Origin of the sequence: Paraburkholderia sp. 22098 (assembly GCF_052045935.1) — a bacterium.
Taxonomy (GTDB): Bacteria; Pseudomonadota; Gammaproteobacteria; order Burkholderiales; family Burkholderiaceae; genus Paraburkholderia; species Paraburkholderia caledonica.
Genome location: NZ_JBQEPV010000017.1, coordinates 1 through 56239 on the forward strand (window position 1 = coordinate 1; position 56239 = coordinate 56239).

General features: G+C 60.0%; 50 protein-coding genes and 7 pseudogenes (1 of these 57 cut by a window edge). 24 read left to right on the top strand and 33 right to left on the bottom strand.

What is annotated here, in order from left to right; all coding sequences use genetic code 11:
• Positions 1-121: 121 nt before the first annotated feature.
• Positions 122-214 (top strand): annotated as a pseudogene (locus ACTJLB_RS27450) (integrase); the annotation flags it as partial.
• Positions 215-841: 627 nt separating this feature from the next.
• On the opposite strand, the gene ACTJLB_RS27455 reads toward ACTJLB_RS27450, so the two are convergent.
• From ACTJLB_RS27455 to ACTJLB_RS27480, 6 genes are all read right to left on the bottom strand, one after another.
• The gene (locus ACTJLB_RS27455; RefSeq protein WP_102636543.1) at positions 842-2293 is read right to left on the bottom strand and encodes an IS1182 family transposase; all 1452 of its coding nucleotides are present in this window, start codon (positions 2291-2293) and stop codon (positions 842-844) included.
• Positions 2294-2418: 125 nt separating this feature from the next.
• Positions 2419-3282 carry a S66 peptidase family protein gene (locus ACTJLB_RS27460; RefSeq protein ID WP_440785185.1) on the bottom strand — a complete coding sequence of 288 codons (864 nt, stop codon included), beginning with the start codon at positions 3280-3282 and terminating at the stop codon, positions 2419-2421.
• Between the two features lie 405 nt (positions 3283-3687).
• Positions 3688-3795 (bottom strand): universal stress protein, encoded by a 108-nt coding sequence (locus ACTJLB_RS27465; protein ID WP_440785219.1) that lies wholly within the window; start codon positions 3793-3795, stop codon positions 3688-3690.
• Positions 3796-3799: 4 nt separating this feature from the next.
• Positions 3800-4006, bottom strand: coding sequence for a hypothetical protein (locus ACTJLB_RS27470; RefSeq protein ID WP_440785186.1), 207 nt, complete (start codon positions 4004-4006; stop codon positions 3800-3802).
• Between the two features lie 104 nt (positions 4007-4110).
• Positions 4111-4560: a type II toxin-antitoxin system HicB family antitoxin gene (locus ACTJLB_RS27475; RefSeq protein WP_440785187.1), complete on the bottom strand. Its 450-nt coding sequence runs from the start codon at positions 4558-4560 to the stop codon at positions 4111-4113.
• Positions 4561-4599: 39 nt separating this feature from the next.
• Complete coding sequence (locus ACTJLB_RS27480) at positions 4600-4872, bottom strand: hypothetical protein (RefSeq protein WP_338943471.1); 273 nt, start codon at positions 4870-4872, stop codon at positions 4600-4602.
• A gap of 359 nt (positions 4873-5231) precedes the next feature.
• On the opposite strand from ACTJLB_RS27480, the gene ACTJLB_RS27485 reads away from it, so the two are divergent.
• Positions 5232-6527: an NRAMP family divalent metal transporter gene (locus ACTJLB_RS27485; RefSeq protein ID WP_408480704.1), complete on the top strand. Its 1296-nt coding sequence runs from the start codon at positions 5232-5234 to the stop codon at positions 6525-6527.
• Positions 6528-6559: 32 nt separating this feature from the next.
• On the opposite strand, the gene ACTJLB_RS27490 is transcribed toward ACTJLB_RS27485, so the two are convergent.
• A complete protein-coding gene (locus ACTJLB_RS27490) occupies positions 6560-6868 on the bottom strand; it encodes a chaperone modulator CbpM (protein ID WP_408197744.1) in 309 nt (102 codons plus the stop codon).
• A 6-nt stretch (positions 6869-6874) separates the two neighbouring features.
• Positions 6875-7869: pseudogene (locus ACTJLB_RS27495) on the bottom strand (DnaJ C-terminal domain-containing protein).
• 508 nt (positions 7870-8377) lie between these two features.
• On the opposite strand from ACTJLB_RS27495, the gene ACTJLB_RS27500 reads away from it, so the two are divergent.
• Both ACTJLB_RS27500 and ACTJLB_RS27505 read left to right on the top strand, forming a co-directional pair.
• The gene (locus ACTJLB_RS27500) at positions 8378-9241 is read left to right on the top strand and encodes a sensor histidine kinase (RefSeq protein WP_440785188.1); all 864 of its coding nucleotides are present in this window, start codon (positions 8378-8380) and stop codon (positions 9239-9241) included.
• Between the two features lie 221 nt (positions 9242-9462).
• A complete protein-coding gene (locus ACTJLB_RS27505; RefSeq protein WP_338944161.1) occupies positions 9463-10182 on the top strand; it encodes a Crp/Fnr family transcriptional regulator in 720 nt (239 codons plus the stop codon).
• A 28-nt stretch (positions 10183-10210) separates the two neighbouring features.
• Here ACTJLB_RS27505 and ACTJLB_RS27510 read toward each other — a convergent pair.
• From ACTJLB_RS27510 to ACTJLB_RS27545, 8 genes and pseudogenes are all read right to left on the bottom strand, one after another.
• A pseudogene (locus ACTJLB_RS27510) lies at positions 10211-10627 on the bottom strand (zinc-binding dehydrogenase); the annotation flags it as partial.
• A 76-nt stretch (positions 10628-10703) separates the two neighbouring features.
• Positions 10704-10910 (bottom strand): hypothetical protein, encoded by a 207-nt coding sequence (locus tag ACTJLB_RS27515; RefSeq protein WP_315697566.1) that lies wholly within the window; start codon positions 10908-10910, stop codon positions 10704-10706.
• Between the two features lie 15 nt (positions 10911-10925).
• Positions 10926-11111 (bottom strand): hypothetical protein, encoded by a 186-nt coding sequence (locus ACTJLB_RS27520; protein WP_183802273.1) that lies wholly within the window; start codon positions 11109-11111, stop codon positions 10926-10928.
• Between the two features lie 14 nt (positions 11112-11125).
• Entirely contained in the window at positions 11126-11476 is a 351-nt protein-coding gene (locus tag ACTJLB_RS27525) for a hypothetical protein (protein WP_440785189.1), read from the bottom strand.
• A 256-nt stretch (positions 11477-11732) separates the two neighbouring features.
• The gene (locus tag ACTJLB_RS27530; RefSeq protein WP_440785190.1) at positions 11733-12053 is read right to left on the bottom strand and encodes a type II toxin-antitoxin system PemK/MazF family toxin; all 321 of its coding nucleotides are present in this window, start codon (positions 12051-12053) and stop codon (positions 11733-11735) included.
• A complete protein-coding gene (locus ACTJLB_RS27535) occupies positions 12047-12295 on the bottom strand; it encodes an AbrB/MazE/SpoVT family DNA-binding domain-containing protein (RefSeq protein WP_440785191.1) in 249 nt (82 codons plus the stop codon). Before ACTJLB_RS27535 ends, ACTJLB_RS27530 begins: the two co-directional genes overlap by 7 nt.
• A gap of 515 nt (positions 12296-12810) precedes the next feature.
• The gene (gene nhaA / locus ACTJLB_RS27540) at positions 12811-14154 is read right to left on the bottom strand and encodes a Na+/H+ antiporter NhaA (RefSeq protein WP_440785192.1); all 1344 of its coding nucleotides are present in this window, start codon (positions 14152-14154) and stop codon (positions 12811-12813) included.
• Positions 14155-14513: 359 nt separating this feature from the next.
• Positions 14514-14933: a winged helix-turn-helix transcriptional regulator gene (locus ACTJLB_RS27545; protein ID WP_440785193.1), complete on the bottom strand. Its 420-nt coding sequence runs from the start codon at positions 14931-14933 to the stop codon at positions 14514-14516.
• A 207-nt stretch (positions 14934-15140) separates the two neighbouring features.
• Here ACTJLB_RS27545 and ACTJLB_RS27550 point away from each other — a divergent pair, with 207 nt between their 5' ends.
• Both ACTJLB_RS27550 and ACTJLB_RS27555 read left to right on the top strand, forming a co-directional pair.
• Positions 15141-16013 (top strand): NmrA family NAD(P)-binding protein, encoded by an 873-nt coding sequence (locus ACTJLB_RS27550; protein WP_440785194.1) that lies wholly within the window; start codon positions 15141-15143, stop codon positions 16011-16013.
• Positions 16014-16094: 81 nt separating this feature from the next.
• Positions 16095-16466, top strand: a complete 372-nt coding sequence (locus ACTJLB_RS27555) for a DoxX family protein (RefSeq protein ID WP_440785195.1) — start codon at positions 16095-16097, stop codon at positions 16464-16466.
• A 471-nt stretch (positions 16467-16937) separates the two neighbouring features.
• Here ACTJLB_RS27555 and ACTJLB_RS27560 read toward each other — a convergent pair whose 3' ends face one another.
• From ACTJLB_RS27560 to ACTJLB_RS27605, 10 genes are all read right to left on the bottom strand, one after another.
• Positions 16938-18374: an IS1182 family transposase gene (locus tag ACTJLB_RS27560; protein ID WP_440785220.1), complete on the bottom strand. Its 1437-nt coding sequence runs from the start codon at positions 18372-18374 to the stop codon at positions 16938-16940.
• Positions 18375-18903: 529 nt separating this feature from the next.
• Complete coding sequence (locus ACTJLB_RS27565; protein ID WP_440785196.1) at positions 18904-20232, bottom strand: hypothetical protein; 1329 nt, start codon at positions 20230-20232, stop codon at positions 18904-18906.
• 8 nt (positions 20233-20240) lie between these two features.
• Entirely contained in the window at positions 20241-21866 is a 1626-nt protein-coding gene (locus tag ACTJLB_RS27570) for a type II secretory pathway protein (RefSeq protein WP_440785197.1), read from the bottom strand.
• A gap of 2 nt (positions 21867-21868) precedes the next feature.
• Positions 21869-22438: a toxin co-regulated pilus biosynthesis Q family protein gene (locus tag ACTJLB_RS27575; RefSeq protein ID WP_440785198.1), complete on the bottom strand. Its 570-nt coding sequence runs from the start codon at positions 22436-22438 to the stop codon at positions 21869-21871.
• Positions 22435-22869 (bottom strand): lytic transglycosylase domain-containing protein, encoded by a 435-nt coding sequence (locus ACTJLB_RS27580; RefSeq protein ID WP_135895315.1) that lies wholly within the window; start codon positions 22867-22869, stop codon positions 22435-22437. The genes ACTJLB_RS27575 and ACTJLB_RS27580 overlap by 4 nt, the downstream gene beginning before the upstream one ends.
• A complete protein-coding gene (locus tag ACTJLB_RS27585; RefSeq protein ID WP_440785200.1) occupies positions 22866-24173 on the bottom strand; it encodes a TrbG/VirB9 family P-type conjugative transfer protein in 1308 nt (435 codons plus the stop codon). Before ACTJLB_RS27585 ends, ACTJLB_RS27580 begins: the two co-directional genes overlap by 4 nt.
• Positions 24170-24976, bottom strand: a complete 807-nt coding sequence (locus ACTJLB_RS27590; RefSeq protein ID WP_440785222.1) for a transglycosylase SLT domain-containing protein — start codon at positions 24974-24976, stop codon at positions 24170-24172. Before ACTJLB_RS27590 ends, ACTJLB_RS27585 begins: the two co-directional genes overlap by 4 nt.
• Complete coding sequence (locus ACTJLB_RS27595) at positions 24969-26261, bottom strand: TrbI/VirB10 family protein (RefSeq protein ID WP_440785201.1); 1293 nt, start codon at positions 26259-26261, stop codon at positions 24969-24971. Before ACTJLB_RS27595 ends, ACTJLB_RS27590 begins: the two co-directional genes overlap by 8 nt.
• Before the next feature lie 8 nt (positions 26262-26269).
• On the bottom strand, positions 26270-27145 hold the full coding sequence (locus ACTJLB_RS27600; protein WP_440785202.1) for a TrbG/VirB9 family P-type conjugative transfer protein: 876 nt from the start codon (positions 27143-27145) through the stop codon (positions 26270-26272).
• Positions 27142-27843 (bottom strand): type IV secretion system protein, encoded by a 702-nt coding sequence (locus tag ACTJLB_RS27605; RefSeq protein ID WP_440785203.1) that lies wholly within the window; start codon positions 27841-27843, stop codon positions 27142-27144. The genes ACTJLB_RS27600 and ACTJLB_RS27605 overlap by 4 nt, the downstream gene beginning before the upstream one ends.
• A gap of 647 nt (positions 27844-28490) precedes the next feature.
• On the opposite strand from ACTJLB_RS27605, the gene ACTJLB_RS27610 reads away from it, so the two are divergent.
• Together ACTJLB_RS27610 and ACTJLB_RS27615 are read left to right on the top strand one after the other, a co-directional pair.
• Complete coding sequence (locus ACTJLB_RS27610) at positions 28491-29030, top strand: hypothetical protein (RefSeq protein ID WP_440785204.1); 540 nt, start codon at positions 28491-28493, stop codon at positions 29028-29030.
• Positions 29031-29157: 127 nt separating this feature from the next.
• Positions 29158-29299: pseudogene (locus tag ACTJLB_RS27615) on the top strand (transposase domain-containing protein); the annotation flags it as partial.
• Positions 29300-29317: 18 nt separating this feature from the next.
• Here the strand turns inward: ACTJLB_RS27615 and ACTJLB_RS27620 are convergent.
• Positions 29318-29896: pseudogene (locus tag ACTJLB_RS27620) on the bottom strand (IS66 family transposase).
• 182 nt (positions 29897-30078) lie between these two features.
• On the bottom strand, positions 30079-31455 hold the full coding sequence (locus ACTJLB_RS27625) for a replication initiation protein (protein WP_440785205.1): 1377 nt from the start codon (positions 31453-31455) through the stop codon (positions 30079-30081).
• A gap of 814 nt (positions 31456-32269) precedes the next feature.
• Between ACTJLB_RS27625 and ACTJLB_RS27630 the strand changes: the two genes are divergently transcribed.
• The 3 genes from ACTJLB_RS27630 to ACTJLB_RS27640 all read left to right on the top strand — a co-directional run bounded on the left by ACTJLB_RS27630 (position 32270) and on the right by ACTJLB_RS27640 (position 37431).
• Positions 32270-33478: a ParA family protein gene (locus tag ACTJLB_RS27630; RefSeq protein WP_440785206.1), complete on the top strand. Its 1209-nt coding sequence runs from the start codon at positions 32270-32272 to the stop codon at positions 33476-33478.
• Positions 33475-34458, top strand: a complete 984-nt coding sequence (locus ACTJLB_RS27635) for a ParB/RepB/Spo0J family partition protein (RefSeq protein ID WP_440785207.1) — start codon at positions 33475-33477, stop codon at positions 34456-34458. Before ACTJLB_RS27630 ends, ACTJLB_RS27635 begins: the two co-directional genes overlap by 4 nt.
• Positions 34459-37152: 2694 nt before the next feature.
• The gene (locus ACTJLB_RS27640; protein WP_408422479.1) at positions 37153-37431 is read left to right on the top strand and encodes an HU family DNA-binding protein; all 279 of its coding nucleotides are present in this window, start codon (positions 37153-37155) and stop codon (positions 37429-37431) included.
• A gap of 255 nt (positions 37432-37686) precedes the next feature.
• Here ACTJLB_RS27640 and ACTJLB_RS27645 read toward each other — a convergent pair whose 3' ends face one another.
• Entirely contained in the window at positions 37687-37860 is a 174-nt protein-coding gene (locus ACTJLB_RS27645; protein ID WP_408422476.1) for a hypothetical protein, read from the bottom strand.
• 450 nt (positions 37861-38310) lie between these two features.
• Between ACTJLB_RS27645 and ACTJLB_RS27650 the strand changes: the two are divergent.
• The 6 genes and pseudogenes from ACTJLB_RS27650 (at position 38311) to ACTJLB_RS27675 (ending at position 44642) form a co-directional block, all read left to right on the top strand.
• Positions 38311-39461: pseudogene (locus tag ACTJLB_RS27650) on the top strand (PDDEXK nuclease domain-containing protein).
• A 1533-nt stretch (positions 39462-40994) separates the two neighbouring features.
• Positions 40995-41474, top strand: a complete 480-nt coding sequence (locus tag ACTJLB_RS27655; protein ID WP_408422473.1) for an AAA family ATPase — start codon at positions 40995-40997, stop codon at positions 41472-41474.
• A 12-nt stretch (positions 41475-41486) separates the two neighbouring features.
• Positions 41487-41990, top strand: a complete 504-nt coding sequence (locus ACTJLB_RS27660) for a hypothetical protein (RefSeq protein WP_408422470.1) — start codon at positions 41487-41489, stop codon at positions 41988-41990.
• A 455-nt stretch (positions 41991-42445) separates the two neighbouring features.
• Entirely contained in the window at positions 42446-43624 is a 1179-nt protein-coding gene (locus ACTJLB_RS27665) for a hypothetical protein (protein ID WP_408422468.1), read from the top strand.
• 263 nt (positions 43625-43887) lie between these two features.
• A complete protein-coding gene (locus tag ACTJLB_RS27670; protein WP_408422465.1) occupies positions 43888-44085 on the top strand; it encodes a hypothetical protein in 198 nt (65 codons plus the stop codon).
• Positions 44082-44642 (top strand): hypothetical protein, encoded by a 561-nt coding sequence (locus ACTJLB_RS27675; protein WP_408422463.1) that lies wholly within the window; start codon positions 44082-44084, stop codon positions 44640-44642. Before ACTJLB_RS27670 ends, ACTJLB_RS27675 begins: the two co-directional genes overlap by 4 nt.
• A gap of 379 nt (positions 44643-45021) precedes the next feature.
• On the opposite strand, the pseudogene ACTJLB_RS27680 reads toward ACTJLB_RS27675, so the two are convergent.
• The 4 genes and pseudogenes from ACTJLB_RS27680 to ACTJLB_RS27695 all read right to left on the bottom strand — a co-directional run.
• Positions 45022-45328 (bottom strand): annotated as a pseudogene (locus ACTJLB_RS27680) (LysR family transcriptional regulator); the annotation flags it as partial.
• 203 nt (positions 45329-45531) lie between these two features.
• Positions 45532-47265 (bottom strand): molybdopterin-dependent oxidoreductase, encoded by a 1734-nt coding sequence (locus tag ACTJLB_RS27685; protein WP_408422460.1) that lies wholly within the window; start codon positions 47263-47265, stop codon positions 45532-45534.
• A gap of 39 nt (positions 47266-47304) precedes the next feature.
• Entirely contained in the window at positions 47305-47451 is a 147-nt protein-coding gene (locus ACTJLB_RS27690; RefSeq protein ID WP_408422458.1) for a hypothetical protein, read from the bottom strand.
• A 223-nt stretch (positions 47452-47674) separates the two neighbouring features.
• Positions 47675-47890, bottom strand: coding sequence for a DUF2945 domain-containing protein (locus tag ACTJLB_RS27695; protein WP_408422456.1), 216 nt, complete (start codon positions 47888-47890; stop codon positions 47675-47677).
• A gap of 312 nt (positions 47891-48202) precedes the next feature.
• Here ACTJLB_RS27695 and ACTJLB_RS27700 point away from each other — a divergent pair, with 312 nt between their 5' ends.
• The 7 genes from ACTJLB_RS27700 to ACTJLB_RS27730 all read left to right on the top strand — a co-directional run.
• A complete protein-coding gene (locus ACTJLB_RS27700; RefSeq protein WP_408422453.1) occupies positions 48203-48403 on the top strand; it encodes a copper chaperone in 201 nt (66 codons plus the stop codon).
• Between the two features lie 343 nt (positions 48404-48746).
• A complete protein-coding gene (locus ACTJLB_RS27705; RefSeq protein ID WP_408422451.1) occupies positions 48747-49454 on the top strand; it encodes a succinate dehydrogenase/fumarate reductase iron-sulfur subunit in 708 nt (235 codons plus the stop codon).
• A gap of 341 nt (positions 49455-49795) precedes the next feature.
• Positions 49796-51943: an amylo-alpha-1,6-glucosidase gene (locus ACTJLB_RS27710; RefSeq protein WP_408422450.1), complete on the top strand. Its 2148-nt coding sequence runs from the start codon at positions 49796-49798 to the stop codon at positions 51941-51943.
• A gap of 367 nt (positions 51944-52310) precedes the next feature.
• Positions 52311-54146, top strand: a complete 1836-nt coding sequence (locus ACTJLB_RS27715) for a thiamine pyrophosphate-requiring protein (RefSeq protein ID WP_408422447.1) — start codon at positions 52311-52313, stop codon at positions 54144-54146.
• Complete coding sequence (locus ACTJLB_RS27720) at positions 54130-55257, top strand: enolase C-terminal domain-like protein (protein ID WP_408422445.1); 1128 nt, start codon at positions 54130-54132, stop codon at positions 55255-55257. Before ACTJLB_RS27715 ends, ACTJLB_RS27720 begins: the two co-directional genes overlap by 17 nt.
• A 22-nt stretch (positions 55258-55279) precedes the next feature.
• Positions 55280-56230, top strand: a complete 951-nt coding sequence (locus tag ACTJLB_RS27725; protein WP_408422442.1) for a hypothetical protein — start codon at positions 55280-55282, stop codon at positions 56228-56230.
• Positions 56223-56239: the start of a gluconate 2-dehydrogenase subunit 3 family protein gene (locus ACTJLB_RS27730; protein ID WP_408422439.1), read on the top strand. Its footprint extends 649 nt past the window's final position; only the first 17 of its 666 coding nucleotides appear in the window; its start codon is at positions 56223-56225; the stop codon falls past the right edge of the window. The genes ACTJLB_RS27725 and ACTJLB_RS27730 overlap by 8 nt, the downstream gene beginning before the upstream one ends.

Genomic DNA, 56239 nt, shown 5'->3' on the forward strand with positions numbered 1-56239 from the left:
CACGCGTTTCGGAAACCTGTGATCAGCGATCACGATCAACCGAAACGGGTGATCACGATCATTCGGAATCCATGATCACGATCCGCCGAAATGCGTGATCACGTTCGCCGGAATACGCAGCATGGCCCGTGCGCAGGGCAAGATGTTTGACGGCGGGTGGCTGTTTCCCGGGCTCGATCCGCTCGACCAGTTAAGCACGCGACAGTTGAACCGCGACTGGCAACTGGCGCGTTTCCCCGATGCACTCCAGGCGAAAATTCTTCGGGCGAACCCATGGCCATCAGAGTGTCAGTGGTTCGCTTACCGGAAAGATGGTGTATTCAAGAGCTTGAGCCGACCAGCTGCGCCTTCTCCTCCACTAACGGCTGCCGACATGGACGCCCCGCCGTTTGCCTCACCACCGAATCTGCCAGAAATTTCATGGAAGTACGAAACAGTCGAGGCGAGTGGAGAAGGTTATATCGTTATAAGTCGCTCAGATAAGAAGGGTTATCACGAAATATGGCAAGCCGACATCGTTCAGAACAGCTTCCAGAAAGGCGATATCGACTTCGTGCAAGGCGACCTAATTCTCTCCCTTGTTGACCCCAAATCAAACAAGGCTCTCTGGTATCGCCATCTACGGCGTCTCGATTAACGCGATAGGCCACACGGTGTTTGTTGGCCGATTATCGACAACCAAAGTCCGAATGACGAACGACCGGTATTGGCCGAGGTTGTGTAAAAACGTATGGGCCGACGGGCGGGTAGGCCAACTGTGAGGCCGCCGCGTCTTCGCAGTTGACGATCTCTGAAGGCTGACCAGATTGAGATGCGCCGGCGAGCATGGGCAGGCGTGAGATTACGCGCCTGCCAGCTTCATCGCTCGCAGTGTCTTCGCGAATCCGAGGATCTTCATCACGCGTTTGAGGTTGTACGCCAGCACATGCAAACTCATTTCAGTCGAGACGTTCCCAAGCCTGCGCATCTGGAAGTGGGTTGAGCCCATCCAGTGCTTCAGCGTGCCGAACACGTGCTCGACCGTCCGTCGCCGTATTGTCATCGCATCGAGCTGACGATCCAGTCTGCGTTGCATTCTGTCGAGTACCGCTTCGTGTTCCCATCGGCGAATGCGCCGATACGGCGCCGGTGTGCACTGCTTTCTGAGTGGACAGTGTGGGCAGGCACTGCTCCAGTAGGTCCGCAATTTCAGCAGATTCGCCCTTTCAAACGAGGTGTACCTGTAAATCGCACGCTGGCCCGCCGGACATAGATACTGGTCGTCTTTGGCGATATAAATGAAGTCAGCCCGATCGAAGCGGCCGTCGGCCTTTGCACCAGATGTTTGCGTCTTAGGTACCAGTGCCGCGATACCCGCGTCGTCGCACGCCTTGATCTCTGGTGCGCTGAAATATCCACGGTCTGCCAGTGCCTTGATTTTCTTCTTCCCCATCGCGTCGCGCGCCGCTTTGGCCATCGGACTCAACTGCGTCCGGTCGTTGCCGACGTTCGTGACTTCGTGGGTAACGATGAGATGGTGCCGGGCGTCGACGGCGACCTGAACGTTATAGCCAACCACGCCCGTACCCTTGGCTTGGGAGATCATCGAGCGTGAGTCCGGGTCGGTCAGTGAGATCTGCTTTTCCGGCAGATCGTTCAGGAGTTCCGCTGCGCGTTTCAGATCGCGCATCTGTTCACGCAGCGTCTCGATCTTCTCCCGCAGGCGTTCAGTCTTCGTTTCTACCTCGGCCGGCTGAGTGCGATCGGCAGTCTCCAGCGCGTCCAGATAACGCTGGATGCTTTGCTCGATCTGCTCCTGACGCCGTGCAATCTTGTTGGGCGTGAAGTTGTTGTCGCGGCTGTTGACCGCCTTGAACTTGCTACCGTCGATGGCTACGACCGCTTGTGTGAACAGCTTCAGGTCACGGCATATCATCACGAAGCGACGGCACACGTTGCGAATGCCTTCGCCATTGCTCCGCCTGAACTCGGCAATCGTCTTGAAGTCCGGCGCAAGCCGGCCGGTCAGCCACATCAATTCGACATTGCGCTGGCACTCCCGCTCCAGGCGTCGGCTAGACTGCACGCGATTGAGATAGCCGTAGATATAGATCTTGAGCAGTACGGCTGGGTGGTAAGAAGGTCGCCCGGTGCTTGCCGGCGTAGTGCCTTCGAATCCGAGGGATGCCAGTTCGAGTTCTTCGACGAATGCGTCGACAATCCGCACAGGATTATCTTCAGCGATAAAGTCATCGAGACATTCCGGCAGGAGTGTCGTCTGACTGCGTTCCGCACCTTCGACAAATCGCCCCATCTGCGCCTCTCGATCCAGCAGGTTGATTCAGTCTAGATGATCATCTGAGTTTTTACACAACCTCGGCCGAACCTTGTCCGCTGCCTCAACGATCGCTGATCGCAAGGGGTATGCGAAAGCCAAAACTATCGCAGCAACATGCCTCCGCGGATCTCGACAGACCGCCCAACTACCCACGACAGATTGCGCTCACCATGTCCGACGGGGAGGCCCCCGTAGATTGGGACGCCTATCGGCGCCAGCACGTCCAGCAGCACGTCCTCGAGTGAGTAGTCGGCTCCGGCTGGCAACGGACAGCGAATGAAGTCTCCGAGCACGATCGCACGTGCGCCATCGAGGACGCCGGCGTGACGCAGCGTCATGATGCTGCGGTCGATGCGGTATGCAAGTTCAGTAACGTCCTCCAACACGACAATCGAGTCGCGAAAGCTAGGCTGCCAACGGCTGCCAGCCGTGCTCGCGAGTACCGTGAGGTTGCCGCCGACAAGCGGCCCTGTGATCGAATCAGCCGCTCCATGCAGACGTTCGAGTGGCAGCGGCGCCGGTGTGACCCCTGTGAGCGTATCGAGAACACTGCGGCGCGACACGTCGTCAACTTTCGTCGCGAGACCGTTGAGCGTCGGGCCGTGAATCACGCCGATGCCTGGAATCTGCCGTAGCGCGTAAAAAAGCGCGGTCGCATCGGAAAAGCCGATCACGGTTTTCCCGCATGGCACAGCAGTGGGCAGCGCTGGCAGCACATGCGCACAGCCATAGCCGGCGCGTGCGATCCAGACGATGTCGATCGCCGGATCCGACAACGCCGCAAGCAGATCGCCAGTGCGATGCTGATGGGCTCCAGCGAGATACCGGAACCGGTTAGCCACGTGCGCGCCCACGGAGACAGGAAACCCCCAACTCTCGAGCAGCGACACCGCCTGCGCGAGGTTATCCATGTCAGGAATGCCTGCCGGCGCAATGACCGCCACCCGTCTGCCTTCCACTGTCACGTCGATTGCTCCACTGTGTTGACCGGTCGACAGATGCCAACGTCCTTGTAGCGAACGCTGAGCTATGCTGCAAGCAAGAACCCGCTTTTGTCCTGGAAGACAGACATCGTTGCCTCGAGCCTGCTCGTTGTCACCAGTCGGAATTCCGTCCGGAATCGATTGTCGGCGATTCGGGCGACGAAGTCGATCGTCCCTTCGCAGTCGCAGCGCCTCACGCCGCACTGGCGCAGCGATAGTCTCGAACCGCGGGTCATATGCGGGAGACATAAGTCGACCCACATCCGCCTTTTGAACGACTCCGGCGGATGGCCGAGTTTGGCAGAAATGCAGCCGTTCACGCCGTAGCTCCCTTGTCACTTACGACGGCCTGCCGACACACCGCATGCGGCACCACGGATTCTTGAACTAGCGAACGATGAGAGTCGGGATGCCGCAACGCGCCAGGATACCTGATGTCACGGACCCAAGGACGAGATTGGCAATCGCCGAGTGCCCATGTGATCCCTCTATGATATGGTTAGGTTGGCATTAAGCCACTGCCAGCGCCCAGCCATTTCCTCGCATGCCTGATCCGTTGCTTCGGCTTTCTGTATCGGATCTCCGCGGCGTCTCGCTCTTCAATTTCCGCGGCGACCGGCATACCATCATCCGTCGCATTCTGCATGGCTTCTCTACGTCTTTTGCTTTCTGCCGACTCTTCCGCATTGATTTGGTCATCGTTCATGATCCACTCCTGTGAGACAGGCTGGTTCGCCGACGGGCGGTTGGCGCCACCCTGATAGTCTGGATGGCGCTTCACCTCGTAACGGTGTCGTGGCGCACGCGGCGTCATCCGTCCACGAAGACCCGTTGGGAAACAGGCATGCTGGACGACTGTCCTTTGTACCGGCTCGCGAGTTCGTGTACGACGGCCAGCGTGAGGAACGCAGACCGTGTGATGTGACGTTCGCTTGCGGCCAGATCGACTTGCTGCAGCAGACTTTCGAGCACACTGAACTGGATGGCCACGGCCCGCGAGGTAACCCGCACCAGATTGATGTCGACAAACATCCAGATTCCCACCCCATCGTCCATGTCGAGCGCATGCAATTCCGATGTACTGCAGGTGGGAGCGGGTATGAGTTGCTCGCTGCCATCATAGGCCAGTTCGACAACCTTCGGCGCGTCGCTCTTCAGTTCATCCATCGAACTGCCGTGCGCAACTGCATGGGGGAACCCGGGAAAACTGCCGCGAAAGCCGGTGTCGCCATCGCGGTGCACATAAAGCGGATATTGCATGACCTGCTCCACTCCAGTTGCGGAGCGACTGGCATCCGGTCAGAGTCCGCTCGCCTGAACGTTGCCGTCGACGATGTCCTTGCCGAATTGCATCGCGAGGTCGATGGCGTCACCAGCGGTCGTAGGACTTGCTGTAGTGAACAACGTCGAATAGCGCCGGGCCTTGGCCTCGCCGGGCTGAATGGTGTCGATGCGCACGACAGATGAAAACCGCCGCGGACCTTTGGCATACGGGTCACGATGCAGCGGAAACTCCTGATGAGCGTACGCGCGTAACTCGTACCCTCTGTATTCGATGGTGGGAATGGTCATGATGACGCGCTCCGTCAATGGTGCTGACCGTCATTGAACTGTATCTATCCGGATGCGAAAAAAGGGCGGCCAGAGGTACATCTGGATCACTTCACAATGCGCTTAATGACGCCGCAAAGCAAACTAAAACTTGCGGATGCCGTAACGGCCGTATTTCGCGCCATGATTTATGGAAAGGCAAGCTCCTCGCCACCTCGCCCCACCTCCGGAAGTACGGCGTCCCCGCCCCGTACGTCGCCGTACCGACCTTGATCGGGATCAGGCGCACACTTTTCCTACCAGGATACGGTTACGTTTCTTGCAACAGCCAATGAAGGGAAACGGCATGCTCCATCGGAGCGGCCCGGGAGCCACCGAACATGGACACACTCACGCCAGTCGCAATCCCGGTCAAGCAACCCGAGCACCCGAAGCTCCTGCAGATCATGGGCCCAGGCCTGATCACTGGCGCCTCCGACGACGACCCCAGTGGCATCGCCACCTATTCGCAAGTCGGCGCCCAGTTCGGTTACGGTCTCGCATGGACGTTGCTATTCAGCTATCCGCTCATGGCCGCGATTCAGGAAATCAGCGCGCGCATTGGGCGCGTTACCGGCTACGGCATCGCGGGCAATCTTCGCAGGCACTATTCCCCCTGGTTGTCGCGTGCGATTGTCGGCATGTTGCTGATCGCGAACGTCATCAATCTCGGCGCCGATCTCGGTGCAATGGGGGCAGCGCTCAAACTGCTGATTGCCGGCCCCGCATTGCTCTACGTATGCCTCTTCGGTCTGCTTTCGGTGGCGCTTGAAATCTTCACGCGCTATGCACGTTACGTGTCGGTATTGAAATGGCTATGCCTGTCGCTGTTCAGTTATGTGATTTGCGCGTTCATCGTGAAGGTGCCGTGGACCGAGGTTGGCCGGGCGACAATCTGGCCGCATCTCTCGGCCAGCCCCGACTATCTCGTGGCGATCGTGGCCGTGATGGGGACGACTATCAGCCCGTATCTGTTTTTCTGGCAAGCGGAACAGGAGGTCGAAGACGAGCAGGAACGCCCCGGCGCCTTGGCGCTGACCAGCGCGCCCGAGCAGGCGCAGGCCGAGTTCAGCCGCATCCGCATCGACACCTATCTCGGTATGGCCTTGTCGAACGTCATCGCGTTCTTTATTGTCGTGACAACCGCGACAACCCTCCACGCTCACGGCGTCACTAACATTCAGACGTCGGCCGAAGCGGCCGAGGCGTTGCGCGCGGTCGCCGGCCAGTTCACGTTTGTCGTGTTCGCGGCAGGCATCATCGGTACCGGCATGCTCACGCTTCCCGTCCTCGCCGGATCGGCTGCCTATGCGGTGGGCGAGCTCTTTTCGTGGACCGTCGGCCTCGCGCGCAAGCCATTCCAGGCCAAGGCGTTCTACTCGGTCATTGGCGCTGCGACAGCCATCGGCGTAGGCCTGAACTTCACCTCGATCGATCCCGTCAAGTCGCTTTACTGGAGTGCAGTGCTGAACGGCGTGGTTGCCGTGCCTGTTATGATCGCGATGATGCTACTAGCGATGCGCAAGGACATCATGGCTGGTTTCACCCTGCCGCTGACGTTGCGTGTTCTCGGCTGGATCGCCACGATCGTGATGGCGACGACCGTCGTTGCGATGGCCATTACATGGTTCGGATAGGACGACGCGCGCCGTTGACGGTATCGTCGGCACTATAAGCGCCCGATGCGCGCCCGCAACGAGTCGATTTCTTCGAGCAGGTCGAGAGCGAGAGCAATGCCCGGCGCGTTGATCTCGAATTCGTTCACGAGCCGCAACGCGATGCGCGTGTGGCAGAGCGACAAGCCCTTGAAACGCCACGCCGACGGCGCGCCCTCATGCGGTCCTAACGCGCCTTCCGACACCCACAGAACGACTTGCTCTTCAGAAGCGCCCGTCGCACGACACAAACCCGTCAGTGTGAATTCGCTATCTTCTTCGACAATGTGACCTTCAATCCAGGTCGTCGACGGCTCGCTCATGGTGATTCACCTGTAGAAATCGGCGCGCGGGTCGAATTCGAACGCCTGGCGCATGGTGTTCCAGGTCGCCTTCGAACGCTCGCTGTCGGCAGGCGGCAGCGCGATCTTCAAGACCGCATACAGGTCACCAGGCGGATTGCCAGGAATGCCTCTGCCCCTGAGCCGCAACCGCCGCCCACCGCCGGAATCAGGCGGTATCGTCATTTCGACGGCGCCGTCGGGCAGCGGTACCTGGATGCTTGCGCCGAGCGCCGCCTCCCAGGGCGCGACGGGCACGTCGAGCGACACATCGCGCCCATCGACGCGAAAGCGCGGATGGTCCCGTATCGTGATTTCCAGGTAAAGGTCGCCCGCTCGTCCCTCTCCGAAACCGGCGCCGCCTTGCGCCAGGAGCCGCAGATGCTGTCCGCTGCGCATGCCCTTGGGAATGGAAACATTGAGCGTACGCGACTGCACTGCGACGTGCCCTTGCGCATCGAGCATGGGTGTGTCCAGCGAAATCGCGCGTTGCGCGCCGCGATAGGCGTCATCGAGATCGATCGTGATTCTTGCGTGATGATCCTGTCCAGGAATCGAGCACTGGGCGCCGCTGTAAGCGCCTTCCAGATCACCCGCCGTTGCGTTTCCGCCTGCCTGCCTGGAGTGATCGCCCGCACGGTCGCGGCCGAACATCGCTTCGAAAAATTCACTGAAGTCCGTGGTGGTTCTGCCGCCGTGTTTCCCTTTCCCGTGAACTCGAAATTTTCATCCCACTGTGGCGGTGGCTGAAAATCCTGGCCGTCTCGCCAACTGCTGCCCATCCGATCGTATGCGGTGCGTTTTTCCGTGTCCTTGAGCACCTTGTAAGCCTCGCCCAGTTCTTTGAAGTGGTCTTCCGCGCCGTTATCTTTGTTCAGATCCGGGTGATATTTGCGCGCGAGCTTCCGATACGCACGCTTGATAGCGTCTTGCGTCGCTTCGCGTGGCAAGCCGAGGATCTCGTAGTAGTCCCTGTATTTCATGATGACGACCGGACGCGAGGGAATGGGCGTACACCGTCGCCCCGCTGCTCGTTGGGTTTCGTTGCAGTAGAAGTAACGGCATGCGCGTGCGCAGGCCTTACAGGTTGCAGCTAAACGCGCCAGAAATCAGTACGGTGCCGTACCAGCGCGATGGCGGCGCTCCCATCCCATCGCACCGGCCCATATTGGTCGGCGGGCGGACCACAATCATCTACCGCTTACGCTGGCGTTAGCCGCCATACCGGCGCACCTATGCCCTACTGTCACGTCAGCAGCAAGGGCCTATGAGCGGTTGCACGTTACCGTACAGACTCGCCGGCGTGAACCATGAGACTGTAAAGGTCAACCCTGCACGCGCCCGCGGCTTTCGGGCCGCTCTGGCGATGCAGGCAGACGCGAGAAAAAGTAGCACATGCCACGAGCGAACCGTACGCGACGCTACCCCGTCGGTCGCCAAAGCGTGCTTCGAAAACGAGTTCGGTTCACGCGTCGCAACCTGGGGATCAACATGTCACTGCTTCCGGCGTTCGTTCTGCCTTCCATCGGTGCGCCTGCGTTCTCTCCCGCGGATTCGACGAAAGCACTCGTCGGATGTCCTCCCGCACCCGCTATCATCAGTCCCTACAGCAGGTTGCAGCCGGCCTTCGGAAAGACAAAAGCTCCCAATGTGACAGACGAAATCCTTGCAATCGTCGCACACGAACTGCGCGGCCCATTGACGCCACTCCGGCTCGCGGTCCAGGTCATTCGTAGAACGTCACCCGATCAGCCGGACGTCATCCGGATGATCGAGACTGTGGAACGCCAGGTCGATGCAATCGCCCGACTGGCTGACGATCTGATGGATGCCACCCGCGTCGGCCAGGGCGCGCTTCGTATCGTCAAGCGCGAGGTCGGTTTGATGGAATTTCTCGCTGATCCTCTCGACGCCGCGGCGCTGGCGACCGCTGCGCGCGACCAGACCCTGGCTGTCGTCATTCCCGACCGGGCGTTGCGCATCGAATGCGATCCCGTCCGTCTCTCGCAGGCCGTCAATAACCTCCTGCACAACGCGGTGAAGTACACGCCACGGGGCGGTCATATCCGCGTCACGGCGCTGGCGGAAGATCAGAGTCTGGTTTTGTCCGTCAGCGACGACGGGTTGGGCATATCATCGGAGCTGTTACCGCATATTTTTGACCTTTTTGCTCAATCCACCCGGACGATAGCGGCCAGTGCCGGCGGTCTGGGGATCGGCCTCGCCGTCGTCAGCGCGATCGCCGAGGCGCACGGAGGCACGGCTCTCGCCGCGAGCGCGGGCCCCGGTGCCGGCAGTGAATTTACAGTCCGGTTGCCCGTCGGCCAACTATCGCGCGAGTCCGACTGCGTGTGACGACGTCCTCCGCTCGGCGTGCGCCAGCGGCACGCGGCTTTCCACGCCGAAATAATCGGCCGTCAAAGCGTTCGTTCGCGGCCGGAAAGGCCCGACACCCGTTTTTGTCGCATCAACCGCGCGAACTATAATTGGAACATGGACTTCCGGCCGATAGGCATGGAACGCATGGTTGCGAGAATGTCGTGCTGTATCCCCTGCAGAAAATCACGGAGCGGCAGATGGCGGACAGAGATCATCCGAAGAAAAATTGTCTGCTTTCCGTTCTACCAGAAACGGAGTGGGGCCGTCTTGAATCGCATCTGGTGCATGTCGATATGCCCTTGGGGCAGGTCATTTATGAGTCAGGGGATCGGCTCGACTATGTCTATTTCCCCACTACATCGATCGTCTCGCTGCTCTATGTAATGGAAGACGGCGCATCGGCAGAAATCGCGATCGTCGGCAAGGAAGGACTCATCGGCATCGCGCTTTTCATGGGCGGAGAAACGACGCCGAGCCGGGCAATCGTGCAGAGCGCCGGCCAGGCCTACCGGCTTGATGCCCGGATTCTGAAAGACGAGTTTCACCGCGCAGGACCCGTGCAGCGGCTGCTGCTACGCTATACCCAGGCGCTCATTACCCAGATGGCCCAGACAGCGGTATGCAACCGTCATCACTCGATCGACCAGCAGCTGTGTCGATGGCTGCTGCTTAGCATCGACCGTTTGCCGTCGAACGAACTGAAGATGACGCAGGAACTGATCGCCAACATGCTCGGCGTGCGGCGGTCGGGCGTCACGGAGGCAGCGCTGAAACTGCAGGATGCAGGGCTTATTCGCTATAGTCACGGGCATATTGAAGTGCTCAACCGCCCGGGGCTCGAGGCCCGTGTCTGCGAGTGCTATACCGTCGTCAGGCGGGAGTTCGACCGCCTGCTGCCTGACGTGCCTGCGCTGTAGACGGAGTTCGTACCCCTCGAAAAGCAGCTTAAATCTCGATGATCACCTTGAGTGCCCGGGTGTCCGCTGCATGCGAAAAGGTTTCGTAAGCGTCGAGGATATCGACGAATCTGAAGCGATGGGTAATCAATAGCTTCGCATCGATCCTGTTGGCTCGCAGGCTGCTGAGCAGCATGGGCGTGCTGACCGTATCGACGAGCCGCGTGGTGATCGTGATGTTTCGGTCCCACAGACGTTCCAGATGCAGATCCACCTTTGCACCGTGCACACCGATGTTGGCAATCGTGCCGCCCGGTGCGATCAGATCTTCACACAATTCAAAAGTGGCCGGAATACCTACCGCTTCGATAGCCGTGTCGACTCCGAATCTTCCGGCGACTGCCAGGAGCCTGCGGAAATCCGTCTTGCTGCGGCACACATGCCATCGCCGGGAGGACGTCGTGTGCTATGGAGAACCAGACAGGCTGCTTGAACTTGTGATGGGCGCGCTCACAGCGATGAAAAGTTTTCGCAGGTCTTTGCTATTCCAGCTCGATAACACCCGACTTCCAGTGCTCGTGCTTGCCGAGCTGCGTCTGTTCCGCCGCGTCCGCGACCTGCAACAAAGCATTCGCCAGCGCCCGGAGCGTCGCGGGATAGATGTCTTGCCCATTCCCCATCGCAGAGTCGAGCGTGACAAGCGGCGCACCATGCCGGTCTTTGCAAAGCCTGTATTCGAGTCGTTTCATGCTCTGCCTCCCGTTTCAAGTCTGGCTCTCTGCATCGACCGCATCCGGGTCGGGAACGGCGACGTACCTGTGCGGCTCGCCTCGGATAGCCGCGCCGTTATTGCCTTCACTAACCAGCGCGCGGGCCAAGCTTCGATCCACTACGGCATCGCGCACCAAGACGCGGTTACCATCGGCCTCGATTGCCCAAATTTCGAACATGTCGTTTTCCGTTGTTAATCGCGGGTGCACAACATATGCAGCCACCGATATAACCCTTCGACCTCGCCTTGCGCGTTTCCAATCTCCAGCAACGCGTCATCGAACCGACCGGCCATTGCTCCGCGATGGTGGTACTCATTGACCTCCTGCATCGCCGCATGAATATGGCGAATTCCCGCCCGAGCGTCGGCAGCGATGGCTAACTGTTCGGCGTCAAGGATCGTGCTCAGGTTCGCGATCAACTTGACACGCGCCAAACGCGCCCGCGCTTCAGACACTGCCTCTTGGCAGAATTCCGAAACGATGGTCCTCGCGTTGTCGGCGCTGCTGCTGATTGTCTTGATGGTTTCAACTGTGTGCTTCATGCCGTCGTTTTCCAATCTTATCGACCAATTGCGACGAAAACAGGCGTATCGCAAGTCTCACTGGCCGCATCGAAGTCAGCGACTGCGCGATCGTACTCAGCGATTAGCGAATCCATTTGGGCCTTTAGCTCAGGCGTAGGAACGTAGTTCAATTGCTGAATCTGCCGTCCAACGCGCACCTGCTCCTGAGCGAGGAAATGCAGCCTGTTGGCGCACCGCTGCTTACGTTGGAGGTCTGTATTGCTCATGATTTTCCCTATTCCGCAAAGACTTCCTGCAAGGTCCGCAGGGTGTCCAACAACGTCTTATCGGCAACCGCACCCTCTTTCTTAACCAGGCGCACCTTGTCTACTGCGCGAACCTGATCCAGGAGGATCAAACCCTGTTTGCGCTTGAACGTCACGGAAACCCGAAACGGCGCTGGACGGCCCTTGGAAGTCATCGGCGCGACGATGACGGTGCGCAAGTGGTCGTGCATTTCCGGAGGCGAAACGACGACACAGGGGCGCGTCTTCTGAATCTCGCTACCAAGCGTCGGATCAAGTGCGACCAACCAGACTTCCCCCCGCATTACCATGCAAGCTCCGCGTCATCGGCATTCGAAAACTCGCCCATGGCCAGAGCATCGTCACCGCTCTCGGCCAGAGCCTTGCTTGCTTCCGCCCAACCCTCACGGGCTTTGTGCTTGGGGCGGCGCAGAACAATCGCGTCGTTCTCGACTTCCATCTCCACCTCGCTCTCCAGCCCGAGTTGCGCGAGGACAGGCTTGGGAATTAGCACGCCCTGCGAGTTCCCCATTCTGCGAATCGTCGTCTTCATGAATCCTCCAAGGTAAGAACAATGTTAATCCGTTGCACCGCGAAAGTAAAGACAATGTTATAACGTTCCACGTTGCTTGTCTGGCCCGCCGAATCGGAGATGACTGTCACAACACGTCGCGAAACATCTGTCGCAGCTTTTTATCGGACACAGCCAGATCGGGCAAAATGTGGTCAAGCTCCGTTTTTATAAGTGGCAAGCATCACAATCTAGGCGGGGACACGGTTGGCCGATATGACTCTCATATTTGGGATGCGCCTTCCGTGGCTGATGCTTACAATCGTTGTTGCGTTCCGAAGATCGAGCGGGCCGCGTCCGCGTCTGTCAGCGGGCTGGTCCGCCCCCGGTCAGACAACCCACAGCGGTCGGTCAGTCGAATCAGCGTGTTGCGGACTGGAGCACCATAAAGCGGCCGTTGGCGACTTCACCCAACGGCCACATTCAGACACTGAAGTCTGCCGCGTGCAGACACTCGAGCATCCGACGAGCGCCCGCTAGCGGACATCCAATCGGCATTAATCACGCCGCAGCGCCCGTCGCCCATGGACCACGCCCCATCCCAGCCCCAACGCACCGGCGGTAACTGAGCCGATCAGCACCGCAAGCTTGGCGACAGAAAGCATCTGCGGATCGCGAAATGCGAGCATCGCAATGAATATCGACATCGTAAAGCCGATGCCAGCGAGAAGTGCGACCAGCGCGATGCCGTTCCATGTCACGCCAACCGGGAGCCGACAAATTCCGGTTCGCACAAGCGTCCAAGTCGTCAGAAAGACGCCGATGGGCTTTCCCAGTACCAAGGCGGCGATGATGCCAAGTAGGACGTACTGCGCCTGACCGCCCGTCAAACCAAGTCCGCTGAAGCTCACGCCAGCATTGGCCAACGCAAAGAGCGGCATGATGCCGTAAGCCACCCAGGGATGGAGCGACCACTGCACCCGAACCACGGGCGCAAGCATTTCACGCTGCGCCAGGCGCAGCACCTGTAGCGGTTTGGCAAGTCCGTCGGTGCTATCTGACGCTGCGCCCTCTTGCTGCACCATACTGCCGGTACCATGCGACATCTCGACGAGCGCGCGCTCCCGACGGAGCGTCGGCGTGACGGGTGTCATCAACCCAAGAACGACGCCGGCCAACGTCGGATGTGCTCCGCTTACGAGCAGCCCCGCCCAGATTATCGCTCCAGGAACGACGTACGCGGGCGCGAAACCGATGCTGATCCGCTGCATGACGAGCACCATTGCGACACCGATTGCGGCTACCCCAAAGCCTGTGTAGTTGAGTCCAGACGAGTAAAAGCATGCGATGACCAGAACCGCAATGATGTCGTCGACGATGGCCAGAGTAAGAAGGAAGATTCGCAGATTGCCGGGGATTGATCGTCCAAGCAACGCGAGAACGCCAACGGCGAACGCAATATCGGTGGCCGTCGGGACTGCCCACCCGCGGATCTCACCGGACGAATAGTTGACCGCGACGTAAATGAGAGCGGGCGCGACGACGCCTCCAACGGCCGCCGCGAGCGGCAATATTGCCTGGCCAACTTCATTTAATGATCCTTCATGCATTTCCCGACGTATTTCGATCCCCACCACGAGAAAGAATGCAGTCATCAACCCATCATTAATCCAGAAGTGCAGCGATCTGGAAAACTCGAACGGGCCAACTGTAAATGCAACCGGTGCTTCCCAGAGATGATGGTAAGCCTCGCTGAACGGTGAGTTGGCCCAAAGCAGCGCAGCGGCGGCGCAGATGAGAAGAACGATGCCGCTTGCAGCCTCGATCTGAAGAAAGTGTTCCAGTGCGGTGCGGGCTCTACGGGCGATGTGCTGAAGTTGTCGAGCGGATTGCTGGAGCATGAGAAATAAGACGGGCGTCAAAGGTCCCGCGTGGCGGCCCGACCAACGCGAAATCCTGTCCCGCCGCCTCGTCGCAGCTGACACCCTGAGCTTATTGTACAGGTGGATGTCTAAGGGACACTGACGCTTACCGCGCCGTGGCGGATTGGACTCTTTATTGAATCGCGCCAGCCGCTTGGGTATGGGACGCCGACGACTCACATAGCACCGCGGTTCTCCTATATAACCGCGCTTTGCCGGAAACCTCTTGCGAGGACGCTGGTGCGTATCTTCTCAAACCCCTTCCACGCCATCTGCGAAGCCGGACATAAACTGGCCGCTCCAGGCTTTCGCCATCACTCTCACATCAGGCCTAGCACCTAGCGTGGGATATCACCGGGTGCGCCGTCAAAGCGGACGCGCGCGGCATTGATCTCGGGATAACGATGATCGGCCCAATCGATGAGGGCCGCCATCGGTTCCAGCAGGGATTGGCCTAGCGGAGCCAGACGATATTCGACGCTTGGCGGGCTGGTGGGAAAAACATGGCGGGTGATGAGTCCGTCGCGCTCCAGATCGCGAAGTGTGTGGGTAAGCATGCGCTTGGAAATGTCCGGGATGGCTCGGTGAAGCCCACTGAAGCGCTGCGATCGCGTCGCGAGCTCCATGATCATGAGCATGCTCCATTTGTCGCCGATGCGGTCGAGCACGTCGCGAACCGCGCAGTGTGCGGGCTGGGCGTCGCCTAATTGACGTTGATATCGGCTGAATCTCTCGATCGCATTCTGGGCGGTGCTCATTCGGGTTCCCTTTAACTCTTCTGGTAACAAAAAACTGCCTCCTTACAGCGCGAGGCATAGGTCTCTATGATAGACCTGCCCTCAAACAAAGACCGTTCCGCAGAGAGCTCTGATTCCACCCCTGCTCCCGCCCCGCCGGTGCCAGACTGCGGCGGACATGTAGGCGGGGGTGTGGTCGAGTCGCGGGATACAAATCAGGAGAAACACATGTTTTTGGTAATGGGAATCACGGGACGCGTAGGCGGCGCAACGGCGCAACATCTTTTGGCGCAAGGCAAGAAAGTCCGGGCGCTGGTCCGCAATCGCGAGCAGGCGGCGAATTGGGCGGATCAGGGCGTGGAACTGGTCGACGGCGACTGGAATGATGCGACCGCCGTGGAGAGGGCGCTCGAAGGGGTCGAAGGTGCATTTGTCATGCTGCCGGCGGTCTGGGCACCCTCGCCGGATTTCGGGGAAGCAAAGAGCGTGATCGCTAACTATGTCGAGGCGCTGGCCAGGGTAGTGCCGCCGCGGGTGGTTGTGCTGTCGTCGATGGGTGCAAACAGAACCAGCGGGCTGGGAATGATCACCGCCCTCTCGCTTCTGGAACAAGCAATGCGCCACCTGACATTGCCGATCGCCTATGTGCGAGCCGGCGGATTTTTCGAGAACTTCCTTTACGGCTTGCATGTCGCCCAGGGCGGCACGCTACCCGTCTACTACAACCCGACGAGTCGGAAGTCGACCATGGTCGCGACCGACGATATCGGCGCCGAGGTGGCGACGCTGCTGACCGGGCCGGTGTGGTCCGGGCAACGCGTCGTCGAGCTCGGTTCGATGGTCAGCGCGGATGAAATCGCGGCCCAGCTAGGCGAAGTCTTGCAGCGCGACGTTAAGGCCTTTGCCATCCCGCGGGCCGGTTGGCCGGCAGCGTTCGAACAGTTCGGCATCCCGAAGGGCCACACCGGACCGGCCGAAGCGATGTTCGATGCCGTCAACGCGGGCTGGATGGACCTCGGCGTCGCGGGCACGAAGCACGTCGCGGGCACGACATCGCCTCGCGATGTCTTTGCGGCGGCCTACAAGGCCACCACGGCATGAACAGAGCAGATCGTGTCGGCTCGTCGACCAGGCGGCCACACTCATGTTCGGCGCAGCGCTCTCATCGGAGAAGGTAGACGAATGTCCAAGATTTCCTGGCGCCAAAAATTACCTTTGGTTCTCGCGGCTTTTTTCGTCGTGGGATCACTCAGCAACATCGTCACCCCGCAATCCATCTTCGAGGAATACCTGAAGTGGGGATATCCGCACTGGTTCCATTTTGTGACCGGTTTGCTGGAACTTATGACCGCCGTTCTGCTGGCGCGAGCACGGACGCGGCTGTGGGGCTCGGCGCTCGGCTGCGCGGTGATGTTGGCTGCGCTGGCAACCGTCACAGTTCACGGCGAATATGGACATGGGGTGGCGCCACTTGTCGTGACAACACTATTGATTGTTGTCGGCTGGATTGCCTGGCGCAAGCGGCTCTCTGCCGATTCTATGGCTCGGGCCTAGACCTTCCGCAGCCTCCACGAGCCTCAAAGCATCCTGAAAGTGCTATAGCTGCCAACCAGTCATCGGTTTGAAATCTCAGTTGGAACAGGGTTGACTTATTGAATTGAGCTTGGCGGTTGGCGCCTCAAGGGGCGTCCGAAGCACTTCAGAAGCGGCCATCGACGTCTTGTGCTCCCGACCGGCCGTTCAGGGTCGGGTTCGGCCGACCACGTCGGGCGGCAGTCGGCCAAGAGCCGCCGGTCGAGGTCGACATCCAGTTTGATCAGCCAAGGTCTCGTTTGCCCTCGCTCAATGGCCGGTTTCCGACGAGCGAATTGCCGGGGGCACCGCCTCAACCCGGCCGAGGTTGTGTAAAAACGTATGGGCCGACGGGCGGGTAGGCCAACTGTGAGGCCGCCGCGTCTTCGCAGTTGACGATCTCTGAAGGCTGACCAGATTGAGATGCGCCGGCGAGCATGGGCAGGCGTGAGATTACGCGCCTGCCAGCTTCATCGCTCGCAGTGTCTTCGCGAATCCGAGGATCTTCATCACGCGTTTGAGGTTGTACGCCAGCACATGCAAACTCATTTCAGTCGAGACGTTCCCAAGCCTGCGCATCTGGAAGTGGGTTGAGCCCATCCAGTGCTTCAGCGTGCCGAACACGTGCTCGACCGTCCGTCGCCGTATTGTCATCGCATCGAGCTGACGATCCAGTCTGCGTTGCATTCTGTCGAGTACCGCTTCGTGTTCCCATCGGCGAATGCGCCGATACGGCGCCGGTGTGCACTGCTTTCTGAGTGGACAGTGTGGGCAGGCACTGCTCCAGTAGGTCCGCAATTTCAGCAGATTCGCCCTTTCAAACGAGGTGTACCTGTAAATCGCACGCTGGCCCGCCGGACATAGATACTGGTCGTCTTTGGCGATATAAATGAAGTCAGCCCGATCGAAGCGGCCGTCGGCCTTTGCACCAGATGTTTGCGTCTTAGGTACCAGTGCCGCGATACCCGCGTCGTCGCACGCCTTGATCTCTGGTGCGCTGAAATATCCACGGTCTGCCAGTGCCTTGATTTTCTTCTTCCCCATCGCGTCGCGCGCCGCTTTGGCCATCGGACTCAACTGCGTCCGGTCGTTGCCGACGTTCGTGACTTCGTGGGTAACGATGAGATGGTGCCGGGCGTCGACGGCGACCTGAACGTTATAGCCAACCACGCCCGTACCCTTGGCTTGGGAGATCATCGAGCGTGAGTCCGGGTCGGTCAGTGAGATCTGCTTTTCCGGCAGATCGTTCAGGAGTTCCGCTGCGCGTTTCAGATCGCGCATCTGTTCACGCAGCGTCTCGATCTTCTCCCGCAGGCGTTCAGTCTTCGTTTCTACCTCGGCCGGCTGAGTGCGATCGGCAGTCTCCAGCGCGTCCAGATAACGCTGGATGCTTTGCTCGATCTGCTCCTGACGCCGTGCAATCTTGTTGGGCGTGAAGTTGTTGTCGCGGCTGTTGACCGCCTTGAACTTGCTACCGTCGATGGCTACGACCGCTTGTGTGAACAGCTTCAGGTCACGGCATATCATCACGAAGCGACGGCACACGTTGCGAATGCCTTCGCCATTGCTCCGCCTGAACTCGGCAATCGTCTTGAAGTCCGGCGCAAGCCGGCCGGTCAGCCACATCAATTCGACATTGCGCTGGCACTCCCGCTCCAGGCGTCGGCTAGACTGCACGCGATTGAGATAGCCGTAGATATAGATCTTGAGCAGTACGGCTGGGTGGTAAGAAGGTCGCCCGGTGCTTGCCGGCGTAGTGCCTTCGAATCCGAGGGATGCCAGTTCGAGTTCTTCGACGAATGCGTCGACAATCCGCACAGGATTACCTGTCCCTTCTGCAACGGTGACAACGAAGCCGTCGACACGCTTAACGGTCCATCCGTTAAGCAGTTTTTCGCCTACATGCGCGGGGTACGAAGCATTGCGGTATTCGTAGAGGACCGACTGTCCGCTCACGTCACTGAAGGCACCGACGAATCGCACAGGCTCCGCGCGATAACGGACAGGCGCCGGTTTGATGCTGGGGGGAGGTGCAGGCGCGTTGGTGGGCGCCGCGGGAGCCACTCCATTGAGAGCCACACCGTTAGGCAGCCCACTCCCATTGCCGGCCAGTTGCCGCGCAATAGACGATCGGGCGATCCGGTCCACGTCCTCGATGGACAGGCGCGACTCTGACGGCGCCGGTGCCGACGCGGGCGCAATGGACACTGGCGTTGCAGCTGCGGACTGGGCAACTGCAGGCTGTGAGGCTGCGCTTGTATGGGCGACCGCACTGGCGGCCGTCGATTCCATGGTCAGGTCGAGGTCCGCTGACGGCACCCGTGAACGGGCTGCTTGCGGATGCGACGCCCGCGGCTTTGGCTGCGCGTGGACGGCGACAGACGCAATCATCAACGCGCACGCGAGCGCCGACAGGACTTTAGTTGAGCACATAGTATTTGCCCCTGGCAGTGAAATGGATACCGTTCTGGACCTGCACGCCACCGTCCTGCGTTTTGCTGGCACCGGGGTCTCCCAGCTTCAGTTCGACGGTGATCGTGTCCAGCGTCATGTTCGACGGCAGTCGCGCCAGTAATGGCGACTGCCACCGATAGCCGTTGATCGTCCACTCGCCCACGCGGATCATCTGCGCGGGTCGCGAATCGTTGGTGCCCACCGGCGTCGCGAGAAGTGGCATTGGGGGGTCGAGATGGACCGTGTAGCCGTAGCTGTCGAGATCAAAAGGCTTCGACGAAAGCTTCTGTGGCGGCGTCTGCAAGGCGTCGATCAGTCCCTGCTCCGTGGGCCAGGCTTTCTGGTCCCGCGCGGCCACGAAGGCGACAGTGGGAATCTGCGGTCCCCGCGCACCCGCATGCAGACCGTCAGCATCGAAATGCAGCGGTCGCATCGACTCGGGGGCCAAGTGGCGAAGTTCATCGAAGCTGCCGCCGTGGCGGCGCAGAGTCTCAGCGCAATACCCCTGCGTGCCACACACCGCTTTCTCGAAGACGAAACCTGCAACGACGGTTTCGCTGTCGCCAAGGCGTTCCAGCAGTGCCGGCGCGAGCAGATTGGCACGCGGCATCTTCGCGGCAAACGTCTGACGCACCTGCAGCGCGTATTTCTCTTCGAACGATGGCTCGCGCGGCGCTGGGGGCGGCGGCGGATTGAGAATATCGGCCAGTTCAATGCCACCAAATACGAGCGCAGCACCAATCACGACGATGGGCACGATGGATGGAACAGCGGCGGGCACCCTGACCACGCGGGCGCTCTTGCGCGCGTCGAGCAGTGCATCGGGGCCAAAGCTCTCGTCGACGTCCCTGACGGCTGGCCCGGAGCCAAGCGTCGTCAGCCTCAGGTTCAGCTTCAGACATTCCTGCTCGATCGCAAGCTTCCGCTCGTGGGCCTGCGGTACGGTGAGAACCTCGTCGCTGCGCACAACACCGCGCACAACAAAGACGACGTGTACGCGCTGATCGCCCTGCAGGAGTACCACCGCGGCCGCCTTGCCCTTGACCCGGGCGTGCTGGGCGATGCGAGCCGCTCCCGAGTAAAGCTTTGCGCCCTTGAGTTCGGCCACTTCAGGCGCGCAGAAGCCACCGATGACATCCTTGCCGATCCTGTACTCGACATAATGGGTCGCGCCGAAATCGTCGGCATAGCGACGGCGCTCTGCCCGCATCTGCTTTGACGGATAGGCGCGCCACTCGAGTCCGAAAACAAGGCGCGCGTTTTTCTCGCGCGGCAGCGGATCGGTAATGTGCATAGCTGTGCTCACATCGACGGGACGACAGAAGCCGTCAGCATGATGACCTGGAAGGTTCTCGCCTTGTTCCACAGGCCCGTGATACCGGCGATGCCGCCGTTGGTGGTGCTGTCAGCGTGATCGGTCATCTCGCCATAGAGCACTACCGTCTGTCCGTCGGACAGCGCGACGATCTGGTCGTCCTTGCTGCCGACCGTGTGCGCCAGCTGGATCGTCTGCTGCGTCTGTCCTGAGCCGACCGACTTCTCTGTGAAGGGGCCGTTCAGCTTCGAACTGTCGCTCCAGTAGGCCAGCACGATCTGGTTGTGGTCGTTCACCGACGGCAGGATGTTGACGAAGTCGCCGGTCGTCACGGTGCCCGGGTTCAGCCCAGGTACACCACCTGACGTTGCTGTAAGGCTGCCCGCCGAGGACGTCGTCGATCTGAGGTAATCGTCGCTCTGGAACGAAGCGATCGACACCGGCAGGCCATTGAGCGTGAGTTTGGTCTGCGTGTTGTCCTGCACCGTGCGGCCGTACTGGTTCAGCGCATTGATGACCGCATTCGTGCCGGAGAAAGGCGCGTTCGGGCGCAAGACGGACATGCCAAGCGTACCGCCTCCGGACGACAGCGATGTGGGCGACACGAAGCTGATCGCGTACTTTGCGAGACCGCCCTGGATCGCATTGAACACGACATCCCCGTTCACGCCAGCCTGGCTGCCGCGGTTCAACGCAATCTGCAACGTGCGCACGCGGATTGCCACTTGACGCGTCGATACGGCGTTCTCCTGGGCGAGCAGCTTGCCCATCGCATCGGCGGCCTCGCGCGTGTCATGGACCATGACAAGGCGGCTCTGGGGATTCACATTCACGCGCCCCATCGGCGAGCGAAGCTTGTTCAGTGCGTCCATGATCGACTGAATCTGGTCGAAGTCGCCCTGACGGCCCGTCGAGGTTTGCGCCGAGAAGGAACCCGTATCTCCGCTGCCCCCGCCGCTGCCGTTCGCCTGATTGCCCGTGGACGTGTCCATGCCCTTCGACATCGTCGACTTGATCGAGACCTTGCCGGGGATGGCGGCGATCTGATACATGCGTGTCACGAAGCGCGTAATGTTGATGGTCGAACCATCGAAAGACCAGTCGAGCCCGAGATCCTCCGTCATGCGCGTGAGGTACTCGCCCGCCGGTCCGTCAAAGACCTGCGCATAGCGAGGCTTTTCGTAATTGTTCGCGTTGCCGCCGCCAGATGCTCCAGACGACTTGCCATCGGACGATGCGCCCTCGCGCGGCACGAGCGAACTGCGCGGAACAAACACGTCAGGACTCAGATGAACGGCATAGCCGGTCGCGCCGGACACTAGGTTCGCGATCTGGTTGATATCGAGATTCGCCGGCATCGTGATGCGCTTTTCGCGAAACGTCGCAGGCAGCGTAGCCTCATAGGCGACCGGCACGAGGCGATCGCCGAGGAACGCTGTCGGTACATCTTCAACGAGCGCCATTGAGCCCGACAGATTGTTCATGGCAGCGCTCGCGCTGCTATTGGCCGAGTCGTAGGCCGAATTCACGTCGCCTTGCGTGACGGCACAGCCAGCGATGACGAGCAGGCACGCAGCAGCAATTGAAGTCCTCAGAATCTGGGCGTGGCGCATCGTTATTCCTGGCAGTTGGCCGCGCGTGCCACCACGCGGATGACGTTGTTCGAACGGCGGCAGACGCGGGTTGGCACGCGCATGTGGTTGGTCGCTTTCATGACCTGAACAAGGACGAACGTGAAGTCGCCGGTGAAGGTCGCGTTAAACTCAAGAGGGAGGTCATCGTCGACCTTCCACGCGAGTTGCCACCCCTGGGTCTGCAACCAGCGGTCGAGTGCGTTGCGCAGATTGCGGTCCGATGGCGATACCGAAAACGTGAGTACACCGCCAGCAGCCGCAGCAGGTGCCGTTGTCGCTGGGAGAACAACCGGAGCCACAGTCATCGAAACGGGGGCGGTGGAGAGAGGCAACGCGGGACCACTCACAGCCGCAACGGGCGGCTCGACGGGCACATTGCCGGCCGGCGCGCCTGAAAGGACCTGCCAGCCGTCGCCTGCCGGCGCGGCGATGCGCGACGGGCCCGGATCGGTCGCTGCGCGCGTCCATGCGGGGCCGGCGATGAGCAGGATTACGGCGAGAACACGCGCCACCACGCGCGCCCGGTCGTTACGTTCGATGGTCACATTCATTGTTGTTGCCCCAGCCGCTGCAGGCGGCGATAAATGGCGTTTGCGTAAATCAGCTGCTTCTGCGTCGAGACCGCGTTATAGGCGCCGACCGCCTTCCACGTCGGGCCAAACTGCCGGATGTTCGACGCAAGGATCCATGTGCCGACGTAGCCGTTCACACATGGGTTGAAAAGATCCTGACGCCGGATGCCGTAGCGCGCGAGCTTTGGCAGCCACGACGAATTGATCTGCATCAGACCGATGTCTTCGGTGCCGTTGCTGTTCAGGTTCACGGCGTTCGCACGCATCCCGGATTCGTGTTGCGCTATCGCATGCACAAGCTGCGTACTCACGTGCTGGAACGCGGCAGCATCATCCAGGCAGTCCGCGTGCGCGAGTGGCCCGCACAATGCAGGCACCGTAGCGATGAGAACAGGAATCACGCGCCTCATGATTTCGCCGCTCCAGATGCAGTCGACGCCGTTGACGGTGTGCCCGTCGCAGGGCGCTCGAAATACTTCACGTCGTGACGCCGAGTAACATTCACAGTTGCGCCATCGGCGGTCACGATGAACTGGTCCGCCGTGCCGTTGAACATGTAGTAGCGGCCCTTCTGCTCGCCCGAGCCCAGGTGCCTTACGTCGCTCACATGGACCTGCACGACAGAGTCTGCGAACTTGAAGAACGTCTGGCCATCGCGGTCGAACACCGCCTCCAGATGTGCGGCGCTGCCCGCGTCGAAGTCGTACACGGTGCCTGCCGAACGGCCCAGCTCAACCGTGCGCGTTCCGTCCGAAACCAGCATGCGTTCGGCACGCTCAACCGTCACGACAGCGGTTTCGCTATCCCACTTCGGGTGCAGCGATCGACCGTCCGGCGTCCTGAACGTCAGCTCCGTTGCTGGCTTTGCCGCGAAACGGATCTGTGTATGTGTGTCGTCGCAATCGCGGATCGCCTGAGCGCCAAAGTACTGCGCGAGTAGCGACGCCTGCGGCGCCCCAGCGGCGGAGCCGCCTGCCGCGCCCTCCTTCGTTGCGATCGTCTGCGCGATCGCATCGGGGGGCGACTTCTGGCCAGCAGCGTAGTTCAGCGCGCCAGACTTGGGGGCGTCGCGATGCACCCTGATATGACGTGACGTGAAATCCACATCAGCATATAGACCGCTCTGCGTCATCAGGCGATCAAGCGCCTGCATCCAGTTCTCGCCCGCGCGGGTGGCGAAGCCGGTGTTTTCAGTCAGGTCCACATCCTTCTGGGCAGAGCCCGTCCAGCCTTGGGGGACGAGCGCCTTCACGACGGCGGCCACCGGCATCGAACCACTCAGTACACGAACGGGCTCGAGCGACCCGTGGGAGCCGATCAGCACCAGTCGATTTGTGAAGCCGTCGAACGCGGCCGGCTGGTCATCGCGCAACGACGCGAGCGGACCGCGCGCGCCGGCTCCGATGAAGGCATTGGCCCTCGTCCAGCGCGCACTGGCCGGGCGACCCGCCACCGTATAGGTGATCGTCTCGGGCGTGCCGTCGACAACAACATACGGCCCTTCCTGATGACCGCCAGCGGCTGTAATGACCTGACCCGCGCGGGGCTGGATGTATGTTTTCGAGCCGTCATTGAAAATGAGCGCCGGGCGCTCGGCGATCCCGCCCGCGATCTCATAATCGAAGTCGAATGGGTCGGTGTTTGCAGCATGCGACGCCATCGCCACGAAGAGCATCGCGCACGCGACGGCGATGCGGGAAACGGTGTGCTTCATAGTCCGGCCTGGATCTGGTTGAGGTGCCGCGCAAAGCGCGCGAGATACGCCTGGCCCGGGACCGGATTGGCGCTGTGGTAATAGGCGATCGCCTTTGCAACCGAATGGGTCTTGCCGTAGTTCTCGTTGAGAATGTCCTCAGCCACGCGGATGCTGGTGGCCGGTGCAAGAGCATCCCAAGGCGACGCAAAGCGGTGGGCGTGGTACCCCCAGTTGATCTGCATGATGCCGACATCGAAGTCGCTGCGACCACGCGCGATCAGTGACTGCACAACGCGATAGGCGTCCTCGCGCGACCTGAAGAAGTAGCCCTGTCCTGCGATATTCAGCGTCCAGGGCCACGCGTGGCCATTGAGCCCTGACTCGTTCAGCGCAATGCCCGCCAGTACCTTCGGATCGACGCTGCTATGCATGAGCTCGAACGGCGTGACCGCGCTCGCGCACGCCCAGCCTCCGCGTCTCTCCGTGATAGCGGCCTGTGCTTCGTCGTCAAGCATCGGAGGCTGCAGCCATCCCTTACTGACGAGCAGCCCGGCCAGCGCAACGTCGCGCTCATCCACAGCCACGGTCATCCCACTCTCGGGGTTGCTGCCTACCGGTTGGCCAACCAGATGTGCGGCCCACGATCCGAAGGCGGAAAGCCCGCAATAGAACACGGGTATTCCATCGATCTTTGCGATCGTTCGCGCGGTGCCTTGCGCGAGCACGACGCTTGTCGGACTGATGACCTCTTCAATCGTTGCGGCATGCGCCACCGGCACACACAAAGCGACCAGCAAAGCGGGAAGGAATCGCTTACTGATCACGGTACGGCTCCATGTAGATGTCGCGATTCACTTTCAGCATGAAGCGACGCTCGCCTGGGCCGTCCGTAATGGTCGGCGGGATGTTCTTGTACCGGTCGAGCACGGACTGGGCGGTAGTCGCCGCGACCTGTCCGCCTGTACTCCCGACCTGCGTGACGCCAAGCGGTCCAGTCGTTGTCGAGGTGTCGCCACCATCGAACTTTCGAAGCAGAATGGCAACGAGAAACGATGTGCCGAAGATCTTCAGGAAGTGGTTATTGACGTCACCCGAGAACCCGGCCGTCCCATCGGCATCAGCGCCCTGCGCACCGAATAGCGGTACGTGTTTGCCGTTCGGCAGGCGCATCTCGGTAGCTGCAACGAGGATGCTTTCCTGGCCGGGCTGAATGTCGGAACTGTAGGGCGCGGTGATCATGCTGCCCTTCGGGATCATCAGACAGTCGCCGCGGATGCTGTCGTAGACGTCCTTTTCGACAACCAGCGCAGCAGTGCCGGGCCTGTCTGAATTCAGGCCTTCGATCGACAACACCGGAATGTGATGCGGGGGCGACAGGACGCAGCCGCGCGCCTGCCCGACAAAACCCGTACGAGCGAAGTCCTGGCCATTGCCGGACTGATTCGCGACGTTCCTGATGAAGGCGCCATCGTGATCCTGGCTCGAATAGGCGCGCGGCCCCTGCTGTCCGCCGACGCCGGCAGCCGACAAGGCGGCGGCCACGCGGTCACCCACCGACGCGCCTGCTGCCTGCTGTGCGGCGGACTGTTGCGCGGCAATCTGTGCGGGCGTGAGAATGCCCGGGATTTGCCCTGCCTGCTGCGGGGCGGTGTCTTTTACCTTCAGGCCAGCGCGGAAGATCGGCGAAGCGAAAACTGCGTCCGAATCTGCCTGTGACTTGATCTGCTGCGTGTGCTGGTCCCCGAGAAAATTATCCGCGTTCAAAGCAGGCGTTGAGCTAGCCCCCGCTGCCGGCTGCGCGCCCGGCGCGGCCGCCGCACGCGCTTCTGAAGCTGCCTGACGCCGCGCCGCTGCCATCTGGTCGTCGATGGTCTTGTTAAGGTCCTGGGTATTGTTCGACTTGTCGACAACCTCCGCCTGCTTCGCCTTCTTCTGGAGCTTCGCTTCTTCTTCAGCCTTGTTGCCTTCCTTCACCTGATAGTAAAAGCCCAGCGCGCCAATAATGACGGCAACCACCACGCCTGCGCTAATCAGCACATTGCGGGGCGACTTGCCTTTGACGATCGTCGCGCGGTCGCTGTCGGGTTGTCCGTTCTGGTTAGCCATGACTCAGCTCAGAATCCGAACAGGCCCGGACGCCGGCGCCTGATGGTTACTTCCTCATTCGGCGCGCGCAGCACGATTTCCTTTGCCATTTCCTGAATGACGATGTACTGCCCGCGGCGGATGAAGTTTGGACTGACGACGTCGCCATGATCCTTCACAATTGGAACGGCGAACGGAGCGTCGGGCGGCAGCCGCAGCCAGACGGACTTGCCATCGTCGAACACGGTTTCAGGCTTGAACGACGCCGACCCGGAAACTGTGTAGTCGAAGTTCAGCTTGTCCGGTGACACGCCAATGGGACCCGAGTCATTCGCTGAACTCTGGCCGTCGCGTGAATCGTAGCCAGCCTCTTCCCGCGCACGCACCTTTGCCATCAACGAGCCGGGATAGTTGAAGCGCACGGTCTGATAGAACAGCCCACCCATCGGAGAAGAGACGAGTGTCATGTCGTATTCGCGCAGGTTCGTCGTCAGATGCAACGTGTTGACGAGACCGAGCTTGATCGGCTTTACGAACACATGGTTGGCTCCGTCGGTGTCCACGATCCATTGCACCGAGTCGCCCATCGCTGGATCCGTCGTTAGTCGCTCGCCGGGCGCGAGCTCGATCGTCGTGTTCTTCAACGGTGCGGTCATGATCCGGTAGATCTGGTCGCGGCTGTACGGAAACACCGCCATGCGCGCGTCGCCAGGCATCGTGACGGGATCGGTGCCGGCGTTGTAGGGATTAACCGGGCTCATAGGGTCGCTCATGGCGTTCGCGATTTCGAACGGCGCGCCCGACGGCGTCTCGCCCTTTCTCGCGGCACTGGCCGGCTGGCACATCGCGCCAACGCATAGCGCGGCGGCCATCAACGAGGCAAACGTTCGGTTCGCATTCATCATTGGGTCTTCTGCATGGAGAACAACGGATAGAAGAGCCCGAACGGATTGCGGCCGAGCGCGTCTTCGGCTGTGGGAGGGACGATCTGATAGCGGAAAGTCAGGGCGTATTTCTGAACGACCGGCTTGTCGGTCGGTGACTGGGTGGTGCTGGTTGTGAACTCAACGACAGCCGTGGAGTCCTCGAGCAACGCAACGTTGAAGACGCGCGGCTCGCGCACGAGCTTCGGATTGAGCGTAATGGCCTGGAATGGCGCGTCAGCCTTGATCCAGTCAGCAAACTGGTTGCGTGCGTTGCCGACCATCATCGCCTTGACGGCGTTGATGTTTCGCGCCATACGCGAAGCCTGGATGTCGTCCGTGAGCACCGGCTCGATCGTGAACCAGCTCTCTACAGTTTCTTTCAGCGCGGTACGGATCGCCTGGTCATCCGGCTTATAGGCAGTCAACTGCCTGACAACCGCATGGCCGTTAGCATCGGACGAGACGCCGTAAGCCTTGACTACCGACGGCGGCGGATTTCGCGTGTACACCGCCCCGCCGGCGACGAACGCCAGAAAGAAGGCGAAAAGCTTCCAGTGATTCGCTTCCGTGCGCAGGCGCGCGCCCATATCGAAGATGATCCCTTCGGGGTCCTCTTCCGAATAACCACCTGGCGCTGTAGAGAGCGCTACCTGTTTTTTACTGCGGAATAAACGCATGACGATCGGTCCATTTGTGCCGACTCAATTGAATCAGCGCCAGCAGGAAGCTAGTCATGCAAAAGAGGTGTGATTTGCAGCCGCATTAGCGACACGGGATTCGTGCCGCGATTAGGACGAGCCGGCTCACGGTCTCAACCCGGAATGATGGCAAATAATTGAAGCTTTCACGGTCGGGCACCCTGTCCGACCCCGTACAGTGGAGCAGTTTCCGTCGCCAAGCCAGTTCCATAAATTACAAGGTCAGTCACGCTGGGTGCCCCGCTAGGCATTGCCCCTAAGTGACTGATTTTTATGCGTTCTTCAAAGAAATAAGCGCTGGATTGGTCCCAGTGAGACCGTGAGCCGGCTCACGGTCCTATTTCATGTGCGGCAACTGTGAGGCGATATGTGGGGCGTATATCGCCATATAGTTACGCGATTTGGAATTAGTTCGCCAGTCTGGCGTGCGGTCGTCAGGCCAACGGCCGCTATAAGCATCCATTGACGCTAGGAATTTTCCCTCGGAGTAAGGACGCCGACTCGCCGGTTGACGACGCAGCCGCTCAGCGCTTTACGTAACGAGCTTCGCAAGCGATTGCGTCCTTGACAGAACTATCGGCACGATAAGATCTGGACGTAAAGAACGGATACATGAGGCCTCGAAAATGCAGTACGACTTTAGTGTGCGTCTGATTCCCAACCGGCTGACCGCAGTCTCAATGCACAACCGGCTCCGTGCCGCGAAGGCGCCCGTGGTGGTTATGGGTCGGTTCTATTCGGCAATGATTAAGCGCGGTCTTTGGGTAACGCAAAAGGAGTTGGCCGCGGGACTCGGCGTTTCGACGGCTCACACATCACGGATGTTGGCCGTTGCGCGACTGCCCGAAGTCCTGTTGGAGGCAATCGCCGACAAGCCGTTGTCTGCCGCACAAGTGGCCACACTCCACACGCTCATGCGGCAGGTTGGAGAGAAGCCGATCTCGGAGCGCGCCGCAAGTCTTCCGCCTAGAAGCACGACGGCGGACATCTTCGCCTTTCTGACCACGGGACAATGTCCTCCGCGTAAGACCGTGAGCATCAGCGTTGCAAGAGGCAAGAAAGGAGGCAAAAACTACCTCCGCATTGACACGCCAGACTTCGCGAGCGTTGCCTCGCGCGTTAGCGAGATCGAATTGCTCGTGAATGCGCTGTTGGAGATCCGATGACCCGCCCGGCGGTGACGCTGGGACACCTCCGGCCAAGCTCAAAGGTTGAGATGGGTAATCGTCGAGGCGGGCGCGATCCGCGCGACCAATACGGGGGGCAGGCCGAGAGGTTCGTGGCGAGTCCCTTAGCGGCGGTGAACGCGGGGCCGCTATACACACTCCGGTTAGTAAAGCGAAGCTGAATGCCCTCGGTCCCGGGACCTACCTGCGCCACGTCATCGCTCGCATCGCCGATGCATCCCGTCAATCGCGTCGACGAGCTATGCTAGGAGTCGGTGGCGTCGCGGTCAAGCTGGTCGGCGACGTGCCGGCGCCGTATCACGATGAGTGACGGAACCGAAGTGCAGGAATCTTTTTCGGCCGAGAGCGACGGCACGTAAAGCGCGTTCGGCTGCGTTGTTGTCGATTTCCACCGCGCCGTCATCGACGTACAGCTTGAGCGCCACCCACTGACTCAGCGCGTAGTTGATAGCTTTGGCGATATCGCCTTTCTGCGACACCGTACCCAATGTCGAACGCAGCCAGATCTCGAAGGCATCGAGTAGCGGACGAGCCAGCTCCTGCCTAACACGTCTTGTTTGTCCGGCGGCTTGCCGCGACTCGCGGCCTCAAGTGCGTCCAGTTCGCCGATCCGGGCGCAACTCTTTAGTGTTGACCTCGTTTCTGCGCGCGACGAACAAATCGTGCAACTTGCGGCGCGCGTGTGCCATGCATGCCGCCTCACGCACATCACCACCGTCGTAGACCGCGTCGTACTCCGCGAACGCATTGGCCTGCAAAGTTTCCCCGAAAGCCTTTAGATGGGTCCGTGATAGGCTTCGTCTTGACGTGCCGAACTTCCGCAAGTGACACTCCGCATAGCTCAACTGGAGCAGATCCTCAACCTTTTGCTTGCGATGCGTAACGGCAAGGACTGGATGGGAGGCTTGGTAGCCACCGGGAAAGGAGGCACCTGACGCGCACTTATTCGAAAAGCGACACTGCCGAATCAGCGCATCGTCTCGGAAGCAGTCTCTACTTCGGTTTGACAGGAGACCGAAGCATTGCGCTATGTACCCTTGACGTTCTTTGACCTGTTGAAAACGTAGCCAGCGAAGCCATCTTTCAAGTCCGGAAACCTCTGGATAATGGGTTCGGACAGATCTGTTACTGGATCAATGCCCAATCGACGCAATGTCAGCTTGCCGGCCGGCGTGCCCTTGTAGTTCCGTCGCCACTCGTCCCGCTGTTTGGGGGTCGCCGCTTCATATGCTTCCCAGCCTCGTCGAATTTCTTCGACCATTCTGTCTTGTGCGTGGACGTCCTGCGCAGCGATTCGCAAAGCCGCGCGGTTTTGGACTTGCTCTTTCAGTTCGAGCTCACGCTTGCCAGTGAGAGCAAGGCTCTCTTGAATTTGAACCATCTGGCGCTCAGCGTCGGAAACGATCCACTGCTCCTTCAACGCCTTCATAAAGAACCCAGCTGGGCTCTTGGATATGTTCCCCAGCTTCAGGCTGAAGCGAGTGCGCTCGATAGCTTGCTCAAGGCGTTCGTCGGTATATTTGTCGCGATCAGCCGCGATCTGATTTAGCTGTGCGCTTGACAGGCCGAACTCCTGCTTAAGCGTTTTGTACAGTGCTTGCGCCTGTTCGTGGGTCTGCAGAACACGTTCTGCCGCCTGTTTCCTTTCAATGCGGAACCTAAGCCGGCCGATCTTCCTGGAGCCCGGTTCATTGCGGGTCTCGTAGGATATTGTCAAATCAGAAACTTCGTTGATCTGCTCCACGGCTGGAGAGAGCCAGTCCCGCTTGAAATACTTGAACTCTTGGGCCTTCGCTCCGATCGCCCCCTGCCATGAGCGCAACTCCTCAAGTTCGAACCAATCCGTGATCGTGTCGTCGGCGTAAGGCAGCAGGCGGTCGTACATAACTCGCGCGTAGCTAAGCGTGAATAGTGACGTTATGCGCAGACTTAGCCAATGAGACTTGCCTGGGCCACGTATTATGCCAATCAGATCCGGCGGGACTCGAAATTGAAAACGCCCGCCTGAGTAGGAGATGCGCCCGATCAACTGCACGGAACCGAAAGGTTTGTCTCCGTCGGCATCTGGCGCGGCGGTCGCTTGGATCAAGGCTCTCTGCGCCTCTGTGATTACCTGCTCGAGGTGAGTATTGTTGCGGCTGGAGTAGCGCATGAGCCATTTAAAATAGTCCAGCTCGACGTCATACAGGTCACGGACCTGATCGTCTTGCGCCACGATAAAGTACGCTGCGTCAATCAGGCGTCGTGCCGCTACACCCAAATCGACGATGCGTATGAGGACGTTCTTTCGCGCGAAACCGACATCCGATCGCGCGGCGTCGACCGGCAGATCCTGCGCATTGGCATCCTCGAACAAGGCTAGGGCCAGTTGCCGGGATGTGGCCACCTGCCCCGCTTTCACCATTCCGCCTCCAGGCCCGTTGTTAAACGATGATTTGGAGCGGTAAGTTACCGACGCCAAGGTGACATGTCAACACAGACTACCTCACCTTAATCTCTTGGCCGGCACAAAACACCTCACCTCATAGGTCGCGTTCACATTTCACTTCACCATTAGAATCCAGAACACCTCACCGAAAGCGCTAATTGTCCTCACCTTCCCGTGGTAAACACGTCACTTTGGCGCTCAATTAACAGCACCTTCGACACAGAATGTCTCACCTCTCGGCCATAAGTGTTTGATTTTCCTAGGGACTTTATCTTCTGTTGTGGTGTGTAGGTCTTGTTTTTAAATAAAAACCTACCACCGGTGCCTTTGAGGAACGCTGTTGACAAACGGGCGTAACATAAATCGCATTGTTCCTAATTCATTCCACCTACGATGAAATAGGGAGAATTGGTCGCTGGGTTGACTACTGTATGGTTCTTGATAGGTGAGGTGATCTGTGCCGCAGCTTAAATGGCAGTCGAAAACAGCTGTCTTTAGGAAACGCAAGGTGAGGTTTTTTGTGCTTCACTGACGGCATGATCCGATTGTCCAACGCGCAAGTGCGCACCGAGCTGCCCGATCATTGGTCTCCTCCGCCCCGACCTAGGCACGTAACTTATTGAAACAAAAGCGTTGTTTTGTGGCCTTGCAGCTGACGACTCGCGAATTCTGCTGGCTTTTAGATGCGGGAATCAGTATTCTACGGTGCGCGTTGTAATTCTTTAAAACCGTAGAAACGTGCGGCGAGCGTCGGGAAAATCGCTCACCGTCAAATCCATAGGATGGCCGAATGAATCTGAGCGAACTGCCAGGCATTGACCGACGAGTCAAACTCTCCAACCTGGGAGAGTTTGCCGAGCGCTTGTCGGTCATGGCAAACGAACTGCGTGACCAAATTCTAGCGCCGCGACCGCGCAAAAACCCGCCGGTCTTTACAATCGGGGAATTGTCCGAGTTGTGCGGCTTAGACCGCCAGAAAATCAACTACCTAGCAACTAAAGAAGGCGGGGAGTTGCCACCAGGGACGACACTGGGCACCGGTAGAGCGCGTATTTTCTCATTGAAAGATGTGCGAACGTGGGTTCAGCAGGTGTCGGACATCTACCAGACCCCCCTCGTCAGCGGTACCCGAGAACATCGTGGACGGGTCCTTATAACTGCCAATTTCAAGGGCGGCTCATGTAAGACCACGACGACGATGTGTGTCGCTCAGGGCCTGAGCTTACGGGGGCGGAAAATCCTAGTAATCGACTTGGACCCTCAGGCTTCGCTGTCTGAGCTGTGCGGTTTGTACGCGGAGAAAGACGTGACCTGGGAAGATACCGTGCTTCCGTTTATCTACGAGCCGGAAATGGAAGGTGGCCTCGCTTCGAAGGTACAGAGTACGTATTGGGACGGCATAGATGTAATCCCTGCGCACAACTATCTGCACGATGCGGAGTTTCATCTCCCGACTGCCCAGCAAACGAGCCCGGGGTTCGAGTTCTGGTCTGTGTTGCGAAAAGGGATAGAACCACTTCGCGCACAATATGACTACATCATTCTGGACACAGCGCCTTCCCTTTCTTACATGACTCTAAATGGATTGATGGCGGCCGACTCGATGGTGATGCCGCTGGTTCCCGAGAGTCTGGACTTCATATCGTCCGTGTCTTTCTGGTCTCTTTTTGCGGAAGTCGCGCATGGGTTCGTTGAACACGAAGTTGACAAGACCTACGACTTTATATCCGTGCTTCTTTCCCGTGTGGACTACGGAACTACCTCTTCGGCGCCAGTCGTCCGATCTTGGTCCCAGCGGGCGTATGGTGATTGGCTCCATACGATTGAGGTGCCCGCAAGTTCGGTAATGAGCAATGGCGCGCTCGCATTTTCGACGGTATTTGACCTGTCACGGTCTGATGCGGTGGCTAAGACGCTTGCTCGAGTTAAACAGCCATTGTTGGACTATTGCAAGTGGATCGACGACCAGTACGTGACCCAATGGAGGGGCGGGCAATGAGCAACCTTCGCGATCGCATGATGAACAAGACTGCGGAGGTGCGAGCAGCCAAAGATATTCGGCTCGATCCGCAACAAGAAAAGCCGGTGAGTCCGCGGACGGCACCAGGCATGGCTGGTGCGCTAGCGCAGGCACAGCAACGCATCGTCGAACTGGAAAAGACAGGCGCTGCGTCGGAATTGTCGGTCGGCGATATTGTTCCTAACCCGTGGCAACCGCGGCAGTCGTTCAACGACGGGAAACTCCAACAACTCGCGGAATCGATCCGGGAAGCCGGGTTGGTTCAACCGATCGTAGTGCGTCGGGCGGCGCATGGATATCAGATAGTCGCCGGGGAGCGTCGCTGGCGTGCCCACAAGATGATTGGGAGGGAGACGATAAAGGTAGTCATCATCGACATTTCCGATGAGGAGATGGCGACGCTGGCTCTCGTTGAAAACGTCGCGCGGGAGGATCTATCCGACTATGAAGTCGCTCGCTCCGTTCGGAGAACAGAAAGCGAGTTTCCGAGCCGCAAGCGAATGGCGGAAGCGTTGGGGCTCTCGCGTTCGGAGCTTTATCGCTACCTGGCGTTTGGCGATCTTCCAGACTTCATCACGAAAGACCTAGATGTCCAACCGCGGCTTATTGGCGCCCACACGGCCGAGGCGATTGTCTCTGCCCTTCGCGGGAAAGACGAACGAGCGCTGGAGATTGCGCGCAGCGCCTGGACGAGGGTCGTAAGCGGAGACCTAGATCAGACCAAGTTGGCCGCTGTTATTCGACAATCCATCGAGCAGGGCAAACACACAGACAAAGGCGTTAGCGACCGGAGCATCGAAAAGATATTCTCTGGCAAGAGTGAGGCAGGGTCTATTACCAAGGATGCAGCTGGTTTCACGGTGAAGATAAAGGCAGGGATGCTCACGGTCGACAAGGAACAGCAAATTCGCGCGCTCATCGCTGATCTGTTTTCAGCGGGAGGTGCGGCCCCTGATTGAAGGGACCCTACGGGTGTCCCCATTGGGGACACCCGTAGGGTCCACAGAGGTGTCCCCAATGGGGACACTTTGCCTGCGTTTGGCAGCTTCGCTCGCAGGGGCCGCGTCATCTCGGATACATCGGGCAACGCCCACCACCAGAGCATTCGAACGTCGGCGGACGCGAGCCATCCCCTCTCTTTCCGCCAAGCACGCTACTCCCCTCTGCAACCGTTGTAACGTCACGCTTGTGGGTGGGCCATGTCATTCGCGACTGGATCGCAGTCAGGAGCCATGCTCAGCTCGCAAGAGCCGCACGCACGCACGCATAAGCATGGTTGTCTCTGCAGCCCCACGACCTAGCCACACTGCGTGCGGGATGTGCCGATCACAGGGTCCGTCGCACTTCTCGGCATGGCCGTTAGCTATTCTTTCGCCAAGCTGCCGGCGGAGGGGCGCTTTGAGGCGCATTCACGACAGATCGTTTCCCCCGAACCCTCGACGCCGCGGTCTTGGGACAGAGCCGGCGCAAAACGCAGATTCAAGAAGAATCGATAGTTTGAGTCTTTGCTATCGATGGTTCACGTTATGCCAAGGATGCCGAACGACGCCTGAAGGCAGTTCGAGCGCCGCCCTCGCCGACTATTGATGCTGCGATAAACATTTCTTTGTTCGTGGACACCGCGTGCACGTCTTTCGCGCGCCGTGTGACTTATGTCACGCATCCGACAGGTGAGCCAAGGCACAACCAGCGCGCAGGGCGGTTTCAGAAGACGGCGCTTTCCGGGGGCCGGTCGCACCCAGACTCAGCGACCGCGGCTTCCGCCCTGAGGGAGCATCGCTGTTGCTAGTATGAGGAGCCGTCGCTCGCTCGTTGGGCGTCGATGATTTGGCTGCGGACCCGTTGCGGTTCACATACTTGCAAAGCTGTTTATGTAATCGCATAGTCAGGGACGCAAGTGGCCGACCTATTCCGAGATTCCCGCCGGTCGTGCGACGATGAGATCGGGCAGCGTCTGCATACCTGCTTGTAATCGTCAGCAGCAGTCACTAGACCCCTACCTAAGACTAAACTGCGACCATCGTCTTGCACTCACTCGACGGCTTAATCAAGCCGACGGTCGCGACGCGAAAGGCCCGGTGCGTTTGTGTTCCCGGCCTGCGGTTTATCGCCGCGGCTCTTTCCAATGTCATCGGCGAGCCACCCCGACCTTCCATTGCCATGCGCGCGCGACGACTCGCAGCGAAAAGAGTGATCATTGGGCTTTCGATCAGAACGTGCTCTCGATTCCCACGCGTACGTTGTCGGGGTGACTGCCCACTCGAGCTGTAGTCGGCGCGCTGCCGCCTGCCATAGTGAAGTTACTGCTGCCAGTTCGCCTTCGTTGGCACAGTAGCCAGACGGCACCTCGCATCGTGGAGTCGCTAGCGTTAGAACGAAGTAATCGGATCGCGAGAAAGCTATCTGGCTCGACGAGGCTTTTGCCACATGCAATCCGGGCGAATCGAGCAAAAGCCGGGAAGGGCGCGGGACTGGCAAGGTTGCGACCTCGGGTCATTTAGTATACCTAATTAAACTTAGTCCGGGGGACTGCCGCGGACTTGTCCCGTGAAACAACCACATTGGTTTAGGTTTTGAATGCAAGTCACTGTTTTTCAAGGATGTTGCGCGCCGTATGAAAGAGTGTTTCACACAAATTCACCACGCGTGGGGCCGAGGACGCGATCCACGAGAAAAAATTCGGCGGAGGAGTATTAATGACGGTGTGAATCCCCAAGTTGTAGCGTTCATTACGTTTTTTATCGTTTTATTAACAATGGGGCGCATTGGCAGGAATATCAATGACGACCCGGAGTCGTTAGAAGGCCGTTGTTACTGCGCTCGAGAATCCGCCGTTAAAACCGCAATCAGCGCGTGCATTCTGCGCCCTGCGGGAGTAACACTCCCTTTGAAGTACGGGGGCTGCGCCCGGAATCGGTTCAGCACCTCGGGCTTGCAAAGCCAGCTCGTGCATTCCGCGCAGCTCTGTCCAATACGTTCCCGTAGGACTCACTTTGTGTACGCACGTCCACCACTCTGACGCAACTAACGGTCTGGCGACTATGCCTCTCCCTCGACGGCAAGCATCCGTCTGCAAGGATGTGGGCAGAGGCTATACGGACGGTCAACAGATGTGGGCAACATTTTGGCCGCGGACACCGCCTTATATCTGTTCTGTCCTACGCGTTACCTCGATCACCGCAAGAGGCCCGCCGTCCAGTCCGACCTGCCGGGGCTGACCGCTGAAGGTTTATGGAGCAGGCGTCAGCTTTCGGGTTCGACGACCGTCACCAGTCCATGCGGTATTTGTCGTCGTTTCCGGGTGCGGGCGCTCTGGCCGAGGGCGGATGCTGCGCGCGCGGCAGCGATAGGTGGGGAAGGCACCGGTCACCATCACGTCTAACCGCGCAGATGAACCGCTGGGCGGAAGGGCCGTCGGCGCCCGGGTTGAGCGCGCGACCCCAGATCTAGAGCATTAAATACAGTATTGCTAATAGCAGTTATCAACACTGGAGCACGGCAGAAATCTTGAATTGCCCATCGGTAGCCGCCATCGGCGTCGGCCGCCATGTCCGTCGTGTTCGCATCGACTCGACCCGATGCCGAGTGCGATTGCACGGCGGCGGCTCGATGGGGTAGGGTGGCGGCATCGCAAACTAGGAAAAGGAACGAACATGAACAAGCAGGAGCTGGTGGACGCCGTCGCCACTGCAACGGGACAAAGCAAGGCTGCCGCGGCCGAGACAATCGACGCCTTCATCGGGACCGTGACGAAGGCAGTCACAAAAGGAGACGCTGTTCAGCTGATTGGCTTCGGCTCGTTTTCGACCGGGGCACGCGCTGCCCGTGTGGGACGTAATCCTTCAACCGGCGCCGAGATGCAGATCCCTGCGGCGAAAACCGTCAAGTTCACCGCGGGCAAAGCGTTCAAGGACGCGGTGAACGCGCGTTGACAAGATCTGGATCGTGCCGGACCTTCGTGCGGGTCAACAGCGCCACGTTAGGCACGTGAAAGCGTCCATGCCAGACGGCCGCTGGCGCCTGGACGCAGATGAAGGGGATGAAAGTTGTGGCTTTCATCCCCTTAATTTCTGGACAGATGCTTTTTAAGAGGCGGAGCGGGTGGGCCTTCGCGAGAGGCAGCTAGGCGCGCCGAACAGTGTTGCTCGCTGGTTCTACAGGATGCCCGTCGCTGCGTTCAAGGGCGGTCAGTTATCGTCCGACCGGGGCGGAAGGTGCTCGTGCGGAGCGGGCTCGGCGGCGTCGGCGTCGGGAACGTGGTCGTCAGGAGAGACGGGTGGCGTGCTGGATGGCGCTTCGCCCGTCGCGCAGGGCGATGGCCGTGCGGGATCGGGGACGGTGTCGGAAGGATCGGTAGACATACTGGGCTCCTAAGGGACGGACGGCGTCTTTAGCAATATAGGCGGCTCAGCGAGACAAGGCAGCAGAACTGGCCGACAGTGAAGGGGCGGATAGTTGCAGCTATCCGCCCCTTCGTTTCTGGACAACCAGGCTGGTCTCAAAATGGAAGGCATGAAACCTGGGGATTTCGCCCCTTTGTTTCTGGACACGCCGCCCATCAGCCGGTTATCTCCTGTGTCATCGCACGACACCGGCTGCAACATAGCGCCACGCAGACCTGATATCGCCACCTCCGATTATCCTAAGTGTCAGATGTTGCGATTTCCGGTGCTGTTGGCCGGCGCGGGCTGTCGCGCACACCCGTTCGGGCGGCGCGCTGCTAGTCCCCGGAACCACAACGGGACGGGCACTGCTAGTCGCGGCCGCCGGTCGGTTATCCTGTCCCAAATATCAACCTGGAAACTGAGACGATGAGCAGCAGCACCCTGGTCGAAGATGAGTACGGCCATACCCTGAACGACGTGATTGCGCTGCTCGAAGAGGCGCGGCGAGCAGCTGCGCGTAGCATCAACGCGCTGATGACGGCAACTTATTGGCTGGTGGGCCGGCGCATCGTTGAACTGGAGCAGGGTGGGCGCGAGCGTGCGGCGTATGGGCAGGAGGTGCTGCAACGTCTTTCGCGCGATCTGACCGGGCGGTTTGGGCGCGGTTTCGGTGCCGACAATCTTGAACTGATGCGCCTGTTCTACCTGAGCTATCAGGCGGGCGAGATTTCCGAATCAGTGGTTCGGAAATCCGGAGCCCCGGCAGCGGAGCCAAAATCCGAATCAGCGATTCGGGATCTCGGGCTTCAGCAATTGGCAGAACGGTTTCCGCTGTCGTGGACGCATTACGTGAGGCTCATGCGGCGAACGCGATCAGCCGACGAACGAGCGTTTTACGAAACGGAAGCGCTTCGCGGCGGCTGGAGCGTGCGGCAGCTCGAACGGAGATCGGCAGCCAGTTTTATACGCGCACGCTGATGTCCCGAAACAAGTCCGCGATGCTTGAAAACGGGGCGGTAGCTAGACCGGGCGAGGCGGTCAGTGCCGAGGAAGCAATCAAGGATCCGTACGTACTGGAATTCCTGGACCTGAAAGACGAATATTCCGAGAGTGATCTGGAAGAGGCGTTGATCCATCGTCTCGAAGACTTCCTGCTTGAGCTTGGCGGCGATTTCACGTTCGTCGGACGGCAGCGAAGGTTGCGAATTGGTGACAGCTGGTTTCGTGTCGACCTGCTGTTCTTTCACAGGCGCCTGCGATGCCTTGTGATCATCGATCTGAAACTGACCGAGCTTAATCATGCCGATGTCGGGCAGATGCATATGTACTGCAACTATGCAAAGGAGCACTGGACTCTAGCTGGCGAAAATCCGCCGGTCGGCCTGATCCTGTGTGCCAGAACCAACGCGGCGATCGCGCGGTATGCGCTTGAGGGTCTACCCAACAAGGTACTCGCCGCTGAATATCACACCGTGCTACCGGACGAGCAGCTGCTGGCTGACGAGCTGGCGAAGACCCGTCGCGAGTGGGAGGCGCAGCATCCGGTCCTCCCGGACAGCGAAGGCACTGGCGGCTGATAGTTGCTCACAAGTTTGAAAAGCTGACCAGCGACAGTCTCGCACGGCTGTCGCGGAGGCATCGACGAGTCATGAACGTCGACCCGTGTTAATAAAGTCGAGGCCGGCACGCTTGATGAGGTTGCTAGGGGCAGGGGCGCAGCGTCCGATCGCCTGCAAAGTCGCCTTTGAAAGTGCAACGCGTCGATCTTCCGACAGAGCAGATGACAACGCGGTCTGCCTCCGCGAGCAGCGTCTGCGTGACTCTGCTTCCCGCTCGTTTGATTTGTTTTTGCAACGAGCTCGAACGGCAGGCCGGATGGGGGCTAAGTCGGTCCGCGTTTCGAACTCATCACCGCAAAGCGGCCAGTCGTCGATGCGTACTTCCGATATCACGTCATCGATGCGCGCTGCTTAGGCTGAGCAAAACACTACGCTAGCAGTATTAGTGACCAATGCTAGCACTCATGTGGGCACCGCTAGCATTGATTGTGAACGCCTACATCGGCATTGCTTCGCGAACGTTGGCGAAACGGGGGACAATGCCAATCCGCGGCAACACCTGCTCCCTTCTCTAAATTCCGGACTATCTCCACGTTCGGACCCGTCGGGCTGGCGTGGCGTAAGCGCGCGATTGCGCACACCTAGAAGTCGACGGCAGCCTATTCATTCGTTGCCGGAATTCGCACGAAAGACATATGCCGCAATGACGTCGTTCCAAACATTTGTCAGTCCAGTCGCGAGCTCGTGCGCATTGCGATAGGACGAGGTCAGTAGCTGGTCCGGATGAATGTGGCGTTCGCGAAGCGCCTCGATCGACATGGAGATTAGCAAGCACAGCTCGCCACGGAAGTCTCGGCGTAAGGCCGCATTAAACTTAACTTTCTTTGCACGGCTGTAGGGATTCAGAATTGCCGCTAACCGTGTTCACCGGAACGCTAGCGGAAAAAGACGTCAAGGCCTTGCTGCGTAAGGGTTACGACACAATGGGCGCGATGCGATGGCCGTTGCGATGGTACAACAATCGTGATGAAACTTGTTCAGTAATCCTGCGAGCGAGGCCTTTGCGGTCCGGGATATCAGATCTCATGGCGGGCACGATCCGCACGACGCTTGCGATAATTGGCAGTCGGTGTCGAGCGACATTGCATGCGTTGCCGGGCGCAGCACCTGTTCTTGTGGAGTGATGCCGGAGAAGACTTTAATGCGCGTATGAAGGCATATTCCGAACCTCGGGCATGATAGTGCGCGGCGCCGATCCGACTGTGCGAAGCGCCCGCATTAACGAAAGTGATGTTGTTGCTTCAAGGGTACGCCCGATGTCCGAAATGACTTACCAAGCGCGTGCAAGACACGCTAGCGTCATTAATGATCATGCTAGCGCCCTATGAACATTCGCTAGCGGTAATTCTGAAACCAACACAGGCACTACCGCCGTCCGATGTCGTTCACGCGGCGCCAGCCGTGAAAAGCGAAGTGCGAGCGGCAGAAACACCTGCCCGAAAGACGAGGGACTCACCGTGGCTCACGCAGATTTTTACCTTCGGGTGAACGATGCCTGATTCGCTGAAACGCCCCGTTGATCCATCGGCGCATCCGCTCGTGAACCAGGCGTACACGGTGCCCACCCCGGCAATCGCCGCGATGTACTCACGCGTGCGTCAGTGCATCCGGCGCGGCGTCGCTGGCGCTGTCATCTATGGGCACACTCGCTGGGGCAAGACCTATGCGATCCGGTACTGTGTCCGGCTGCTGCATCTGGAGTTGCCTCACGTGGCAATCCTGACGATTGGCATGCCGCGCAATCCGTCGCGCTCGGAGGCACTGTTTTTCGGCATGCTGCTGGAGGCGGCACGACATGGGCGCCCGGATAGCGGTACGGCGTTGCAGCGCCGACTACGCCTCTACCATAAGCTGGCCGAACTGGTCGAACGTTCCGCCGCCAACAAACTGATCGTATTTGTCGACGAGGCGCAGCGGCTCGAGCTCGAACACTACGAATGGCTGCGCGACGTGCAGGACGAACTCGAGTGACGGGGCGTGCGGATGTTCACATTCCTGGTCGGTCAACCTGGCATCCTGAACCGCAAGAGTTCGTTCCGACAGAGCGTCGACACCTCGCAGATCGTGTCCCGTTTCATGGTCGATGAGCTGCGCTTCGACGGCTTTCGTGCCGCCGACGATCTGAAAATGTCGCTCGCCGCTTACGACACGTCAACTTTTCCAGATAGCAGTGAGTGGCCTTACACGCGCTATCTTCTGCAACGCGCGTTCGACACCGGCTTCCGCCTGGCGAAGCAGCACCTCGCGTTGTGGGAAGCTTTCGACGCTGCGCATCGGCGCGCGCGGTTTGATTTCACGATGGAAGTGCCGATGGAGTACGTCGCGCGCACTGTCGAGATCGCGCTCGTCGAGAACATGAACCGCGACGCGATGGATTTTGCGCTCAGCCCGGCATTGTGGGCGCAAGCGGTAGACGAATCGAACTACGTTGCGGCACTGGAAGATTTGCGCATCGTATTTGTTGACGACGTATCCGCTGGACTATGAGAAGTCGCTTCGAAATTCTGCTCCCCAGCGCCGACGCCTGGCAAGCCGGTGAATGGTGCTGGCGCGACGACTGGAATCTGCCAGGGCAGTCTGCGTTTATGCTGTTTGCCAGGTTCCAGCAATTGAACGCGTAGTCGTGTACAGCATTGGCGGAACTCTTCTTACGAGAGCCGAGCCGCTTGACTTTGAAGCACGGCATTGATCTGCGTGACATGCGTCAGTTCGATCTACTCCGGATGTCCGATCTGATGTGCATTCCGCTTTGCGACGTTGCGGCTGCCTTTCTGCCGGTTAGCGACGTCTCGCGGAGTGCCGGATCGCAACAATTGATGTGGTGCGTGCAGTGTGCGGCGCGCGGCATTCACCTCACCGTCTTTCAGTCTGACGGGTGCAAGACATGCCCGGTTCACGGCAGTCCACTCCGGGACCGTTGCACCCAATGTGGCGGGGCCTTGATGACCTACCGGCTGCAGGCATGCAATTTCCGGCTGCCCCTATGTTGTCCGTCGTGCGGGCACAACTGGGTGCGCTCGCCCGGCGCGGCAGGAGATCCCGCGACCCGGATATCGCCTGCGTACCGGTGCAAGGTCGCGCAAGGTCTTGCACGGGATTGGTTCGGCCGCCGTTCATCGAATCTCCGGCGACTGTTGGTTGACTTAGGTCAGCCGGACATCTGCGAGGCCTGGCTGGCTTCGGCGCCGCCAAGGGCCAGCGGAGCGGATGGGCCCGGCGGTTTCTGCGCGCGTGTCGTGCAGGGGCAGACTGAAGGGGTTTCGAACGCGCTGGTCCATCCGGTGGCTTTCGCTCTCGATTCGGTAGAAACAGATGTTGACCGTCGTTGTAAGCGCGTCGGAGATTTGTACCCTTCGCAGGCGATAGGCGCGCCCGATGATCTGCTGCCGGAAGCCATCGCGTGTTATAAGGCGATCCGGCGATATCTCATACGCCATGTCGTGCGAAGGCATCGCAGGTGCGTCTATACCGCTGGCCGCTATCTCACCTGGCGGCTCGATGCATGTACAACGACACCGTTCTGTCCGGTTGCGCAGACGGTTCTGCGATCGCGGGCAAAATGGGAGGGCGTTGGCGTACCGGCGCATCTGTTCGGCCGATGCGAACATGGGCTGCTTGGTGTTCTTGTCTGGCTTTCGCTCTTCGCGCCAGTTGGTTTGCCCGGATGGACCCCGTCGTTGGAGCGCTGGACAATCCTGCGTGTTTTTGCACTGGCCTGTCTCGACAGTTTTTCCTGCTACCTTGATGCGGCCAACGACGGAGACGCGCGATCAGGACCTTTATGGATGCCGTTTCCAGCGGTCGATTATCCGGAGCGGGAGTGGGTTGTGCTGGACGCAGAGTCTGACCGGAAGCAGTACAGGATGGAGATCGCTCCGACGCGACCACGACAGCTCGCATCCATAGAGGAACTACAGGCACGAGCGGTGCACTACAGACATCATTTCGCGAACCTTCATGACGCTCAAGCGCCGGAAAACTTTCCCACGCCTGTCGCAAAACGTGACGCGCGACCGGACATTTCCGTGCGACCAGTTAGTTCGCCACTGACGAATCATCGGCGCGACGTCGGTCTTACGGCAATGGTCCTGGCGATGTTGACGGCTTCCGATGCAGAGTGAGACGTTGCGCTGACAAGTACACCGGTCTTATTCGGTGCCACAGAATAATGACGAAGCTGGCGTTGAATTGAAAAGACTTCTCCACGCACTCTGTCACGGTTCCGCTGGCCGGGCCGCGAGAGCGGGAACGTCTACAGGTTACGCCGCAGAAACTGAAAATCCCCTGGAGGGACGCCGGAGCGCGTAGGTCACGTCAATGTGCGAAGCAACCGCAGGAGAAATCGGCCGGCACAGGATTTCAATTGTTCGTCGCGCGGTTTCAGATGAAGGTGCTGATTGATGTGTCGGTTGACCCGATTGAAGCGTGCTCCGTTTCGGTAGGGCGCGTGGGCAACGCGATACCCGAGGTGATGCAGGTCGTCGCTGGTTTCTCCGAGTTTGTCGGCGAAATCGGTGTGGCCTCTGCGCAACAAGGTGTCGACGTTGAGGAGGTCCGTCTCGAAGGGAACACGGCGTCATGAGCGATCTTGCAATTCCCTTCGCGCACCCCGCGGGTGTCGACAGTCTTGAAACGGGTGGGATTCGCGTGCTTGTCGAGCACGGCGGTATCGAGGTGCGCGAGTGTGCGACCGTCTCGCAGTCCGATCGCATCCCTTTCGATGTGATGGTGCCGCGTGTCTACGGGCTCGAGACCTGTCCGCCTTTAAAGTGTGGCGAGTGCACGGGCGAAATTGCCGTCGTCTTCACGACTTTGCACGTGGGCAACGAAGACTGGGGCGAGGGTTTTCCGGTCGTCGGCGTCGCCGATGTGGCCATGCCGTTGTGCGTCGAGGAGGAGATGCCGCGGGTCATAGCGCATCTGTCGCTACGCGCGACGCACAAGCAACTGCTCGAACGGAACCGACAACTGCGTGCGCTAGTTGCGGTCCGCAAGGAGACCGAGGCAGCGCTGGCCGCGGCGCGCGGCGAACTTGCGCGGCGCGTAGAAATGCGCACCGAGAGTTGGCGCGACCTGTCAGCAAGGGCTGAAGATCGCGGGGGAAATTACCCTGTGCCTGAGGCCGGCGGCAACTGCTGATCCTGCGTGCCGGAACTGAAGAAGCTGCTGGTCGACACCGGACTGGAAAGGTTAAGCACAGTTTGAAGGAAACTGAAGTTTCAAGATTAAGAGACTCAATAACACGCTGGCTGTGATCGAGCCCGGCTATACTTTCTTCGCTCGCCATGACGACCGCAAGGTCGCGCTGTCAGGTCCAGAAGGTGCCGTTGAGGGACGCTTGCTACATACGGCGAATCTTCGCGCCTCCCATCTGGGCGAAGGAGGGCGGCATGACCGTGCACGGCGCCGCACCCGCAAGTCGGGCACAGCCGCTGGGTCGGCCCACTCCGGCACGCCACGTTCGCATCGCCATTGTTTGCGGTTAAAGCGAGTGGTATCAACGTGCCGCTCTGTGCGATCAACGTCGCAGTTCGGACATGATCTTTTCGGCGAGAAAGTCGCATGGCGGCCGCTTCGATTTGGCGCTCGGCACAAGTACGACCTCCAGCGCGGAGATTTCGGGCAAACCCTGCGTATGGCCGGGCAAGCTCAGGTGAGCGGGATCCGCGCAGCGCGCGAGCGGTGCCGCCGCGAATCCTGCTTCGACCATGCTGAGAAGGCCCAACAGGCTCGGGCTCTCATACGAGGTCCGGTAGGTGATCATCGCCTGTTCAACACTGCGGATCGCGTTTTCCCGGGGCGACGCTGCGCGGCATGAATACGGCCTACGCTATGGCCGGCGCCTTGTAGTGGAAAAACCGCCTCGCCCTAGAACGGCACCTGGCGAAACGGTTCTAGGAGAGCATCGTGTTGGCGACGGTGGTGGATCTCGCGCTCGACCTCACGTCGATCGCCCCGATCAGGGCGCTGTTCGGAAACGCCGTCATCAATGGCGTCACGCGATGTTCGTTTTCATCTGAGAAGCAGCTTAGATCGGCACGCGGTAGCCGTAGAACTCGTGATCCTCGTTGTAGCCGCCTTGACCCGCGCCGAGGTCGGCGAAATCGTGCACGAACTCAATGGCAGCAATCCACTTGACCATCTTGAAGCCGAGTTCGTTCTCGCACCGCAGCCGTAACGGTGCCCCATGCAGCACGCTGAGCGGTGCGCCGTTCATCTCGTAGGCGAGGATCGTCAATTCGTGCCGCATGTTGGCGATGCTGTGCACGTCGTAGTAGCGCCCGCCGTCGCCGCCATCGGCCAGTGAATAGAACACCGCGTAGCGGGCATCGGCGGTCGGCTTCACCAGATCGAGGAGATGATGCATCGGAACGCCGCCCCATCTGGCGACGCCGGACCATCCCTGAATGCAGAAATGCGTGGTGATCTGTTCCTGCTTCGGCATCGCTTTCAGCTCGGCGTATGAGAGCTCTACCGGCTTTTCGACCAGCCCATCGATTCTCAGCCGGTAATGCGCAAAGCCATCTTTCACGAGGTGATCGAACCCGGCCGATGCCGGCATCGTCCCGTTGGGCCAGAAGTACGGCGAGATGTCCTGTTCGGTGAGCTGGCTCGTCGGGTCCCACCACTGCGTCACGCTATTGAATGGCCGGGCCAGGAACGCCCCGATCCGCTGAACCAGACGCGCATGACGAAGCGTGAACGGCGACGCCAGCCACCAGGTGACGGCCACGAGGGCCATCGCCGGGACGAAGACCAGCACGCCGCTCCAGGAGTCGCCGTTCACGCCCGCGAACATCATGTTCAGATTCACCCGGGCTCCGGTGATGAACACCAGCGTCACGTGCGCGAGGATGTAGAACAGGAACCAGCACAGTGCGATGAAATGGATCGAGCGCGCGCGCTGCCGGTTCAACGCCCGGCCGACCCAGCCGAGCCGGTTGGAAATCGCCGGGCTCTGCATGAAGCCGGTCAGGATGGAGGTGGGCGCCGCGATGAACACGGTAATGAAATAGGTGATCTGTTGCAGGCTGTTGTAGCGCAGCCAGCTGTGATCGGCGGGAAATGTGAGCGACAGGTACTGCAGGGCGGTCGAGGCTGCGTTGGGGATCACCTCCCAGGTCGTCGGCACCAGCCGCAGCCACTGGCCGGTCGTGAACAGCAGCACGTAGAAGACGATGCCGTTAATCATCCAGAGCAATGTGATCGAAAAATGCCACCATCTGGCGAGGCCGATGGAGTGACGGATTCCAGGAATTCCGAGCCAACCAGGGAGCGTGACCGAATCGTCCTTCGCGGTCCACACGCGGCCGGTCGGCACGGCCTTCTGGAAGCGAAACCATTCCGTGCCGGGCGTGCAGTCGCGTTTCCAGTACAGCCGCGGATGATCGGCGAGAATCTGGAGTCCTGCGCGAATGATGAACGCCATAAAAAACAGGTTCAGGAAATGCTGCAGTCTGAGCCATGCGGGGAATCCCGTGGTAACGGCCGCCACGGAGGGGGGAATGCCCGGGTAGCGCACGAGGAATTCCTGCACCGCCGGGACTTGCCGCAATGCCTGTGCGACGGCCACGCCGATAACGAGCAGCACGAAGACGAGCGGCAATGCCCACAACACGTTGATCCAGCTTTGACCGATGCGGATACTGGGCACCACACCTGCCTGCGGAGGTAGCCAGTGATTCAGGCGAACCCGATCGTCCGCGGGGCTGAGATCTGCCTCCGCGGGATCATGCGGGACTTCCGGCCGAACGCGTTCCATCCCATCTCCTCTTCGCACTCGCACGACCCGATGGTTGCGTTAGTCGCGGGTCAGCGGCTTTGTATCTCCGGGGCCGCCGGTCAGACGGATGACGTCGCAGACCCGGGAAAAAATCCAGAGACCGATCGGAAAGACAACCAGCGTCGAGCGGATTGGATGCTGCCAGATGCTTGGGGGAATATGCATGGGTATCCTCCGTCGATCGCCGGACAATGCACGGGACAGGGCGAAATGCGTTGTGGCATCTACTGTCCTGTCACAACCGTCCTGTTCTGTTGCGCCCGTTCCCTGTACGCGCGTGGATGCCTCAAGGGAAAGAAGCGGGAGCGATCCCTGAAGGGCCAATGGACACAGCGGCAGCGTTCCACATTTGTTAGCGGCCCGTCTGTACGGTAGCAGTCAACGTCGCTCAGGAATGCAATTTTTTCAGCGCGCGACCTTTGTGCATCGCGATATGGTCGGTCTTGTCACTCCTGATCTCGTATTGTGGATCGGCCACGCTGGCGTGATGGGTGTACCCCTTGTAGTCGGTATCTTTCGTATGCACCTTGATGATCTTGCCATTGACATGGCCGGCCTCCGAGTTCCAGGTCACGTGATCGCCAACCTTGAATCTTGTCGTCATGACGGGTGCCCTCCGTTCGGTGCTGCGTGCAGTGTGTCGATGTCAGGTTGCGCGAAGGCTGCCGCGCGCTCAACAGCGCATTCTCATGGTACGCCGGTGTATTTCAATATAGATCATGTTGTGACATAGTTTAAATTCAATGGAATTCCCAGGAATTTCACCGCACAAGAGAAATGTGTCATGCACATCCGGCGGGGCCAGGCAAGTTCATCGTCGGAGGCAGCGCTGCGCACCGCGTCGTGCATAGGCGCGGCCTGCCGTCGGTGATAGTGCGATTGCCGCACTAGGGAGCAACACATGGAAATCCAACATATGAAATTCGAAGCGGAGCGCATGACGGGCGAAGCCGACGCACAGACGCTTGCCCGGGCCATTGGTGCGGTTGACCCAGACGCGAAAGTCGATGTCGACGTCGATACCATAATCATAAAGATTGACTCGTGGCTGCTTGCGGAGGAATTCCTGATTGCGTTCGAGGACGCAGGATATATGCTGAAAATCAGCGAAGGCTGACCTGGCATCCGGACGGGTGTTTTCTTGTGAGCGCTGAACGTCCCGTGGACGAGCGGTTCGAACAGACCCAGCTGGTTATGACGGCGGAGGAGGCAGCTCCGATGCGCAACGAAGGCCAGTACAAGGTAAGGTTTGTTCGCGGGCTGAGTTACAGAGCCGGAAGCACAAGCTTCATTGTGCAGCCGCCCGTACCGGATTACCGGGATCAGCGAACGCTGCCGGTCTGTTGTTAATTTCTCGAGCGCCCGCCGTAGTGGTTCGCAATTGATTCGTGGCTGTGGAATGCCGCCCCATGAGCAGCGTCGCCGGCTTACGGCCAAGGAACATGAACCGGAGGTCCATGATGAGTGACAGACGGGTGATCGAGATCTTCCGGTATGACCCGGACAAAGATGCCAGACCTTACATGCAGTCGTTCGAGGTTGACATCGATCCACACGACCGGATGCTGCTGGACGTCCTTGTCAGGTTGAAGTCGGTCGACGAATCGATTTCGCTCCGGCGCTCATGCCGCGAAGGCATCTGCGGGTCCGACGCCATCAATATCAACGGCAGGAACGGTCTTGCATGCCAGATCAACATGAACGACCTGCCATCGCGGATTGGCCTGCGGCCATTGCCCGGCTTGCCAGTAATCCGTGACCTGATCGTCGATATGACGTCGTTCTTTAACCAGTATCACTCGGTGATGCCGTATCTGATCAACGATACGCCTCCGCCGGAACGGGAGCGCCTGCAAAGTCCCGAAGAACGTGACCAGCTCGACGGCCTCTACGAGTGCATCCTGTGCGCGTGCTGTTCAACGGCGTGTCCGTCGTACTGGTGGAATCCGGACAAGTACGTCGGACCGGCTGGCCTGCTGCAGGCCTACCGGTTCATCGTGGATTCGCGCGACATGGCCACGCAGGCGCGGCTCGATAACCTCGAGGACCCCTACCGGCTCTTTCGTTGCCGCACCATTCTGAACTGCACCGACATTTGCCCGAAAAACCTGAACCCCGCGTATGCAATCGGCCAGATCAGATCGATGCTCACGCGCCGCGCGGTGTAATGCCAGGTGCGCCTCTTCGGCATGCGGGGCTTGTGCAGAAGGCATTTAACCGAAGGTAGCGTCCGGCCTACACGACCACAAGCGGATCGCCTGCCCGGATTCCCTCGTGTGGCAGTTGTCAGCAGCAGCGAACACCGGACTAACTGCCCCATTGCGAGGGCAGACCGGGCAGGCCAGGTTCGACGCTCGGCGTCCAGGGAACGGGCGGCAGTCCGTAATGGCATGGTATTGCGTGAGGTGCGGGCGCCGGATCACCGATGCCGTCGGATGTCGCGCCGCGTTGCCGGGTAGTTGGTATGAATGGTGCTATGGAGGGGCTACGCATGCGCCGGGAGCGCGATATGTCGCTGGAGATCAAGGTTGGGCCGCCACAACTCGCGATCCATCAGGGACACGCCGTCCTTCTGACCGAACCGGATGGGCAGATCAAGGGGCCGAGCCATAAAGGGCTGTACTTCTACGACACCCGGGTGATCAGCAACTGGACTGTCTATGCAAACGGAGAGCCATGGGATCTGCTCAATGGCGGCACGACTACTTCGGTCAGTGCAGCCATATTTTTAGCAAATCGCGAACTTGTCACCGAGGCTGGCGCGATCGCGCCGCATACGATCGGGCTCGTGCTCAGTCGTCATATAGGCGGCGGCTTGCATGAGGATGTCGATCTGGTCAATTACGGTCTATCGAAGGTGCGCTTCAACCTCGAAATTGCGGTGCGCAGCGATTTTGCCGATATCTTCGAGGTCAAGTCTGGTCACTTTGTCCGACGTGGACACATCATCACGAAATGGTCCGCGCGTAAGCAGTGCCTCACCACCGCTTACCGTAACAGGGACTTCTTCCGTGCGGTAGCGCTGACCGTCCGGGTCAGCGACGCACAGGCGGTGTACGCAAACGGCCGACTCACCTTCGACGTTGAACTTGCGCCAGGCGCCCGCTGGCATGGTTGTCTTACCTACGACCTCTCGGATGGTCATACGAGCTATCCTGCGCCGCACGGGTGCGCCCGAGGGGGCGGCGACACGCAGGAGGACGGCACGCCGCTGGCAGACTGGCGTAGCGAAGTACTCAAGCTTGAAAGCAGCAACGACGGATTCCGGCGTTTGTTTCGCCAGGCAACTGACGATTTTGCGGCACTGCGTCTGCCCGTTCGCGGCGCTCGCCGCACTCAAATCGTGCCGGCCGCCGGACTGCCGTGGTTCGTGGCGCTTTTTGGACGTGACAGCCTGATTGCCTCGCTGCAAACGTCGCTCGTCTATCCGGATTTTGCGCGTGGGACGCTGGATGTGCTGGGAGTCTGGCAGGCGACGAAGTGCGATGACTATCGCGATGCGGAGCCGGGAAAAATCATGCACGAACTCCGTCTGGGGGAGTTAGCCAGGCTAAAGCTGGTGCCCCATACACCTTACTACGGGACAGCGGACGCGACCCCTCTCTATCTCATCACGCTGCATACTGCCTGGTGCTGCACCGGCGATCCAGAATTGCTCAGACGTCATCTGCCGACCGCGGAGCGCTGCCTTGAGTGGATCGACCGGTACGGCGACCGCGACGGCGATGGCTTTCAGGAATACGCCACGCGCTCGTCCGAGGGTCTTGAAAATCAAGGCTGGAAGGACTCCGGCGATGCGCTGGTGTATCCGGATGGGACGCTCGTGAAGGGCCCCAAAGCGCTTTGTGAGTTGCAGGGCTACGTCTACGATGCGTGGCTGCGAATGGCGCAAATCTACGATGCGTTGGGCGACACCGTCCGGGCGACTGCCATGCGGACGAAAGCCGCTGCGCTCTTCACCCGGTTTAATGACGCCTTCTGGGACGAGGACGCGGGCTTTTACGCATTCGCACTCGACGGCGAGAAGAGAAAGGTCATGAGCGTCGCATCCAATCCTGGTCATTGTCTGTGGTCCGGGATCGTACCGCCCGAACGTGCCGGACGCGTCGTGGCGCGGCTGATGCAGCCGGACATGTGGAGCGGGTGGGGCATCCGCACGCTGTCGGCGAATCATCCCGCCTACAACCCCCACTCTTATCAGAATGGAGCGGTCTGGCCGCATGACAACGGTCTCATTGCGCAGGGATTCAAGCGCTATGGTTATTCCGAAGAGGCAGCCCGGATTGCCCATGACGTGTGTGCGGCCGGGGGCTTTTTCGCACTGAACCAGTTGCCCGAGCTCTACGCGGGCCTCTACCGGGACGAAGCGAATTTTCCTGTCCAGTATCCAGGCGCGAATGTGCCGCAGGCCTGGGCAGCGGGATCGGTCTTCTCGATGTTGCACGCGGTCCTTGGGCTCCAGCCCGATGCGCCTCACAAAAGGCTCTACATCGACCCCATACTGCCTGGCTGGCTGAGCGATCTGACGCTCAGGAATCTGCGCGTCGGCAAGCAGGTATTCGATATCCGCTTCTGGCGGACTGACGATATGACACAGTTCGAGGTTCTGCGGGGCGACCCGGCCTGGATCGCACGACGCGAAGCGAACGTGTTGTGAGCGATTTGCTGAAAGGTAATCCCGAAGATCCCGGCCGTCCCTAAGGCGGCGGCCCGAAAGCAGGGTGGCGGCAACAGACGATCGGTTCGGTCAGTGCCCGTGATGTCGAAGTTACATGGTTCGACAGCTTTACACGACTATTTCAAAGTTCTCCCAGTAGTTACTCCCATTGCAATCGGCTTGCGTAGTCCTGTGCTATCGGGCAGCGGCGCTCGACATGCAGGGGGCGGCACACACGGGCAAGGTTTTTGCGATACATCACGTCGTGACATTATTTTCATACTGAAAGCTCAGATCAGGACGCGCGACGCAGATGTGAGCAGACAACCGCTTGCCAGTCGGCCCAAGGCCGAGCAGGAGAACAAAGATGAGTGAGACGGTCAGCGATTTCCTTGTCGAGCGCCTGCATCAATGGGGCATCAGGCGCATCTACGGCTACCCCGGGGACGGCATCAACGGCATCCTGGGCGCGTTGAACCGAGCCGACGGAAAGATCGAGTTCATTCAGGTCCGGCACGAAGAGATGGCCGCTTTCATGGCCTCCGCGCATGCGAAATTCACCGGGGAACTTGGCGTATGTCTTGCGACCTCGGGTCCCGGCGCCTCGCACCTCGTCACCGGCCTCTATGACGCCCGCATGGATCACATGCCGGTGCTTGCCATCGCCGGCCAGCAGGCGCGTGCGTCGCTCGGCGGCCATTATCAGCAGGAACTCGATCTGCCTTCGCTGTTCAAGGACGTGGCCGGCGCATTCGTGCAGCAGGCGAGCGTGCCGCCACAGGTGCGGCATCTTGTCGACCGCGCAATCCGCACCGCGCTATCCGAACGACGCGTGACCGCGATCGTGCTACCTAATGACCTTCAGGACGAGCCTTATCAGGACCCGCCACGCCAGCACGGCACAGTTCATTCGGGTATTGGGTACTCGGCGCCCATGGTGGTGCCAAAGGATGACGATCTGCGTCGTGCGGCCGACGTGCTGAATGCGGGCGAAAAGATCGCGATCCTCGTCGGCGCGGGCGCCCTGCACGCCACCGACGAAGTAATCGCGCTGGCAGACAAACTCGGCGCCGGGGTCGCGAAGGCACTCCTTGGCAAGGCGGCGTTGCCCGACGAGCTCCCGTGGGTCACGGGCTCGATTGGCATGCTTGGCACGAAGCCGAGCTGGGACATGATGACGGAGTGCGACACGCTGCTGATGATCGGTTCCGGTTTTCCCTATTCCGAATTCCTGCCGAAAGAAGGGCAGGCGCGCGGCGTGCAGATCGACGTGAAGGCGGACATGCTGAGCCTGCGCTATCCGATGGAGGTCAATCTGGTCGGCGACAGCGTCGATACGTTAAAGGCGCTCCTGCCGCTGCTGCAGGAAAAAACCGACCGTCTATGGCGCAAGAAGATTGAAACCTGGGTAAGCGAGTGGTGGAAGACGCTCGAAGCGCGGGCGATGGAAAAGGCCGAAACGTACGTGAACCCGCAGCGCGTGATGTGGGAGCTTTCCCCGCGTCTGCCCGAACGCGCAATCATTACGAGTGACTCGGGTTCATGCGCCAACTGGTATGCGCGCGATCTGAAGATCCGTCGCGGCATGATGTGCTCGCTATCCGGCGGCCTCGCGTCGATGGGCGCCGCAGTGCCATATGCAATCGCTGCGAAGTTTGCCTATCCGGACCGGCCGGTGATTGCGCTCGTTGGCGACGGCGCCATGCAGATGAACAACATGGCCGAACTGATCACGGTTTCGAAGTACTGGAAGCAATGGTCGAGTCCGCACTGGATCTGCATGGTGCTGAACAATGAGGATCTGAATCAGGTGACGTGGGAACAGCGCGTGATGGAGGGCGACCCCAAGTTCAATGCATCGCAGCAGATTCCCAATGTGCCGTATCACAAGTTTGCGGAACTGATTGGACTGAAGGGCATTTACGTCGACGACCCCGAGCGTCTCGGCGCGGCGTGGGAAGAAGCGCTCGCAGCGGATCGTCCCGTGGTGCTCGAGGTGAAGTCGGACCCCAACGTTCCACCGCTGCCGCCGCATATCACGCTGAAGGAAGCCAGGGCCTTCGCGGAAACGCTCATCAAGGGCGATCCGCAGGAAAGCGGCATGCTGATGGGCGCCGTGAAACAGGTGCTGAGCGCGGTGCTGCCGCACGGGCACAAGGATCACGACGAGGGTCACGACAAGTCCGATGAGAAGAAGGGTTGATACGATGGCCGATCATGAAGCCGGCGCGCCGCTCGGACAGATAAGGGCGCAGGCGTACACCATCCCGACCGACAAGCCCGAAGCGGACGGCACCATCGCCTGGGACTCGACGACGCTGGTTGTCGTCGAGGTCGGCGCGGGCGGCCAGACAGGGCTCGGCTATACCTATGCGAGTGCGTCCCTGGTGCCGCTGATCGAGCATATGCTGGCGAAGGCCATCGAACAGCGCGACGCGTTCGATATACCCGGCGCGTGGCTGGCGATGCAGCGCAGCGTGCGCAATCTCGGACGAGAGGGCCTCGCCGCGACCGCAATCTCCGCGGTCGACTGCGCGCTGTGGGATCTGAAGGCGAAGCTGCTCGACCTGCCGCTTGCACGGCTGCTCGGCCGGCTGCGCGACGCTGTGCCGATCTACGGCAGTGGGGGCTTTACCACGTACACGGACGACGATGTGCGCGAGCAGTTCTCGCGCTGGGTTGCCGACGACGGATGTCGCTGGGTGAAGATGAAGATTGGCTCCGATCCCGCGCGTGATCCGCATCGGGTCGAAGTTGCGCGCGCAGCGATTGGCGAGCGCGGCCTTTTCGTCGACGCGAACGGTGCACTCGACGTTAAGCAGGCAGTCGCCCTTGCCGCGGTATTCGGCGAACAACAGGTCAGCTGGTTCGAGGAGCCGGTGTCATCCGATGACCTCGAAGGGCTGCGCCGGTTGCGTGACCTGGTACCGCACGACATGGAGGTGGCAGCCGGCGAATATGGATACACCGCCGATTACTTCCGCGGCATGCTCGAAGCCGGTGCGGTGGACGTGCTGCAGGCCGACGCAAGCCGGTGCGGTGGCATCACGGGCTTCCTGCAGGCAGCACATCTGGCGGACGCTCATCACGTTGCGTTGTCTGCGCACTGCGCGCCGGCTTTGCATCTGCACGTTGCCTGCGCGGTGCCGCGCCTGCGGCATCAGGAGTGGTTTCATGACCACGTGCGCATCGAGCGCATGCTGTTCGACGGCGCACCTACACCGCGCGGTGGTGTGATTACCCCCGACCTCTCACGACCGGGCTGCGGGCTCGAATTCAAACACGCGGATGCGCAGCAGTATCGTGCCCATTGAAGCGCCCATTGAAGGATTGGCCATGCACAAGGCGGAAATGATCGGGCTGGGAATCGTGAGTGCGGCTGCGGCGCTGGGTGCAACCGTCGCGCTGACGCGTACCGGTGCAGCGCCCCGGCATGCGGGACGCTCGCACGTGACCGGCGCCGACGTCCCGGCGCATCTCGACGCTGCAAAAAAGCTGAACCGCAGTTCCGCGCTGCTGGCGCTATCGGTACTTGCGGACAGCGGAATGGAACACTATCGAGGCTCGTTCGAGAACCGTGCAATGTACACGCCGCTTGTTGTGTCGCTGCTATCGCTCGGCGCGGGCGTGCACGGTGGCAGGGACAGTAACCCGGCTGCCCACCGTGTACGTGACGCCATCTATCTGACGGCCGCCGCGACTGGCGTGATCGGCAATGGCTTTCATATCTACAACATACTGAAGCGACCCGGCGGACTTGGGTGGGGCAACCTGTTTTACGCGGCGCCGATTGGCGCGCCGATCGCGATGCTGCTCTCCGGCGCACTCGGCGCGGCGGCTGAGCGGTTGCGCGACGAGCCCGAGCGCGATCCGCGCCTGTATGGCATGCCTGCCGGCCGCGCGCTTGCCCTGCTCGCCAGTGCCGGGCTGATCGGTACGGTCGGCGAAGCTGCGCTGCTGCATTTCAGAGGCGCGTTTCACAATCCCGCCATGTACGCGCCGGTTGCGATTCCGCCAATCGCCGCCGCGGTGCTCGCCCATGCCGCACTTGCCACACCGCAGCCGGAGCGCTGGTTCACCCGGTTCTGGCTTCGCTGTACCGCGCTGCTCGGCTTTGCGGGCGTCGGGTTTCACACGTTCGGGGTCGCACGCAACATGGGCGGCTGGCGCAACTGGTCACAAAACATTTTCAGCGGGCCACCGCTGCCGGCGCCACCAGGCTTCACGGCGCTCGCGCTGGCGGGTCTCGCGGCGCTTGGTTTGAGGGAAGGGGAAGCGGATGACTGATCAAAAGCC

What these genes read in the sequence shown, in the direction of transcription:
- ACTJLB_RS27455 (WP_102636543.1), bottom strand. Translation starts at nt 2,293, where the DNA reads ATGGGGCGATTTGTCGAAGGTGCGGAACGCAGTCAGACGACACTCCTG.
- ACTJLB_RS27470 (WP_440785186.1), bottom strand. Translation starts at nt 4,006, where the DNA reads ATGAACGATGACCAAATCAATGCGGAAGAGTCGGCAGAAAGCAAAAGA.
- ACTJLB_RS27475 (WP_440785187.1), bottom strand. Translation starts at nt 4,560, where the DNA reads ATGCAATATCCGCTTTATGTGCACCGCGATGGCGACACCGGCTTTCGC.
- ACTJLB_RS27480 (WP_338943471.1), bottom strand. Translation starts at nt 4,872, where the DNA reads ATGACCATTCCCACCATCGAATACAGAGGGTACGAGTTACGCGCGTAC.
- ACTJLB_RS27485 (WP_408480704.1), top strand. Translation starts at nt 5,232, where the DNA reads ATGGACACACTCACGCCAGTCGCAATCCCGGTCAAGCAACCCGAGCAC.
- ACTJLB_RS27490 (WP_408197744.1), bottom strand. Translation starts at nt 6,868, where the DNA reads ATGAGCGAGCCGTCGACGACCTGGATTGAAGGTCACATTGTCGAAGAA.
- ACTJLB_RS27500 (WP_440785188.1), top strand. Translation starts at nt 8,378, where the DNA reads ATGTCACTGCTTCCGGCGTTCGTTCTGCCTTCCATCGGTGCGCCTGCG.
- ACTJLB_RS27505 (WP_338944161.1), top strand. Translation starts at nt 9,463, where the DNA reads ATGGCGGACAGAGATCATCCGAAGAAAAATTGTCTGCTTTCCGTTCTA.
- ACTJLB_RS27515 (WP_315697566.1), bottom strand. Translation starts at nt 10,910, where the DNA reads ATGAAACGACTCGAATACAGGCTTTGCAAAGACCGGCATGGTGCGCCG.
- ACTJLB_RS27520 (WP_183802273.1), bottom strand. Translation starts at nt 11,111, where the DNA reads ATGTTCGAAATTTGGGCAATCGAGGCCGATGGTAACCGCGTCTTGGTG.
- ACTJLB_RS27525 (WP_440785189.1), bottom strand. Translation starts at nt 11,476, where the DNA reads ATGAAGCACACAGTTGAAACCATCAAGACAATCAGCAGCAGCGCCGAC.
- ACTJLB_RS27530 (WP_440785190.1), bottom strand. Translation starts at nt 12,053, where the DNA reads ATGGTAATGCGGGGGGAAGTCTGGTTGGTCGCACTTGATCCGACGCTT.
- ACTJLB_RS27535 (WP_440785191.1), bottom strand. Translation starts at nt 12,295, where the DNA reads ATGAAGACGACGATTCGCAGAATGGGGAACTCGCAGGGCGTGCTAATT.
- nhaA (WP_440785192.1), bottom strand. Translation starts at nt 14,154, where the DNA reads ATGCTCCAGCAATCCGCTCGACAACTTCAGCACATCGCCCGTAGAGCC.
- ACTJLB_RS27545 (WP_440785193.1), bottom strand. Translation starts at nt 14,933, where the DNA reads ATGAGCACCGCCCAGAATGCGATCGAGAGATTCAGCCGATATCAACGT.
- ACTJLB_RS27550 (WP_440785194.1), top strand. Translation starts at nt 15,141, where the DNA reads ATGTTTTTGGTAATGGGAATCACGGGACGCGTAGGCGGCGCAACGGCG.
- ACTJLB_RS27555 (WP_440785195.1), top strand. Translation starts at nt 16,095, where the DNA reads ATGTCCAAGATTTCCTGGCGCCAAAAATTACCTTTGGTTCTCGCGGCT.
- ACTJLB_RS27565 (WP_440785196.1), bottom strand. Translation starts at nt 20,232, where the DNA reads ATGCACATTACCGATCCGCTGCCGCGCGAGAAAAACGCGCGCCTTGTT.
- ACTJLB_RS27570 (WP_440785197.1), bottom strand. Translation starts at nt 21,866, where the DNA reads ATGCGCCACGCCCAGATTCTGAGGACTTCAATTGCTGCTGCGTGCCTG.
- ACTJLB_RS27575 (WP_440785198.1), bottom strand. Translation starts at nt 22,438, where the DNA reads ATGAATGTGACCATCGAACGTAACGACCGGGCGCGCGTGGTGGCGCGT.
- ACTJLB_RS27580 (WP_135895315.1), bottom strand. Translation starts at nt 22,869, where the DNA reads ATGAGGCGCGTGATTCCTGTTCTCATCGCTACGGTGCCTGCATTGTGC.
- ACTJLB_RS27585 (WP_440785200.1), bottom strand. Translation starts at nt 24,173, where the DNA reads ATGAAGCACACCGTTTCCCGCATCGCCGTCGCGTGCGCGATGCTCTTC.
- ACTJLB_RS27595 (WP_440785201.1), bottom strand. Translation starts at nt 26,261, where the DNA reads ATGGCTAACCAGAACGGACAACCCGACAGCGACCGCGCGACGATCGTC.
- ACTJLB_RS27600 (WP_440785202.1), bottom strand. Translation starts at nt 27,145, where the DNA reads ATGATGAATGCGAACCGAACGTTTGCCTCGTTGATGGCCGCCGCGCTA.
- ACTJLB_RS27605 (WP_440785203.1), bottom strand. Translation starts at nt 27,843, where the DNA reads ATGCGTTTATTCCGCAGTAAAAAACAGGTAGCGCTCTCTACAGCGCCA.
- ACTJLB_RS27610 (WP_440785204.1), top strand. Translation starts at nt 28,491, where the DNA reads ATGCAGTACGACTTTAGTGTGCGTCTGATTCCCAACCGGCTGACCGCA.
- ACTJLB_RS27625 (WP_440785205.1), bottom strand. Translation starts at nt 31,455, where the DNA reads ATGGTGAAAGCGGGGCAGGTGGCCACATCCCGGCAACTGGCCCTAGCC.
- ACTJLB_RS27630 (WP_440785206.1), top strand. Translation starts at nt 32,270, where the DNA reads ATGAATCTGAGCGAACTGCCAGGCATTGACCGACGAGTCAAACTCTCC.
- ACTJLB_RS27635 (WP_440785207.1), top strand. Translation starts at nt 33,475, where the DNA reads ATGAGCAACCTTCGCGATCGCATGATGAACAAGACTGCGGAGGTGCGA.
- ACTJLB_RS27640 (WP_408422479.1), top strand. Translation starts at nt 37,153, where the DNA reads ATGAACAAGCAGGAGCTGGTGGACGCCGTCGCCACTGCAACGGGACAA.
- ACTJLB_RS27645 (WP_408422476.1), bottom strand. Translation starts at nt 37,860, where the DNA reads ATGTCTACCGATCCTTCCGACACCGTCCCCGATCCCGCACGGCCATCG.
- ACTJLB_RS27655 (WP_408422473.1), top strand. Translation starts at nt 40,995, where the DNA reads ATGCCTGATTCGCTGAAACGCCCCGTTGATCCATCGGCGCATCCGCTC.
- ACTJLB_RS27660 (WP_408422470.1), top strand. Translation starts at nt 41,487, where the DNA reads ATGTTCACATTCCTGGTCGGTCAACCTGGCATCCTGAACCGCAAGAGT.
- ACTJLB_RS27665 (WP_408422468.1), top strand. Translation starts at nt 42,446, where the DNA reads ATGACCTACCGGCTGCAGGCATGCAATTTCCGGCTGCCCCTATGTTGT.
- ACTJLB_RS27670 (WP_408422465.1), top strand. Translation starts at nt 43,888, where the DNA reads ATGAAGGTGCTGATTGATGTGTCGGTTGACCCGATTGAAGCGTGCTCC.
- ACTJLB_RS27675 (WP_408422463.1), top strand. Translation starts at nt 44,082, where the DNA reads ATGAGCGATCTTGCAATTCCCTTCGCGCACCCCGCGGGTGTCGACAGT.
- ACTJLB_RS27685 (WP_408422460.1), bottom strand. Translation starts at nt 47,265, where the DNA reads ATGGAACGCGTTCGGCCGGAAGTCCCGCATGATCCCGCGGAGGCAGAT.
- ACTJLB_RS27690 (WP_408422458.1), bottom strand. Translation starts at nt 47,451, where the DNA reads ATGCATATTCCCCCAAGCATCTGGCAGCATCCAATCCGCTCGACGCTG.
- ACTJLB_RS27695 (WP_408422456.1), bottom strand. Translation starts at nt 47,890, where the DNA reads ATGACGACAAGATTCAAGGTTGGCGATCACGTGACCTGGAACTCGGAG.
- ACTJLB_RS27700 (WP_408422453.1), top strand. Translation starts at nt 48,203, where the DNA reads ATGAAATTCGAAGCGGAGCGCATGACGGGCGAAGCCGACGCACAGACG.
- ACTJLB_RS27705 (WP_408422451.1), top strand. Translation starts at nt 48,747, where the DNA reads ATGAGTGACAGACGGGTGATCGAGATCTTCCGGTATGACCCGGACAAA.
- ACTJLB_RS27710 (WP_408422450.1), top strand. Translation starts at nt 49,796, where the DNA reads ATGTCGCTGGAGATCAAGGTTGGGCCGCCACAACTCGCGATCCATCAG.
- ACTJLB_RS27715 (WP_408422447.1), top strand. Translation starts at nt 52,311, where the DNA reads ATGAGTGAGACGGTCAGCGATTTCCTTGTCGAGCGCCTGCATCAATGG.
- ACTJLB_RS27720 (WP_408422445.1), top strand. Translation starts at nt 54,130, where the DNA reads ATGAGAAGAAGGGTTGATACGATGGCCGATCATGAAGCCGGCGCGCCG.
- ACTJLB_RS27725 (WP_408422442.1), top strand. Translation starts at nt 55,280, where the DNA reads ATGCACAAGGCGGAAATGATCGGGCTGGGAATCGTGAGTGCGGCTGCG.